Raw genomic sequence first — 57671 nt, forward strand, 5'->3', positions numbered from 1 at the left:
AACAGATCCAGGCCTTCGATCGGGCGTCCCTGCCGGTCCTGACGGGCAAAGCACGGCGCCAGCGCCGATTCGATCTCGGCCCACGGCATGCGGGTTGCCAATACCGCGAGCGGGTGACGCAGATCGATCATCGCATCCAGCCGGGCGCGGAAAAAGTCCGGGGTGGTCATTGAAAACCTGCGCTCCAAATCTTCCAGAAAGTGAATGCGATTGCACTGGAAACTGGAGGATTCGGCAAGGCCTCAAGGGTGCTCAGCCCGCGCCGGGTAAGGGGCGGGCGGGTTGTTCAGGGCCGACTATCTAGCCTGCCTGCGGCGCGCGCGCAGCAAGCTCGAAGACGGTATGAAGAATGCCGTCAGCGGCGACAGCGCCAAGGATGCCAGCCTGCAGCTGGAGCGCATGATCCGGACGTACTTCGAGTTCGTCGAAACGAACGGCGCCGCCTGGGACGTGCTGTTCGGCGGCGGCGCCGCCGTCGCCGGTCCCGCCGCCACCGAAGCCCGCCGCCTGCGCTTCGTGACCGTGGGCCACATCGCGCAATTGCTCAAGGCGCATGTCACACCCGAGCTGGAGGACGCCGACCTGATGGCCTTCTCGCACATCATGTCCGGCGGCGGTGAACAGCTGGCGAAATGGTGGCGGGAGCGCCCCGACCTGCCCCGCGAGCACATGGTCCGGTGCATGCATGCACTGTTCTGGTTCGGGCTGCAGCGCATCGTGGTCGCCGCGCAGTCGGCAGCGAAGGACGGCGGCACACCCGCCTGAATCCGCCTTGGCGCGATGGCCGCGCCCCGCCGCCGTCACGCACGAGCCCGCCGGCAAACCCTCACGCAAATTCCGGTGCCGAAGCCGCCCTCCGGGCGATCACGCGCGCCACCACGCTACTGCACTGCGAATCCGGAAAGCGCCTCCCCGTGCGTAGCCGCTCATGGCGCAAGCCAGCCCCGTCGCCGCGCCGACCGATTGCTACGCTCGACGGCGCTCGAGATGCCGGCGCCCTGCCGGCAACCGGGACTTCAGAAGCCGAGATCGAGCTGCGCGCGCACCGGCGCCGGGGCCGGCGGCGTGCCCGCGTCGCCGTCGAGCGGCCAGCGGCCGAGCACGTCGTAACGGACCGGCTGCAGATCGAGGCGGCTGCGGATCAGCGCGAACTCGCCGACGTCCCAGGCGATCGGCTCGATCGGCGTCGGCGGCAATGCCAGCTTGGCGTTGCGCACGATCGTCAGGTGCGGCACGAAGCGCATGCGCTCCAGCGGCACGTTGGCCTGCACCATCGCGTCGCGCAGCCGCGCGTACAGACTGTTCAGCTCCGGCGGCAGCGTGCGCGCGCCGAGCCACCACGGAATCTCGCGATTGCGGAACGAGCTGGCATGGTCGAGCGTGAGCGTGAACGACGGCGCATGGACCAGCGCCGCGGCCTTCAGCGCCGCATCCTGCCGCGCCGGCAGCACGCGGTCGCCGAGGAACAGCAGCGTGATGTGATAGCGCTCCGGCTTGCTCAGATAGCCGCCGGACGGCATGCGGATGTTGAGCTGCCGGGCCGCTGCCTGGCACGACGCGCGCACCGCTTCGCCGGGCCATAGCGCGAAGAACAGGCGGTTCGGTTCCATGCGGGCGAGTCGGTCGGGTCGGCGGGACCTGCGCAGTGTACCTGCGCCGCCGCACCGTTCGAACCCGCCGCCGCCGCGCGACGCTTCCGGCCGCGGCTCAGGCCGCTTCGTGAATGCGGTACAGCAGGCCTTCGAGCGCGGCCTGCGCGGTCTGCTCGCGCACGCTGTCGCGACCGCCTTCGAAGAAGAAACGATGCGTGTCCGGGGCGTGGCCGCGCTGGCTCCAGGCGATCCACACCGTGCCGACCGGCTTGTCGTCGCTGCCGCCGCCGGGCCCGGCGATGCCGGTGACGGCGACGCCCCAGTCGACCGGCCCGGCGCGCAGCACGCCGCGCGCCATCGCCCGCGCACACTCGTCGCTGACCGCGCCATGCTCGGCGAGCACGGCGTCAGGCACGCCGAGCAGTTCCATCTTGGCGAGATTGGAATACGTGACGAGGCCGCGCTCGAACCAGCCCGACGAGCCGGGCAGATCAGTCAGCAGCTTGGCGATCAGGCCGCCGGTGCAGGATTCGGCGGTCGCCAGCCATTCGCCGCGCGCCAGCAGCGCCGCGGCGATACGTTCCACGAGTCGGTCGCTCATGGCCGGACTTTAGGCAATCCGCGCGGCGCTGTCGCGCCGCCACACCTTCAGCGCTTGCGGAAAATTTCCTCGGCCATGCGGTCGGCGACGCGGTAGGTCGGCAGGCCCTCGCGATCGGCACGCTCGAAGATCTCGGTCAGCGTCGTGCCGATGCGCTGCAGATGCGCTTCGACCGTCGCCCAGTCGTAGCCCGGACCTTCGTAGTAGATGTCGATGATGCCGCCGGCGTTGATACAGTAGTCCGGCGCGTAGAGGATGCCGCGCGCGCGCAGCGCCTCGCCGTGCACGTCGGCGACGGCGAGCTGGTTGTTGGCGGCGCCGGCGACGACGCGTGCGCGGAGCTCGGCAATCGTCGTGTCGTTGAGGACCGCGCCGAGCGCGCAGGGCGCAAACACGTCGACGTCGAGCTTGTGGATCTCGTCCATCGGCACCGCGTGCGCGCCGAGCTCGGCGACGCAGCGCTCGACGGCCGGCGCGTAGAGATCGGTCACCCACAGCTCGGCGCCGGCTTCGTGCAGGTGCCGCGCGAGCCGCGAGCCGACGTTGCCGAGGCCCTGGATGGCGACCTTCAGGCCCTTGAGCGCGTCGCGCTGCAGCGCGTGGCGCACCGCGGCCTTGAGGCCGATGAAGGTGCCGTAGGCAGTGGCCGGCGACGGATCGCCGGTGCGGCCGGCGGCGACCGAGGCGGCATCGGCGAGCCCGCCGACGTGCGCGGTCTGCTCGGCCATCAGGCGGATGTCGGCGACGCTGGTGCCGGAATCCTCGGCGACCACGTAGGCGCCGCCGAGGCGGTTCACGGCGCGGCCCATCGCCCGCATCAGTTCCGGCGTCTTGTCGCGACGCGGATCGCCGATGATCACGCTTTTGCCGCCGCCCTGCGGCAGGCCGGCGAGCGCAGCCTTGTAGGTCATGCCGCGCGACAGGCGCAGCACGTCGGTCAGCGCCTCGGCCTCGCTGCGGTACGGCCACATGCGGCAGCCGCCGAGGCCCTGGCCGAGATTCGTGTTGTGGACGGCGATGATCGCGCGCAGGCCAGTCTCGGCGTCGTGGCACCAGCTGACGGTTTCGTGGTGATCGAACTCGGGATGCGAGAACAGGGCCATGGCGGCGTCCACTCCGGACAAAAACGGACGTGGATTGTAGCCAGCACCCCCGCGCCGACCAGCCGGGGCATTCCTCAGGCGGCCGCCGCGCCGCCGTGCACGACGCGGCCCGGCAGCGCGCCGGCCGGCGCGCGCTAAAATGGCGGACTTTTCCATCCACGGGCGCCCGCGCCCAGCAGAGGAGCTTTGCGCATGTCATCGTCTTCCGATCCGATCGTCATTACCGGCATCGCCCGCACGCCGATGGGCGGCATGCTCGGCATGCTGTCGGGCTTCTCGGGCAACCAGCTCGGCGCGCTGGCGATCAAGGCGGCGGTCGAGCGCTCGGGCCTCGCCCCGGCCGACGTGCAAGAAGTGCTGATGGGCTGCGTGCTGCCGGCCGGCCAGGGCCAGGCGCCGGCGCGCCAGGCCTCGCGCGGCGCCGGCCTGCCGGACGCCTGCGGCGCCACCACGGTCAACAAGGTCTGCGGCTCGGGCATGAAGACCATCATGCTGGCGCACGACCTGATCAAGGCCGGCAGCAACGACGTCGTCGTCGCCGGCGGCATGGAAAGCATGAGCAACGCGCCGTACCTGCTCGCCAAGGCGCGCGGCGGCTACCGCTTCGGTCACGGCGAACTGCTCGACCACATGGCGCTCGACGGTCTCGAGGACGCCTACGAGAAGCGCACGCCGATGGGCGTCTTCGCCGAGCGCACCGCCGAACAGTACGGCTTCACGCGCGAGATGCAGGACGCGTTCGCGATCGAGTCGCTGGCGCGCGCCAAGAAGGCCAACGAGGACGGCAGCTTCGACTTCGAGGTCGTGCCGGTCGAAGTCGCCGGCAAGAAGGGCGTCGAGCGCATCAGCCGCGACGAAGGTCCGTTCAAGGCGATGCCCGAGAAGATCCCGACGCTCAAGCCGGCGTTCAAGAAGGACGGCACCGTCACCGCCGCCAACGCCAGCTCGATCTCCGACGGCGCCGCCGCGGTGGTGCTGATGCGCCAGTCGGAAGCCGCCCGCCGCGGCATCCAGCCGCTCGCCCGCATCGTCGCGCACGCCACGCACTCGCGCCTGCCGGCCGAGTTCACGATCGCGCCAGTGCAGGCCATCGAGAAGGTGCTGGCCAAGGCCGGCTGGAGCGTCGGCGACGTCGACCTCTGGGAGATCAACGAAGCCTTCGCGATCGTGACGATGGCGGCGATGAAGGAGCACCAGCTGCCGCACGACAAGGTCAACGTGCACGGCGGCGCCTGCGCGCTCGGCCACCCGATCGGCGCGTCGGGCACGCGCATCGTCACCACGCTGATCGGCGCGCTGAAGAAGAGCGGCGGCAAGAAGGGCGTCGCCTCGCTGTGCATCGGCGGCGGCGAAGCCGTCGCGCTGGCGATCGAGATGCTGTAAGAAAGCCGTCGTGGCGCCGCACCGGCGCCGGAGATCGGGGGATCTCTGATGAACACGACAAAGGGGAAAACCGGAATCCGCAGGCTCGCCGCCTGCGGATTTCTTTTTGCGGCGGCCTGCTCCTCGCAGGGCGACCCGGCCGGCGGCGGCGAAGCGCCGGTCGATCCGGCGGCGCTGTGCGTCGCCAGCGACTGCGGCGAGAAGATCCCGCTGCTGACGATCGCGGATGCCGAGAACCTGCGCTTCAGCGACGGCGGCCGCCTGTTCGTCTCCGGCGGCAGCAACGTCTACGAGGTGACGCGCGACGGCGACGGCTACGCGGCGACGCCGCTTTATGCCGGCAGCTGCAATTTCACCGGCCTGGCCATCGTCCGCGACACGCTGTACGCGAACTGCTTCGACGGCCGTCTCTACGCGGCGCCGCTCGACGCGCATCCGGCCCTGCAGCCGATCCACGATCTCGGCCTGCACGCGCCGAACGGCCTCGCCGAGGGACCGGACGGCGAGCTGTACGTCGCCAACGGTCCGCTGGCGACGGACGCGCTGCCCGACCCGAAGATCGTGCGCCTGCGCCTGGACCCCGCCGATCCGCTGAAAGTGAGCGAGCAGAGCGACTGGCTCGCGAGCGGCCTGATCGCGCCGAACGGCCTGCAGCGGCGCGACCGCACACTGTACGTCAGCGATCTGGGCGTCGGCAGCCTCGGCGTGATTCGCGCAATCGCGATCGCGGCCGACGGCAGCGCCGGCGCGGTGACGCCGTTCGCGCGCTTCGGCGCCGTCCCGGACGACTTCAGCGTCGTCGGCGACGCACTGCTCGCGGCGTTCTACAGCAGCGGTCAGATCGCGCTGATCGGCGCCGACGGCACCGTGCAGTCGAAAACCGCGCCCTTCGGTTTCAGCTTCCCCTCGCAGGTCCGCGCCGGCCGCGCGCCGCTGTTCACGCCCGACGAACTGCTGGTCACCGAAAAAGGCATCCTCGGCGACACCACGAGCCCGATCGGCAACCGCCTGTCGGTGTTCCGGCGCAAGCCGTAGGCCGGCGCCCCGGGCCACGCGCCTTCACTACAAAGCGGACACAAGAAGAGGGGCGCGCCATCCGGCGCGCCCCTCTTTCCCTTGCCGCCCCTTGCCGCGATCGAACGCGGGCGCGGCTTACCGGCCCTGCATTTCCTTGAGCAGGCCGGGCGCGCCGTAGATCTTGTCGAGCGCTTCGGCGATCGCCGCCGGATGCACGGCGACGCAGCGGTTGAGCTTGTCGTCGAACCAGAAAGCGCCGCCGTGCGAATGGGCGTTGCCGTCGAAGGCCAGACCGACGATCTCCGCCTTGCGGTTGATGATCGGGCTGCCGGAGTTGCCGCCGATGATGTCGTTGGTGGTCACGAAGTTGTACGGCGTGGCCAGATCCAGCCGGTCCCTGGCGGCGTTCCACGTCTTCGGCAGCTCGAACGGATCGCGGCCGGTCTGGCGCGCGAACGCCCCCGCGAGATCGGTGAACGGCGGCACCGGCGTGCCGTCCTCGTCCCAGCCCTTCACTTCGCCGTACGAGAAGCGCAGCGTGAAGGTCGCATCCGGGTAGACCGAGGTGCCGAGCTTGGCGAAGCGGACCTTGGCGATCGCCTCGGCGGCGCGCGACTCCGGCCCTTCGACCTCGGCCTCGAGCGTCTTGCGCTCGGCGCGTGCCGGCGCGTCGACGGCGCGGGCCAGGCGAATGAAGGGATCGTTCGAAGCCGCGATCGCCGCCGCCCCGCCGTCCCACAGCGCGCGGCGCACGGCCGGATCGGCAAGCTTGCTGCCGTCGATCAGATCGCGCGCCAGTTCGTCCGGCGACTGCTTGCCGAGCACCAGCTTGACCAGTGCGTCATCCGGGCCGACCGCCTCGCGCAGCTTGGTCAGCGACCAGGTCAGCTTGGCCTTCTCGTACTCCGGATAGATCGGCGCCTTCGACATCACGCGCTGTTCGAGCGTCGGCAGCGCCGCGTCCTGGAACTCCGGCAGGCGCGCCTCGTTCGGCTTGCGCATTTCCTCGGCGTGGCGCACCAGCGCGCGGGCGATGCGGAAATGCTCGGAGAAGAAGGCCAGCGGCGCCCGCTTGCCCTCGAGCATCTGGTAGCGCGCGTAGTGATTGCGCAGCACCGTCTCGGCGCGCGCGATCTCGTCCCACGGCGCGGTCGACGCCGCCGCCGCGCGCAGCACCGCCTCTTCATCGCGCTTGCGCTCGAACACCGCCGGATCGTGCAGCGCCTCGAGCTCGCCCCGGTAGACCTTGAGGCTGTTCTCGGTGTACGTCAGATCGGTCTGTGCCTGGCGCGCCGCTTCGTCGCCGATGCGGCTGTACTGCGACAGCATCGCGCGGCGTTCCGCGTAGTACAGCGCGCCGTCGAACAGGCGGTAGTCGCGCAGCGCTTCGAGCTGGGCGACGGTCAGCTGGCGCTCGGTCGAGCCCGGATGGCCGGTGACCATCGTCAGCTCGCCGACCGCTGCGCCCGCCGTGTTCAGCGGGAAGTAGTCCTTGATCTTCGCCGGCTTGCCGTTCTCGTAGGCGCGCAGCAGGCCCATGTCGAGGTTGTAGCGCGGGAAGTTGAAATTGTCCGGATCGCCGCCGAAGAACGCCGCCTGATACTCCGGCGAGAACACCAGGCGCACATCCTGGAAGCGGTGGTAGCGGTAGAGACCGTACTGGCCGCCGTTGTAGAGCTCGACGATGTCACAGCGCGTATGCGCGGCGTCGCGGCCGGTGCACTCGGACTCGATCGCCGCCTGCGCCGCCTGCTTGGCCTCGACGTAAGCCTGGCCGGTCTTGCCGGCGGTCGCCTTGGCGATGCGCGCACTGACGTCGGTGATCTGCTCGAGGCGGTTCAGCTCGACCGACGGACAGGCCAGCTCCTCCTCGCGCTTGCGGGCGACGAAACCTTCGTTGACCCGATCCTTCTCGCCGGACAGATTCTGCACGCAGTCGAGCACGCAGTGCGCGTTGGTGAGCACCAGCCCGTCCTTCGACACGAACGAGCCCGAGCAACCGCCGGCGAGACGCACCGACGCCTTCATCACGTGATCGACCCATTTCGCGTCCGGCTCGAAGCCGTAGCGCGCCTTGAGCTGGGCGCGCGGCAGATTGTCGAGCGTCCACATGCCTTCGGCGGCGCTCGCGGAAACGGTGCACAGGCTCAGTGCGGCGGCGAGCCAGGCCTGTGGATGGCGGAAGATCATGTCTGCTCCTTGTCGGGCGGCGAATCCGGCAAGGGTAAACTCCGCCGCATGCGCGCTCCAGAGCGAATTCCCCTACGGCGCTACGCCTGGCTGGTCGCCGGCCTGCCGTTCCTCGCCGTGCATCTGGCCTACCTGCTGTCGATCCGCGAGGGCTACGCGCCGGCCTGCGTGCCGTACTTCGACGGCTGCACGTCGATCAGCCGCGCCGCGCGGCACGGCAGCGCGAATCTGCTGTTCAAGCCGCTGATGCTGGTGCACGTGCTGATGCTCGCGCTGTTCTGGCGGCGCATCGCCGAACGGCTGCGCGCGCTGCGCCCGGACGCGCCGCGGCGCGTCGCGATGGTGCTCGCGCTCGGTCTGCTGGCGGCCGCCTTCCTGGCGCTGTACGCCAGCGTCCTCGGCGTCGAGGGCCGCATCTACCAGTGGCTGCGCCGCTACGGCATCACGATCTACTTCGCCGGCACGGTGCTGGCGCAAATGCTGGCCGCCGTGCTGATCGAGAAAGCGCCCGCCGTGACGCGGCGCCAGCGCGCGCTGCTCGCGACCCTGTGCGCGGCCCTGCTCGGCCTCGGCCTGGCCAGCATTCCGCTGCGCGCCTTCGACGACGACGGCAGCCTGATCAACATCGTCGAATGGTGGTACGCGCTGCTGATGGGGGCCGGCTACGTGGCGATCGCCGCCGCTATGCCGCCGCCGCGACGCTGAGCGGCGGCTCCGGCGCGGCCTTGCGGCCGTACGGCAGGAACACGCCGTAGCCGCGTTCGACACCGAGCGTCGGCGCGAAATCGCCGTTGCGGTAGGCGACGCGGCCGCCGATCAGCACGGCCTCGACCGCGCCGTCGCTGCGATTGACCATGCGCTGCAGACCGTCGAGCGCTTCCATCGGCGCCTCGTGGTAGGCCTCGAGCCGCGCATCCAGCGCCTGCGGATCGACGACGACCAGATCGGCGCGATCGCCGACGCGCAGCGTGCCGGCGTCGACGCCGAACCACTGGCCCAGTTCGCCGGTCAGCCGCCAGACCGCATGCTCGATGCTCATGAACGGCCGCCCTTCGCGCTCGGCATCGCGCACCAGCTTGAGCATGCGCAGCGGGAAGTTGTAGAAGGCCATGTTGCGGATGTGCGCACCCGAATCGGCGAAGGTCACCAGCGTCGCCGGCTCGCGCAGGATGCGCTTGATGCCTTCGGGGCGATGGTTGGCGATCACCGTCTTCCAGCGCAGCTTGCGCCCGTGCTCGACGACGAGATCGAGGAACACGTCGACCGGATGCAGGCCGCGCGCATCGGCGATCGCGCCGAAGGTCTGGCCGACCAGGCTCGCATCCGGGCAGCCGACGATGGTCGCGTCGTGGAAGTTGCGATGCCAGACGCGCGGCTGCAGACGGTTCTCGTAATTGCGGCGGAACCAGCGCCGGTAGGCCTGGTCCTTGAACAGCGCGTTGCGCTCGACCTCGGTCTTCAGGTGCAGCGCGGCCTCGCCGGCGCCGAATTCCTCGAAGATCACCAGGTCAATGCCGTCGGCGTAGACCTCGAACGGCACCGGCAGCGCCTGCCAGCGGAAGTCCGCGTTGGCGAGCCGGTTCCACCACGTCGCCAGCGGCCCGACCGTGCGGTGCAGCAGCGGATTGGCCTTGACGTCCATCAGCGTGATCAGCGTCGTCTTCAGCTTGCGGCGCAGCCAGAAGCCGGCGCTCTCCAGCAGGAAGCCGACGACGTTGACCTTGGTGACGATGTTCGGCGCGCCCTGGTGGATCGCGCCGCGGCGGCGCAGCACGCGGTTGAGGCGCCGGAACTCGCGCCAGCGCGCGTAGGTCGACGGCAGCGACTTCGACCACTGACGCTCGCCGTCGAGCTTGTCCCAGGTCGTCGTCATCGTCGACAGGCCGAGCAGGCCGGCGTCGACAGCCTCGTCGAGCAGCGTTTCCATCTTGCGCAGCTCGGGCTCCGTCGGCTGCGCCTGGGCGTCGACCGCGCGATCCAGGCCCAGCACATGCACGCGCAGGTCGGAGTGGCCGAGGAACGAGCACACGTTCGGCCCGAGCGGATGGCGCTGCAGGAAATCCACGTAGCCGCCGATCGTGTTCCAGCGTTTTTTCTGACGCAGCAACGGCAGCACCTGCGTGCGCGGCACCGACTCGACGCGCGTGAACAGGTCCGAGCAGTCCTCCGGCTCGGACAGGATCATGCTGATCGAGCACGAACCGATCGTCACCGTCGTCACGCCGTGGCGCACGCTTTCCTTCAGCGAGGGTGCGGCGATCAGCTCCGCGTCGTAATGCGTATGCGTGTCGAGAAAGCCGGGCATCACCCAGCGGCCGCGCGCGTCGATCACCGTCGCGCAGCCGGCTTCGGCCAGCGGCACCTCCGAAACCGCGACGACGCGGCCGTCGCGCACGCCGATGTGCCGCGGCACGGCCGGCGCGCCGAGGCCGTCGAAGTAAAGTCCGTCGCGAATGATGATGTCGTAAGTCTGAGGCATGGCCTCTCTCCTCCTCTCGTTCTTCAGCGGTTTCGCCAGCGACGCGGGCCTGAGGAAGCTCTGAAAAAACGCATCCATCGTCATCGCGAGGCGCCGCAGGCGACGAAGCCATCCGGCGGCGCGCGATGCACGCGGCGCCTCCGGATCGCCACGGCCGCTGCGCGGCCTCGCGATGACGGTGTTATTCAGACCTTGCCTGAAGCCCACGACACCGCCGTGTGCGGATGGCGCCGACGCCGATCCTGATTCGGACCGGTCACCGTGGCCGTCGCGTTGTCCGCGCTTCTCCACCCGCCTTGCGGCGGATAGTGGCACATCCCCGGCCGAAAGTGAAAGACTCCTCACTAATGCTCGCGGCACAGGCGATCCGCTACCATCCGGCGCATGTCCACCCGCTCTCGCCCTCCGCCGCATCCGGAAACGCGCCCGCGCCGCGGCGCGCCGACCGAAACGCGCGCACGCCTCGTCGCCGCCGCCGCCGAGTGCTTCAACGTGCATGGCTATTACGGCGTCGATGCCGGCGAGATCGCCCGGCACGCCGGCTACGCGACCGGCACGTTCTACAAGCACTTCAAGGACAAGCGCGAAATCCTGCTGGCAGCCTGGGACTTCTGGATCACCGGCGAGTGGGACGTGATCAGCGCCGAGGCGCAGGCGCCCGGCTCGCCGACCGAAGTCGCCCGGCGCGTGCTGAAGTCCGCGCTCAAGCTGCACGTGCGCTGGTACGGCCTGCGCGCCTCGCTGCTGGGCCTGGTGCCGGCCGACGAGGGCGTGAAGGACTTCTACCGCAATCTGCAGCGCCGCCAGCTCGCCATCATCGCCGCGTTGCGCCAGCGGCTCGGCCGCGGCCGCACCGCGCGCGAGAGCGACGCGATGCTGCTGCTGACCGTCGAACGCGTGTTCGACGCCATCGCCCAGGGCGAGCTGCGCGACCTCAAGCTGCGCGAGCGCGAGATGCTGGCCCAGCTCACCGCCCTGCTCGCCGACTTCATCGGCAGCCCCGACCCCGGAGCCGCGCCATGAACCCGCGCCTGTTCCGCCTGCTGCTGAACCTCTACCCGCCCTATCTCTTCACCGGCATCCGCGTCGACCGCGTCAGCGCCGACTATTCGGAAATCGACGTCAGCATGACGCTGCGCTGGTACAACCGGAACGCGGTCGGCACGCAGTTCGGCGGCAGCCTTTACGCGATGGCCGATCCGTTCCTGATGCTGATGCTGATGCGCCAGATCGGCCCGGACCACATCGTCTGGGACAAGTCCGCGCGGATCGACTTCATCGCGCCGGGGCGCGGCACCGTCTACGCGCGCTTTCGCATGCCGCCCGCCGAGATCGAACGCCTGCGCCGCGAGGCCGCGCGCGGCCAGGCCGTGCTGCCGGAGTATCGCGTCGACATCACCGACGGTGACGGCAAGCTCGTCGCACGCGTGCTGAAGACGCTGTACGTGCGCCGCAAGAAGGAGCGCGCCGCGGCATGAACATCCTGCAGGCGCTGCCGCTGTTCGTCGCCACCGCGCTCGCCGAGATCGTCGGCTGCTACCTGCCGTATCTGGTCCTGCGCGAACAGCGCACGCCGTGGCTGCTGCTGCCCGCCGCCGCCAGCCTCGCGCTGTTCGCCTGGCTGCTGACGCTGCACCCGACCGCCGCCGGCCGCGTCTACGCCGCCTACGGCGGCATCTATATCGCCGTGGCGCTGATCTGGCTGTGGCGCGTCGACGGCATACGCCCGACGGCGACCGACCTGCTCGGCGCCGCGCTGTGCCTCGCCGGCGCCGCCGTCATCGTGCTCGGCGCGCGGCGCTGATTGATCCGCTTCCACCCGAACGGCCGGGCCGCATTGCCGCGTTACCTCGGTCCCGGTCTAATCGAACAAGCCTGCAGCACTGAGAGGATTACGCGTGGATCATCAAGTCAGAGTGGGCGACATGAAAGATAAGCCGATCCTTTCGTTCGATCGACTCACAGAACCGGATGAAGACGGACTTGTCCTTGTCCGGATTCACGCAATGAACGATGTGATCGCCGCGACCGGCGAGGGCTATACATCAGCCCGGCAACTGATCTCATTTGCCGAGACGCTCGCTGTGTTCCCCGAGCAACTTCCCGCTTCAGCGTCCTTTTTAGCCGTCAGTGGCAGCTTCGATATTTCTGTCGATCTGGAAACCCTGGATCGCTCGGGCCACATTGGCGTCAGAGTCTCCGTAAGAGAGGGAGCCGGCCCCAGGGAAAATACCGCCGTTCTTTGGCTCCACACCGAGCCCAACGCACTCATGAATCTCGCCCGGGAATTGAAGTCCATGGCCGATCTGTCGTCGGAGTCGGCCGCGCTGTCAGCATGAGGCTCGAGCACGCATCTCGGTCGACGCTCTTGCCGCCGCTGCGCATCGACAAGCTCGCGGTCGAGCCTGGGAGCCAGACTTGAAGAAAGCGGAATACAAGCCCTGTCTTGGCATCGTGCAGCAAGCTCTGCGCGAGCGGGATCCCTTGTTCACTCGCCGCCGAAAGATCGGGCCGCAGCTGAACCAGAGATGAAAATGTAGGGCACTACGGATTCCCATAGGGCTGGCTCATCAAGCCTTAATCAGCGCACCCGGCCGACGAACTCCATAGGCGCATTCCGCTTCAGCGCGACTGCCGGAAGACTTGTCGGGTAATCTCACCGCATTCAGACAGGACATCGCATGACCATCGAAACGGAAAACGACGTCGTAGCACTCAAGCGCATCGGCAGGATCGTTTCATACGTGCTGCAGGAAATGCTCGATGCGGCCGAGCCCGGCATGACGACGCGCGAGCTGGACGCGATCGGCGAGCAGTTGCTGGCAAGGCATGGCGCGCGCTCGGCGCCGCAGCTGACGTATGACTTCCCGGGCGCGACCTGCATCAGCATCAACGAGCAGGCGGCACACGGCATCCCGGGCGACCGCGTGATCCGGGCCGGTGATGTATTGAACGTCGACGTTTCCGCCGAGCTGGACGGCTATTTCGCCGATACCGGCGGAACGAAAGTCGTGCCGCCGACCAATCCGCAGAAGACGCGCCTGTGCCATGCCACCCGCACCGCTCTCGAGTACGCGATGAAGCAGGCCCGCGCCGGCCAGCCCGTCAACGGCATCGGCGCCGCCATCCAGCGCACGGCGAAGACCTACGGCTTCAAGATCATCGAGAACCTCGGCAGCCACGGCGTGGGTCGTGCGCTCCATGAAGAGCCCGAGAGCATTGCCGGGTACTTCGATCCGGCGGACCGGCGCATCCTGAAGGAAGGCATGGTCATCACCATCGAGCCCTTCCTCTCGACGAAGAGCCGCATCGTGACCGAGACCGACGATGGCTGGACCCTGGTTGGCGCGCACGGCAACCTGTCGGCGCAGTACGAGCACACGATGATCATCACCAAGGGCGATCCGATCGTGGTCACTCAGCACTGAGCTCCTTCGGGCGGGAGCCCGGCCTCGATCGAACGGCCGGCCCCGCCACGCGGGCACGCTCGGGCCTTGCCGCAGCGGCAAGGCTCGCGGCAGCGGAACACGCCCGACCAGCGTCCATGACTGGCGCGCAGACCCGTCGCCCGCCGGCGTCCGCCCTCCCCTACAATCGCCGCCCTCGATCACGACGGATGCCCCGATGGCGCGCCTGAACCTGCAGTTTCCCGAGGATGCCTACGTCTACCGCACGACGCTGACCGTGCGCATCACCGACATCAACGGCGCGAACCATCTGAGCAACGACGCGATGATCTCGATGATCTCGGAAGCGCGCGCCCGCTTCCTGTTCGAGTTCGGCATCACGGAGCCGATGGATGCGCAGCTGGGCATCATCGTCACCGATCTGGCGACGATGTATCGCGCCGAGGCCTATGCGCGCGACCAGCTGCTGTTCGAGGTCGGGGTAATGGACTTCAATCGCTACGGCGGCGACATCGTGTTCCGCATCACGCGGCCGGCGGACGGCACGCTGATCGCGATGGCGAAGTCCGGCTTCGTGTTCTTCAACTACACGGCGAAGAAGGTCGAGGCGATGCCGGAGACCTTTCGCGCGCTGTTTCCGAAGGTGAATACGGCCGGCTGAGCACCGGCCGGCGCACAGCGGCTTAGCGCCTGACGGTGCGCGGCCGCTTGGCGGCGCGCTTCGTGCCGGCCTTGCCCGCCGCCGGCTTGCGAGCCGGCGCTTTGGCTTTAGCTTTGGCTGCGACTTTGACCTCGGCCGGCCGGGCCTTGCGCGCGGCTACGCGTTCGGCGGCGACCGCCGGCTTGCGCGCAGCCGGCTTGCGCGGCGCTGCGCGCGGCGCGTCCGCCACCACGGCAGCCGGCGCCGCTTCGGCGTCCAGCGCGGCGCGCATGAAGGCTTCGATCTGCGGCCAGAGACGCGCGGGCCGGGTGCGCAGCTCCAGGATGGATCTGGCCATCAGCAGCCGCGCATTCGGCAGTTGCGTGGCGAGCGAGCGAGCGTCGCGGTGCTCGTGCAGCTTGTCGCCGCTGTGGCCGATGATGAGCACCGGCATCGTCAGCCGGCGGCGTTCGGCCAGCGTCGGCACGATGGGGCCAACCAGCACGCCGTGCAGGATCGCGGCGACGACGCGCGGGTCGTTGGAAATGGCGTTCATCGCGCTGGCGAGCCAGTCGACCGGCGGCCGCGGCAGGCGGCCGATCAGACGCGCGATGCGCGCCTGCACCGGCTGGTTGTAGCGCGAGGCGACGAGCAGCGGCGAGAGAATCAGCGCCGCCCACGGCGCCGACCATTCCATCACCGGCATTTCGAGGAACAGCGCCGCGCAACGCTGCGGCGCCTTGACGGCGACCGTCAGCGCCGTGATGCAGCCGAGCGAGACGCCGCCGACGACGGCGCGCGACCAGCCGAGATGGTCGAGCAGCGCCAGAACCTGATCGGCGTAGAAATCGACGCGGTGCTCCTTGGGATCGCGGCTGCGGTCGCTCTTGCCGTGGCCGAGCAGGTCGATCAGCGCGACCTGATAGCCGAGCGCGGCGAAGCGGCGCGCCAGCGCGCGGTTGAGCAGCGAGTCGAGCAGGATGCCGTGCACGAGGATGCAAGGCATGCCGCCGTCCGCACCGTAGAGCTCGTAGGCGAGCGTGTACTGCTGGTAGCGGAACTGGCCGCTGCGGACTTCGATCGGCGTCGACATGGCGGCGCTCCCCCGGATCTTGAAATGGCCGCCAGCATAGCGTCGGCGCTCCGGCCCGTTATGGCCGCAGACTCCGCGGTCCTGTCGCACCGGCGAATGCGCGCCCCGACCGGCGCCGCGGCCGGCGCCGCGGCCAATGGCAGCCGGCCGGCGCCTGCGCTAGCGTCGCCCACCACTCAAGGGGAACCGTTCGATGATGATGCTCTGGCGCAGCCTCTGGATCTGGCTGAGCTTCCGCTGGCGCGGCCGGCTGGCCGTGCTCGATACGAGTCGCCTCGCGCTGCGCGTGTGGCCGGGCGATCTCGACATGAACCTGCACATGAACAACGGCCGCTACTTCTCGGTGGCCGATCTCGGCCGCCTCGATCTGGGCCTGCGCAGCGGCGTGTGGTGGAAGGCGCTGCGCCGCGGCTGGCGGCCGGTGGCCGGCGATTCCGACGCGCGCTTTTCAAGCTCGCTGCAGCCGTTCCAGACCTACGAGCTGCAGTCGCGCCTGCTCGGCTGGGATCAGAAGTGGACCTACGGCGAGCACCGCTTCGTGCGCGACGGCCGCGTCTGCGCGCTGGTGCTGGTGCGCTATCTGTTCGTCAGCAGCAAGGGCCCGGTGCCGCCGGCCAAGATCATGGAAGCCTGCGGCGGCGGCGAACAGACGCCGACGCTGCCGGAATGGGTGCTGCGCTGGAGCGAGAACCAGGACCGCATCAGCGCCATGCTCAAGGCCGAGCACGCCGCCGCGGCCGCCGGCAACGACGCAGTGTAAAGTCGCCCCGCCCACTTTTTCCCTTTTCCCTTTGCCAGCCGCAAGGCCTCTTTCGCAGGAGACATTCCCTTGGCCAGCACCCCTTATCCGCATCTGCTGCAGACGCTCGACCTCGGCTTCACGACGCTGAAGAACCGCGTGCTGATGGGCTCGATGCACACCGGCCTCGAAGACCGCCGCAAGAACTTTCCGCGCCTCGCCGCGTACTTCGCCGAGCGCGCGCGCGGCGACGTCGGCCTGATCGTCACCGGCGGCTTCGCGCCGAACATCGAGGGCTGGCTGACGCCGTTCGCCTCGAAGCTGTCGACGCACGCCGGCGCGCGCGCGCATCGCGAGATCACCGACGCCGTGCACGCCGAGGGCGGCAAGATCGCGATGCAGATCCTGCACGCCGGCCGCTACGGCTACTCGCCGTTGTCGGTTTCCGCCTCGCGCGTCAAATCGCCGATCACGCCGTTCACGCCGCGCGAGCTGTCGGCGCGCGGCGTCGAGCGCCAGATCCGCGCCTTCGTGCGCGCCGGCGTGCTAGCTCGCGAGGGCGGCTACGACGGCGTCGAGGTGATGGGCTCCGAGGGCTACTTCATCAACCAGTTCCTCGTCACGCATGTCAACAAGCGCCAGGACCAGTGGGGCGGCTCGTTCGAGAACCGCATGCGCCTGCCGGTCGAGATCGTCTCGCGCATGCGCGAAGCGGTCGGCCGCGACTTCATCATCGTCTACCGCCTGTCGATGCTGGATCTGATTCCGGACGGCCAGACCTGGGACGAGATCGTGCAGCTCGCCAAGGCGATCGAGAAAGCCGGCGCGACGATCATCAACACCGGCATCGGCTGGCACGAGGCACGCGTGCCGACGATCGCCACGTCGGTGCCGCGCGGTGCCTTCGCGTGGGTGACGCAGAAGCTCAAGCCCGAGGTCGGCATTCCGGTCTGCACCACCAACCGCATCAACGATCCGGCGGTCGCCGAGCAAATCCTCGCCAGCGGCCAGGCCGACATGGTGTCGATGGCCCGCCCGCTGCTCGCCGATCCGCAGTTCGTCAAGAAGGCCGCGCAGAACCGCGCCGACGAGATCAACACCTGCATCGCCTGCAATCAGGCCTGCCTCGATCACGCCTTCCAGCTGAAGACGGCGAGCTGCCTCGTCAATCCGCGCGCCTGCCACGAGACCGAGCTGGTCTACGCGCCGGCGGCGCAGAAGAAGCGCATCGCCGTGATCGGCGCCGGTCCGGCCGGCCTCGCCGCAGCGACCGTCGCCGCCGAGCGCGGCCATGCCGTCGAGCTGTTCGACGCGGCGAGCGAGATCGGCGGCCAGTTCAACATGGCCAAGCGCATTCCCGGCAAGGAAGAGTTCCACGAGACGCTGCGCTATTTCCGCCGCAAGCTGGAGACGACCGGCGTGACGGTGAAGCTCGGCAGCCGCGTCTCGGCGCCGGCGCTGCTCGCCGGCGGTTACGACGAGATCGTGCTCGCCACCGGCGTGGCGCCGCGCAATCCGAAGATTCCGGGTCAGGCGGAACAGGAAGCGAGCGGCAAGGTGCTGAGCTACATCGACGTGCTGCGCGACGGCAAGGCGGTCGGGCCGCGCGTCGCCGTGATCGGCGCCGGCGGCATCGGCTTCGACGTCGCCGAGTATCTGGTGCTCGACGGTCATTCGCCGACGCTCGACCTCGCCGAGTGGCTGCACGAATGGGGCGTCGCCGATCCGGCCGCGGCGCGCGGCGGTCTCGCCAGACCCGAGATCGCGCCGCCGGCGCGTCAGGTCACGCTGCTGCAGCGCAAGGCCGAAGCGCTCGGCAAGCGTCTCGGCAAGACCACCGGCTGGATCCATCGCGCATCGCTGAAGATGAAAAAGGTCGAGATGATCGGCGGCGTCAACTACGAGGCGATCGACGCCCGTGGCCTGCTGATCAGCTACGGCGAGAAGCGCGAGAAGCCGACGCTGCTGGAGGTCGACACCATCGTGCTGTGCGCCGGCCAGGAGCCGCTGCGCGAGCTGTACGAGCCGCTGCAGGCCGGCGGCGCGCGCGTGCATCTGGTCGGCGGCGCCGACGTCGCCGCCGAGCTCGACGCCAAGCGAGCGATCGACCAGGGCTCGCGCCTGGCCGCGACGCTCTGAGCCGCGGCGCGGCGCTCAGGCGGCGGCGAACAAGGCCGCCGCCGCGATCGCCTCGATCGCGAGGAACAGCAGCGCCCAGCCATTCGGCCGCTCGCGCAGCAGCGCAATGCCGCGGCCGGCCGCCATGCCGGCAAGCGCGGCGCCGACCGTGATGGCGACGCCGGCGCGCAGCTCGGGCCGCCACAGCGGCAGCAACAGCACGACGGCGACGGCCAGGCCGAAACCGCCGTAGACGGCCTGCACTTCGTTGCGCGCGGTCGGCGTCGTCGCCGGCAGCTCCAGCCGTGCGAGCAGGGTCCGCGGCGACGCGAACGCCGCCGCGCCCATCAGCGCGAACAACAGGGACACCGCGCTCAGCACGCCCATCGGCATCGCTCCGTCTGGTTTTCGCCCGGCTTGCAGCCCGGCGAAAAATGCGCCGCCGCGACGGCGCCGGCAATGACCTGCGAGGTCATCGGCGCGGCACGCCGCGATCACCGCTCTGCCGATGCACACCTCGACCGTCCGCCGCGAGCGGCGCGGCGAGCGGCGGCGAGGCCGCGGTCGCCGAGCTGACAGAGCCGTCATGCGGCAGGGGCAGAATCCCTCTCGCCAGCCCGTGCCGCAGCGGCTATGGTCGCGGCTTCCCTGATCGAATCCGGACCCACGGCATGAACATCGGCAAGCGGCTGTGCGCAACCTTCACCGGCGGCTTCGCCGCGCTCCTGCTCGCCGGCGCCGCGAGCGCCGCCGGCGTCGACACGCACGCGCTGAAGGCCGCGATCGACGATCCGGCGCGGCCGGCGGAGCAGAAGGCACGCGATCGCTACCGCCATCCGCAGCAGACGCTGACGTTCTTCGGCATCGCGCCGCAGATGACGGTCGTCGAGATCTGGCCCGGCACCACCGGCTACACCGACATCCTCGCCGCCTACCTGCACGAGCACGGCCGCTACATCGCCGCGACGCCGGCGGCGAGCCTGCCGACGGCGTCCGACTACAGCAAGCGCAGCGTCGCCGCCTACCGGGCCAAGCTCGAAGCCGACCCGGCGCGTTTCGGCCAGGTGCTCGTCACCGAATTCGGTCCGCCGCAGCGCACCGCGATCGCGCCGCCCGGCAGCGCCGACGCGGTGCTGACCTTCCGCAACGTGCACAACTGGGTCTCCGGCGGCTTCGAGCAGCAGGCCTTCGACGCGTTCTTCGCGGCGCTCAAGCCCGGCGGCGTGCTCGGCGTCGTCGAGCATCGCGCCCGGCCCGGCAGCACGCTGCAGCAGATGAAGGACAGCGGCTACGTCAACGAGGATTACGTGATCGCGCTCGCCCGCAACGCCGGCTTCGAGCTCGCCGCGCGCGCCGAGATCAACGCCAATCCGCAGGACAGCAAGGATCACCCGGCCGGCGTCTGGACGCTGCCGCCGACGCTGCGCCTGAAGGACCAGGACCGCGAGCGCTATCTCGCGATCGGCGAGTCGGACCGCATGACGTTGAAGTTCGTCAAGCCGCTCGCCGCCGCCGTGCCGTAGTCGCGCCGCTGCGCAAACCGCTGGCCCCGCCCGATCTCCGCCGCTCACCCTGCCGCCATCCGCCATGAAAGCGATCCCGCTCCTCACGCTCCTCGCCGGCCTCGGCCTGTGCACTTCCGCCGCGCTGGCGGCCGCCGATGCCGGCTCGAACGTTGCACGCCGCGAAGTCGGCAAGCTGGTGTTCGAGAACGTGCCGGAGACGCCGCCGGCGCTGCGCGAAACGCTGCGCCGCTACCAGAACACGCGATCGGCGGTGTTCCAGGACTGGCTCGACGACGGCTCGATGCTGATCACCACGCGCTTCGGCCAGACCGCGCAGCTGCATCGCGTGACGGTGCCGGGCGGCGCGCGCACGCAGCTGACGTTCTTCGACGAGCCGGTCGCCGGTGCGCTGGCGATTCCCGGTTCCGGCAACCGCTTCATCTTCGAGCGCGACAGCGGCGGCGACGAGTACTACCAGGCCTATCTGAGCGGCCTCGCCGGCGCCGAAACGGCGATCACCGAAGCGAAAACGCGCAACGAGAGCTTCCTCGTCACGGCGGACGGCAAGCTGCTGCTGTGGAGCCGCGTCACGCCCGGCTCGGGCGACTACAGCCTCGAAGCGATGAACCCCGCCGATCCGGCGAGCCGCCGCATCGTCCACGCCGGCAGCGGTGCGATCGCCGCGCTCGACGTCTCCCCGGACGGCCAGCGCGTGCTGTTCACACGCTATCTCTCGATCACCTCCAGCAAGCTCTACGAACTCGAGCTCGCGTCGCAGGCCGTGCGCGAAATCCGGCCGTCGAAGCGCGAGATCGCCTACGACGGCGGCCGCTACGTCGACGGCGGCCGCAGCATCCTGACGCTGTCCGACGAGGACAGTGACTACAAGCGTCTGGTGCGGATCGATCTGGCCAGCCAGCGGCGCAGCGCGGTGTCGCCCGCGGACCTGCGCTGGAACGTCGAAGCCTTCGAGCTGTCGCGCGACGGCCAGACGCTCGCCTACTCGATCAACGAAGGCGGCCGCTCGCGCGTCGTCGTCGAGGATCTGCGCACGCGGCTCGCGCTGCCGCAGCCGGCGCTGCCGGTCGGCGTGCTGACCGCGCTCAAGTTCGCGCCGGACGGCCGGCGCCTGGCGATCGGCATCAACAGCGCGACCTCGCCCGCCGACATCTGGGTCTGGGACCTCGCCGCGGCGCAGCTGACGCGCTGGACCACGAGCGAGATGGGCGGCCTCGATGCGGCGGCGATGGTCGCGCCGTCGCTGATCGCGTTCCGCTCCTTCGACGGCCGCGAGATCCCGGCCTGGATCACGCGGCCGCGCCGCGCCGGCCGCGCGCCGGTCATCATCGACATCCACGGCGGACCGGAGAGCCAGGATCGCCCGGGCTTCAACACGCGCCGGCAGTTCTGGGCCAACGAACTCGGCGCCGCGGTGATCGCGCCCAACGTGCGCGGCTCCGACGGCTACGGCAAGGCCTATCTCAAGCTCGACAACGGCGAGAAGCGCCAGGACAGCGTCAAGGACATCGGCGCGCTGCTCGACTGGATCGCGACGCAGCCGGACCTCGACGCCGGCCGCGTCGTCGTCTACGGCGGCTCCTACGGCGGCTTCATGGTGCTGGCCTCGCTGGCCGCGTACAGCGACCGCCTCGCCGGCGCGATCGACATCGTCGGCATCTCCAGCTTCACGACCTTCCTGCAGAACACCGAGGGCTATCGCCGCGACCTGCGCCGCGTCGAGTACGGCGACGAGCGCGATCCGAAGATGCAGAAGATCTTCGCGCAGATCTCGCCGCTGAATCTCAGCGCGCAGATGAAGAAGCCGCTGTTCGTGATCCAGGGCTACAACGATCCGCGCGTGCCCTACACCGAGGCCGAACAGATCGTCGCCAAGGTCCGCGCGCAGGGCATCGTGCCGGCCGACCGCGTCTGGTACCTGCTGGCTCGCGACGAAGGCCACGGCTTCCGCAAGAAGCAGAACATCGACGCGCAGCGCGAGGCCGAAACGCTGTTCCTGCAGCAGCTGTTCGGCGCGCGCTGAAGCGCGCCGCAACGCGCCGCCGGCGACCCTGGCCGGATTTACTACTCGACCGGGGCAGCGCCGGCGCCTAAGGTCGCGGGCGTCCGACGGCGTTTCGGGGAGCCGCCGCGGACACGGCGCAGACGACGCCAGCGACGATCCGGCCTAGCGGACGCATCGCATCCGACAACGAAGCTCTCCGGGGGAGATGCTTCGTGAAACGCCCGGTTCTCTACGCCTGCTGCGCGTCCGCGGCCCTGCTCGCCGCCTGCGGCCACTCCAGTTCCACCAGCGAGGCGCCGGTCGCCAAGGACCGCTACGCGCTCGCCAACGGCTGCTTCGTGCTCCGCGACGACGGCAGCGGTCGCTACGTGCAGCGCAGCGGCGACACCTACGCGCTGACGCCGGACCTCTCGCGCGCCGAACCGTTCTTCTTCAAGCCGACCGCGCTCGGCCGCTACCTGCTCTACAGCCGCGATGCGCATTTCGTCGCGGCGCTGCCGCGCGCGCGCGGCGTCACCGCCGCGGCGAGCGCCGACGAATCGGCCGACTGGACGATCGACGGCGAGGCGCCGCTTTACACGCTGCGCTCCGACGAAGTCGACGCCAGCCTCGTCGCCGGCGAGGCCGGCCTGCAGCTCGCCGACGCCGGCAGCGACTTCCGCTTCGAGGCGGCGCAGGATTGCGCGAGCTTCCCCGAGATCGGCACCAATGCCAGCGGCACGACCTACCGCGGCCGCGGCGCCGCACAGCCGGTGGTCGGCTTTGCCGACTCGCACCTGCACATCACCGCGACGGACTTCCTCGGTGGCACGCACTACGGCCGACCGTTCCACCGCTACGGCGTCACCGAGGCGCTGAAGAACTGCACCGTGCAGCACGGCCCGGCCGGCACGCTTGATCTGGTCGGCAATCTGTACGTCTACACCAACCCGCTGGCGACGCACGAAACGCAGGGCTGGCCAAGCTTCCACGACTGGCCGAGCTGGCAGTCGCTGACGCACGAGCAGACCTACTACAAGTGGCTGGAGCGCGCCTGGCTCGCCGGCCAGCGCCTGACCATCAACTTCCTCGTGCAGAACGAGACGCTGTGCAACATCGAGGCGAACACCGTCGGCCTGTCGCCCGGCGAGAACTGCAACGAGATGGACGCCGCGCGCCTGCAAGTGCAGCAGATCCACGATCTGCAGGACTACATCGACGCGCAGGAGGGCGGCCCCGGCAAGGGCTGGTTCCGCCTCGTCGATTCGCCGGCCGCGGCGCGGCGCGTCATCAACGAGGGCAAGATGGCGGTCGTGCTCGGCATCGAGAACTCGCACCTGTTCGACTGCGCGCTGAAGATCGGCCTCCCGCAGTGCGACAAGGAGACGATCGACCGCGAACTCGACGAGTTCCACGCGCTCGGCGTGCGCGCGGTGTTCCCGATGCACGAGTTCAACAATGCGCTCGGCGGCAACGGCCTGTTCAACGGCTCGATCCTCAACGTCGGCAACTTCATCGACACCGGCAGCTTCTGGCAGACCTACGACTGCCCGGACCAGCCCTATCTCTATCAGGGCGGCACGAAGATGACCGGCGTGCCGCTGGTGCTGCTCAACGGCAACGATCCGCTGTCGCTGTTCGTGCAGAACGTGCTGAACGGCTCGCCGGTCGGCCTGCCGGTGTACGACACCAGCACCAATCAGTGCAACACGCGCACGCTGACCGATCTCGGCCGCTACCTGATCCAGCGTCTGATCGACAAGAAGGTGATGATCGAAGTCGACCACATGGAGCTGAAGATGAAGAGCGAGGTGCTCGACATCGCCGAAGCGCAGACGCCGAGCTATCCGGTGATGTCGAGCCACGGCGGCCACGGCGGCGTCAGCATCGAGCAGGCGCAGCGCATCTTCCGCACCGGCGGCCTGATCTTCGACTACAAGGGCAACGGCCAGGGTTACGTCGAGGCCCTGCAGAAGACCGAACCGCTGCGCGATCCGCGCTACTTCTTCGGCTTCGGCTTCGGCGCCGACACCAACGGCATGGGCAGCCAGGCGCGCCCGCGCAACGAGCAGAAGAAGGCGCCGGTGCAGTATCCGTTCACGCTGTTCCAGGGAGCGGACTGGGGGCCGCAGTTCAACGGCTTCAAGCCGGTGATCTTCGATCACCAGCAGAGCGGCGAGCGCGTCTACGACACCGACGTCGACGGCTTCGCGCACTACGGCATGATGGCCGACTTCGTCGAGGAAGTGCGCATCGAAGGCGGCAAGCCGGCGCTCGATGCGCTCTACAACAGCGCCGAAGCCTATCTGCAGATGTGGGAACGGGCCGAGAACCGCTGAACGCCGCCAGCGCTCAGGAGCCTCGCGCCGCGGCGCCCGCCGGGAGGCCGTACGCGAATGCGGCCCGCCCGGGGGCCGCGCGCCCGGCGGCGAGCGTCGCCGCCGGGCGCACCGCCGATGCCCGGAAGGGTCATGCCTGCCGCGGCGCGCGGCTCGATGGCGCACGGCCGTGCCCGCTGCCATCACCGCCCGCGCCTCGGGCAAGGCCCCGGACGCGCTGTCGCGGCAAGGCCATAGGGGGATCTGGTTCACAGTCCTTGCTAGCGACACCCCCCGATCGGGGGCGACAGACGGCGGCCGGGGCCTGACACTCCCGAGGCGTCACCGGCCTTTCGCATCGGCCGGCCCGATCTCTCGACACTGGGGGTGTTGATATGACTGCAGCTCGGATAACGCCGCAACTCGCGGTGCTCGCGTCACCTTCGTTGCCGTGGACGCGCCGGCAGCGCTCATGGATGGGGATCGCCGCACTCGCCTGCGCGGCGCTGCTCAGCGCCTGCGAAGGCGATGACGGCACCAATGGCGCCATGGGCCTGCAAGGGCCGCAGGGCGAACAGGGCCCACAAGGCGAACAGGGGCCGGTGGGCGAAACCGGCCCGGCGGGGCCCGCAGGCCCCGCCGGCGCGACCGGTCCTCAGGGCGTTCCGGGGCCGCAGGGTCCGGCGGGCGCGACGGGCCCGGCGGGGCCCACAGGCGCGGTCGGTCCGATCGGCGCCACCGGCGCGACCGGTGCCACGGGCCCGCAAGGCGCCAAGGGCGACAAAGGGGACCCCGGCCTGCTGTATCGCGCGGCCTGGAGCGGCGCGACCGTCTACAACAGCAACGACGCCGTCAGCTACAACGGTTCCAGCTACGTCGCGCTCTCCGGCAACAGCAACAAGCAGCCGGACACCAACGCGGCGATCTGGGCGGTGCTCGCGCAGCGCGGCGACACCGGCGCGACCGGCGCCACCGGGGCGCAGGGGCCGACCGGCCCGCAGGGCGCGACGGGCGCGACCGGCCCGCAAGGCATTCCGGGGCCGCAGGGGCCGCAAGGCGCGACCGGGCCGGCAGGTCCGACAGGGCCCGTCGGCGCGACCGGCGCGACCGGTGCGACGGGTCCGCAAGGTCCGCAGGGCCCCGTCGGACCCGCGGGTCCGGCGTTCAGCCTGCCGTACAGCGCTTCAGCATCCGTGTCGGGTCCGTTGCTGAGCCTGACGAACACCATCGCGGACAACAGCGGTGGCGGCATCGCCATCACCGTCGACGGCCCGAGCTCGGTCGCAGATCCGCTGCCCGCCGGCAGCTTCAAGATCAACAACAGCAACTCGGTGGCGGCCGCGGTCAAGGGCGAGGTCAACACGATCTTCGCCAACTTCGGTGCCGCCGCCGTGTACGGCGTGTCTTCCGGCACCGGCGGCTACGGCGGCCTCTTCTACGCTTCCAACGCGGCCGGCAACGGCCCGGCGCTAATCGCCATCAGCGACGGCAACGGCAACGGCATCACGGCCAACGCCGGCGGCACCGGCGATGGCGTCGAGACCACCGCCGATGGCACCGGTGCCGCGATCTATGCCTGGACGCCGAGCTTCGGCACCGGTCGCGCCGCCCGCTTCGTCAACTACAACACGGCCAACGCCAATCCCGTGCTCACGGCCGAGAACCACGGCAGCGGCGCGATCGCGGTGTTCAGAGCGGGCAACCCGGGGGCCGTGAACGTCGCCCGCATCGACGCGAACGGCAAGGGCTTCTTCAATGGCGGCACGCAGGTCGGCGGCGCCGACCTCGCGGAGTTCGTGCCGACGCGCGGCCGCACGCCGCAGCTCGCCGAGGTCGTGGAGATCGATCCGGATCATCCGGGCCACTTCCGCCTGTCGACCCAGGCCAACAGCACGCGCGTCGCCGGCATCATCTCGACGGCCCCTGGCGTCACCCTCAACGCCAAGGACGGCGCCGTTCGCGACGTCAGCGGCCCGGCGCTGGCGCTGGCCGGCCGCGTGCCGGTGAAGGTGACGCGCGAGGGCGGCGCGATCCACGCCGGCGATCTGCTCGTCGCCTCGTCGACGCCGGGTCACGCGATGCGCGCCGCCGACTCGCCGAAGCCGGGCACGGTGATCGGCAAGGCGATGGAGAACTTCGACCGCGACCAGGGCCTGGTCGAAGCGCTGGTGATGCTGCGCTGAACGAGACGGCCGCCGGCGGCGGCGCGGATCACGCCGCAGCAACGAACAAGGCGCCATTCGGCGCCTTGTTCGTTTCCGCTCGCCGCGTGTCGCGTTTACTCGAACATGAAGCTTTCGACCGGCAGCTTGGTCAGCGACTTGCTCGGCTTGATCATCGAGCTGGCGTGGCCCTTGGCGCGCGGCAGCAGGTGATCGAAGTAGAAGCGCGCGGTGGTGATCTTGGCCTTGTAGAACTCCGGCTTCTCGTCGCCGCCTTCCGCGAGCTTCTTGCTGGCGACCGCCGCCTGCAGCGCCCAGAAGTAGGCCATCGTCACGTAACCCGAGTACATCAGGAAGTGATGGCTGGCGGCGCTGACGACGTCGCGATCCTTGCGCGCGGTGAGCATGATGCGCATCGTCAGCAGGTTCCACTCGGCGGCGTACTTGGCCAGCACCGTCGCGTAGCGGCGCAGCTTGGCGTCGCGCATGTGCTCGACGGCGAACTTGGCGATCATCGAGGTGAACTCGCGAACCGCGCCGCCGCGGGTCATGATCAGCACCTTGCGGCCGAGCAGGTCGAGCGCCTGGATGCCGGTCGTGCCTTCATAGAGCGTCGAGATGCGCGCGTCGCGCGCGATCTGCTCCATGCCGTGCTCCTTGATGTAGCCGTGGCCGCCGAACACCTGGATGCCGTGGTTCGCCGCTTCGAGGCCCATCTCGGTGAGGAAGCCCTTCATGATCGGCGTGAAGAAGCCGAGCTTGTCGTCCCAGTGCTTGTACTTCTTCTGGTCGCCTTCGATGATGCCGTTGGTCATGTGGTCGGCATACTGGGCGGCGAAGTAGATCATCGCCCGGCCGCCTTCGGCGAAGGCCTTCTGCGTCAGCAGCATGCGGCGCACGTCGGCGTGGTGGATGATCGCGTCGGCGACCTTTTCCGGCTCCTTCTTGCCGGACAGCGCGCGCATCGAGCGGCGTTCCTTGGCATAGGCCAGCGCGCCCTGGAACGACAGCTCGGCGTGGCAGACGCCCTGGATCGCGGTGCCGATGCGCGCGGTGTTCATGAACGTGAACATCGCTTCGAGACCCTTGTTCGGCTCGGCGATCATCCAGCCGGTCGCCTCCTCGAAGTTGAGCACGGCGGTCGCCGAGGCCTTGATGCCCATCTTGTGCTCGATCGCGCTGCAGACGACCTGGTTGAACTCGCCGACCGAGCCGTCCGCCGCCGGGCGGAACTTGGGCACGATGAACAGCGAGATGCCGCGCGTGCCGGCCGGCGCGTCCGGCAGGCGCGCGAGCACGACATGAATGATGTTCTCGGCCAGATCGTGCTCGCCGGCGGAGATGAAGATCTTGGTGCCGCTGATCTTGTAGGTGCCGTCGGCCTGCGGCTCGGCCTTGGTCTTGACCTGGCCGAGATCGGTACCGCACTGCGGCTCGGTCAGGCACATGGTGCCGGTCCAGCGGCCTTCGGTCAGCGGCGGCATGTAGATCGCCTTCAGCTCATCCGAGGCGTGCTGCATGATCGTGTTCATGGCGCCGAGCGACAGGCCCGGATACATGTTGAACGACCAGTTGGCGGTGCCCATCATCTCGGTCTTGAACAGGCCCATCGACATCGGCATGCCCTGGCCGCCGTACTCGGTCGGGTGCGACAGGCCCTGCCAGCCGCCGGCGACGTACTGCTCGTAGGCTTCCTTGAAGCCCTTCGGCGTGGTGACCTTGCCGTCCTGTAGGCGGCAGCCTTCCTCGTCGCCCGACAGGTTCAGCGGCGCCAGCACTTCCTCGCAGAACTTCGCGCCCTCTTCGAGGATCGCGGCGACCGTCTCGGGATCGGCGTCCTTGCCGTTCGACAGCGACGCGTAGTGCGCCGGGTAATCGAAGACTTCGTTGATCAGGAAGCGCATGTCGCGCAGCGGAGCTTTATAGGCGGGCATAGGGGATTACCGATAAGGAACGGCGCGGATTGTGGCGGTGCAACATCGACCCGCCATTGGCCTGAATGACTGCGCCCGCAGGCAGTTGCGCACAGCCGCCGGTGCCGCGACCGGCGGTCGGCCGGGGCCCGCCGTCCGCCTGGATTCCGCTGCCCGCGCGCGGCATGCTGGCGGCCCGCCCCGCCTCGGAAGACCACGCCATGAGCCTCAGCATCGTCCGCCTCGGCACGCCGCGCCGCGCCGGCGAAGGCCTGCGCATCGGCACCGTGCGGCGCCCGCCGCGCGGCGTCGCCAAGGCCGATTTCGCCCGGCTCGACTGGTACGACGTGTGGCTGCCGATCCTGGCGCCAAGCGAGGCCCTGGTGAAGCAGGCGCACGCCGCGACGGACGCCAGCGACTGGGCACGCTTCATGCGCCAGTACCGGCGCGAGATGGCAGCCCCCGACGCGGCGCACACGCTCGACCTGCTGGCGGCGCTGTCGCAGCACTCCGATCTGGCGGTCGGCTGCTATTGCGAAGACGAACATCACTGCCATCGCAGCGTGCTGCGCGAACTGCTCGCCGCGCGCGGCGCGCGCATGGCCGAACGGGCGGGTCCATGAGCCCCGCTCCGCAGCCATCCTTTGCGACCCTCGAACTGCGCGCCGCCGACGGCGCGCGCGCGCTGGTCTCGCCGCACGGCGCCCAGCTCTGCGCCTGGCAGCCGGCGCGCGGCGGCGAACGCCTGTACCTGAGCGCTCGCACCCAGGCCGGTCCCGGCCGGGCGATCCGCGGCGGCGTGCCGCTGATCTTTCCGCAGTTCGCCGCCGAGGGCCCGCTGCCGAAGCATGGTTTCGCACGCGATCGCGAATGGCGCCTCGCCGCGCACGGCCGGCGCGACGACGGCCGCGCGTACTGCGCATTCACGCTGCGCGACGACGCCGCGACGCGCGCGCTCTGGCCGCACGCCTTCCAGGCCGAGCTGACGGTCGAGCTGCAGGGCGACGAGATCGAGGTGGCGCTGGCGGTCGTCAACCTCGACGGCGCGGCGTTCACGTTCACCGCGGCGCTGCACACCTATCTGCGCGTCGCCGACATCGCCGCGGCGCGCGTGCTCGGTCTGCAGGGCCTGCACTACCGCGACGCGGCGCGCGGCGAACACGGCCACGGCGAGCCGGGCCGCGTCGAAGCCGCCGCGGCGCTGGCGATCGACGGCGAGGTCGACCGCATTTATTTCCACGCGCCGGCGCAGATCGAACTGCGCGACGGCGACGCGCGCCTGCTCGTGCAGAACCGCAATTTCCCCGACCTCGTGGTCTGGAATCCCGGCGCGACCAAGGCCGCCGCGCTCGCCGATCTCGATCCGGACGGCTGGCGCCGGATGCTGTGCCTGGAGGCAGCGGCGATCGGCCAGCCGGTGCACCTGGCACCGGGCGCACGCTGGCAGGCCGCGCAGCGGCTGGTGGCCGCATGAGCGCGACGCACAGCGGCACCGCGCGCGTCGAATTCTGGTTCGAGTTCGCCAGCACGTACTCCTATCCGGCGGCAATGCGCGTCGAGGCGGCGGCGCGGGCTGCCGGCGTCACGCTCGACTGGAAGCCGTTCCTGCTCGGCCCGATCTTCCAGCGCCAGGGCTACGAGAGCTCGCCGTTCCTCGCCCACGCCGACAAGGGCCGCTACATGTGGCGCGACGTCGAGCGCCTGTGCGCCAAGCACGGCCTCGCCTGGCGGATGCCGAGTGCGTTTCCGCGCACCAGCGTGCTCGCCGCGCGCGTCGCCTGCAGCCATGCCGACGCGCCGTGGCTGCCGGATTTCGTGCGCACGATCTACGCCGCCAACTTCGCCGAGGATCGCGACATCGGCGCACCGGAGGTCGTGCGCGACGCACTGGTCGGCGCCGGTGTCGCCGATCCGGACGCGGCGCTCGCGTTCGCGCAGCGCGACGACGAGAAGCCGAAGCTGCGCGGCAATACCGAGGCGGCGCAGACGCGCGGCATCTTCGGCGCGCCGAGCTTCGTCGTCGGCGAGGAGCTGTTCTGGGGCAACGACCGGCTCGAGGACGCGCTCGACTGGGCACGGCGCGCCCGCTAGGGCCTGTTCGCGCTAATGGCGCCGCAGCGGCTGCAGCAGCAGCGCGCGCAGGTGCTGCGCGTCGGCGTCGCGGAAGCGCGGCAGACCGATCGGCATCTGCTCGTGACCGCCGCGCGGCTGCGCACAATGGCTGCCGAACAGATGGTCCCAGCCCGAGAAGATCGTCCCGAAGTTGCGGTTGCCCTCGTCGAACTCGACCGAGTGGTGCACGCGGTGCAGATCGGGCGTCACGAACAGCACGCGCAGCGCCCGGTCGACTCGCAGCGGCAGGCGCAGGTTGGCGTGCACCAGCAGCGCCGCGACACCGGTCACCGCCTCGAACGCGAACACCCCGAGCGGCGGCGCGCCGAGCAGCACGATCGCCGCCCACTTCCACAGCATCGCGACCAGCAGCTCGGCCGGATGAAAGCGCAGCGCCGTGGTGGCGTCGAATTCGATGTCGCTGTGGTGGACACGGTGCAGGCGCCAGAGCCAGGCCGGGCCGTGCATCGCGCGGTGCTGCCAGTACATCGCCAGATCGAGGGCGACGACGCTGAGACCGATCTGCAACATCGCCGGCAGCGGCAGCAGTGCGAACAGGCCGAGGCCCTGCGTGCGCGCCCAGGCCGCGACGCCGATCGAGGCGACCGGCAGCGCCGCCAGCAGCAGCCCCGCGCAGGCCAGCAGCGCGATGTTCCGCAACCAGCGCCACCCGCGCTGCGGTCGGCGCCGCGGCCACAGCGCTTCGGCCGTCAGCAGCGCGCCGAGCGCGAGTGCCGTCGCGCCCAGGCGGACGGCCTGCGGATCGGCGAACAGGGCATGCGGCAGCACCATCGCGCCGTTCTAGGCGCGCCGCCGTGAACGGCCGGTGAATCGGCGCCGCCCCGGACCGCCGATGAAGAGACTTTCATCCGGACCGGCAGCGGCGCATCGCCGCGCCGCTCAGAAAACCGGCGCCCACCCGCCGGAATTGGCGGGAAGAGCATCCTGCGCCGCGGTTCCGTGCAGGCGTCGCAGCGGGGAACCTAGTCGGCGCATTCCCAGAACGGCGCCTCGCCGCCGGCGCCGAGCGCCGCGGCCAGCGCGTTGGCGCGCCGCAGCGCGTCCGGATCGGTCTGCAGCAGCGCGGCGAGCGTGTCGCGGAACGCCACCGCCATCGGCCCGAGCGCCTCGCGCGCGATTTGCGTGTCGTCGTCGGCCGCGGTGTGGAAGTACGGATTGGTGCCGTTCATGCCGACCGTCGGAATGCCCTTGGCGTACGGCGCGCGGTTCTCGCCGGGAATGAACAGCGACGGCGGGAATGCGTAGTAGGGCTTGAGCACCGGATCGGCGAACGCGGGGTCAGCCGCGTCGTGCAGCAGATTGTTCTCGGAGATCGCCAGCGTGCGCGCGACCGACAGCTTGCCGGTCGCCTGCGGCTCGCCGTCGAGGCCATCGCGATAGCCCGGATAGACGAGCCCCGAACCGAGATGGAGGTAAGCCATGATCTGCTCGGCCGGCAGGCACGACAGGTAGCGGTCGACGCCGACCGCGTAGATCTCGTGGCCGCCGGTGCCGGCGAAGTCGATCGTGTACGGCAGCGGACCGTTGTTGCGGGCCAGCTCGGCGAAGTAGCGCGCCAGGTAGACGAGGATGCCGACGCCCGGCGCGCGCTCGCCGCCGACGCTGAGCCAGCCGTTGATCGGGGTGCCGACGACGATGACATGCGAGGGATCGGCGCCCGGCAGGCGCGCGACGACGTTCTGGCTGCTGCCGTCGGCGGTGTCGGCGACGACCGTGACGCGCGCCGTGCGGCCGGCCCAGCCGGCGATGCGCTCGCCGTCCTGCTTGCCGACGATCAGCGTCGGCAGCGCGCGCGAGCCGTTGCGGATGTCGTAGTTCTGCGCGGCGATCAGATTGGCCGGCGCGTCGGTGGCGACGATCGCGGCGATCGCGCCCTTGTCCTGGATCTGCTGCAGGCGATCGTCGGACTGCCCGGCCTCGGCGTTCAGCGTCAGCGAGATCTTCAGGTACGCGACCTTGCCCTGCAGGCTGCCGGCGAGCAGCTGCGACAGCACGCTGCCGTCGCCGAGATCGACGATCGCGCCGGCGACGCCGCCGGCCGGCGTGGTGCCGCGGTAGTACCAGGGGAAGGCCGGAACCGCGACCGAACCGGCGTCGGTGTCGACGCGCAGATCGTAGGCGCGCGGCCGGAAGCCGGGAATCGCGAAGGTCTGCAGGCGCACGCCGCTGAGCCCGTCGGTCGCCGCGAGCTGCGCGCGCAGCCATTCGGCGACGGCCTTGCCGAGCGTCGAGCCCGAGCGCGGCCCGCGCAGGCACTTCCACGGTTCGGCCGCGGCGTCGGACGTCAGGCACTCGTCGAACTTCGGCGAGTGCTCGACGACATCCAGGTAGGCGCGCGCAGCCGCCCAGGCCTCGGCATCCGGCGTGCCGACCGGCCCGTCGACCACCGTGCCGGCCGGCGACGACGAACTGCCGCCGCAGCCGGCGAGGATGGCCAGCACCACGCCGCCGACCAGATTGCGCATCGCGCGTCGCTGCTTCGCCCTCATCTCATCCCCCTGTTGCGCCGCGCTGCCGCGACCCGTCCGCACGCTAGCACGCGGCGCGTGACAGCACGATGGTAACGACGGCCCTGCCCGGCCTCAGCCGCCGGCCGCGCCCGGCAGGCGATGGTCGCGGAACTGCTCGCGCAGCTGCAGCTTGGAGATCTTGCCGGTCGCGGTCAGCGGCAGCTGCTCGACGAAGACCACGTCGTCCGGCGTCCACCACTTGGCGATCTTGCCCTCGTACCAGGCCAGCAGCTCCTCGCGACTCGGCCGCTGGCCGGTCTTCGGCACGATCACCAGGAGTGGCCGCTCGTCCCATTTCGGATGGGCGACGCCGATCACCGCCGCCTGGGCGACGGCCGGATGCGCGCAGGCCAGGTTTTCGAGCTCGATCGAGCCGATCCACTCGCCGCCGGACTTGATGACGTCCTTGGCGCGGTCGGTGATCCACAGATAGCCGTCGGCGTCGATGCTGCCGACGTCGCCGGTCGGGAACCAGCCGTCGCGCAGCGTCGGCGCACCGACGTTGAAGTACTGGCCGACCACCCAGTGGCCGCGCACCAGCAGCTCGCCGACCGCCTCGCCGTCGTTCGGCAGCGTGCGACCTTGCGCGTCGACGATCTTCATCTCGACGCCGAACGGCGGCCGGCCCTGCTTGGCGGCGAGCGCGCGCCGGGCTTCGTCATCGAGGCCGCCGTGCTTGCGCTTCTCGCGGTTGTAGACGCCGAGCGGCGACAGCTCGGTCATGCCCCAGGCGTGATCGATCTGGACGCCGTAGTCGCGCGCGAAGGTCTCCATCAGCGCCGGCGGCGCCGCCGAGCCGCCCATCACGCCGCGCTTGAGCGTCGTCGGCTTGCCGCCGGTCTTCTGCAGATGCTGCAGGATGCCCTGCCAGACGGTCGGCACGCCGCCGGTGAAGGTCACGCCCTCGGCCTCGAACAGCTCGCACAGGCTCGGCCCGTCGAGCGCGGCGCCGGGCAGCACCAGCTTGGCGCCGACCATCGGCGCCGAGTACGGAATCGTCCAGGCGTTGACGTGAAACATCGGCACCACCGGCAGGATGCAATCGCGCGCCGAGAAGCCGAACACGTCCGGCAGGCAGCTCGCGTAGCAGTGCAGCAGCACCGAGCGGTGCGAGTAGAGCACGCCCTTCGGGTTGCCGGTGGTGCCGGAGGTGTAGCACAGCGCGCTCGCCGCGCGCTCGTCGAACTGCGGCCAGGCGTAGTCGTCGTCCTCGGCCGCGAGCAGATCCTCGTAGCAGCCGAGCCGCGGAATCGCCGCCGACGGGCGGTGCGCGCGGTCGCTCATCGCCACCCAGTGCCGCACCGCCGGGCACTGCGGCGCCAGCTTTTCGATCAGCGGCGCGAACGTCAGATCGAAGAACACGACGCCGTCCTCGGCGTCGTTGATGATCCAGGCGATCTGCTCGGGAAACAGCCGCGGGTTGACGGTGTGCAACACCGCGCCGCTGCCGGAGATCGCGTAGTACAGCTCGAAGTGGCGATAGCCGTTCCAGGCCAGCGTCGCGACCCGCTCGCCGGGCCGCACGCCGAGCCGCGCCAGCGCCTTGGCCAAGCGCCGCGCACGGCGCGCCGCGTCGGCATAGGTGTAGCGGTGCAGGCTGCCGTCCTCGATCGTGCGCGACACGATCTCGGTGTCGGCGTGGTAGCGCTCGGCGTGCGCCAGCAGCGCCGACACCAGCAGCGGCTGGTCCATCATCTGCCCGGGCAGCTGCCCCGGCAGACCGGCGGTCAGGGACATGGTTTCTCCTCGTCGTTTCGTTCTGGGTACCGCAGCCGCGATTATTCCCGATCGTCGCGGCGATGGGAATCGTCCGTCCGGCGCGGCCGAGCGCGTACACTGCGCAACAAAAATCCGGGGAAGGAGTCCGCCATGAGCAGCCCGTCGAGCAGTCGTGCGCCGCGCAGCGCCTATCCGCATTTCCTGCGCATCACCACGCGCTGGAAGGACAACGACGTCTACGGTCACGTCAACAACGTCGAGTACTACAGCTACTTCGACACCGTCATCAACCACTACCTGATCACCGCCGGCGGGCTCGACATCCAGCGCGGCGCGCTGATGGGCCTGTGCGCCGAATCGAGCTGCCGCTACTACGACTCGCTGGTCTTTCCGGACGCCATCGACGCCGGCCTGCGCGTCACCCATCTCGGCAGCTCCAGCGTGCGCTACGAGATCGGCCTGTTCGCGAGGGCAGCAAGGCGCCGGCCGCCGAAGGCTGGTTCGTGCACGTGTTCGTCGACCGCGTGACGCGCCGTCCGTCGGCGCCCGGCGGTCAGTTGCGCGAGGCGCTGGCGCGCCTCGTCACCGCCTACGGGGCACACGCGTGAAAGTGCGCGCGGCGGTGCTGCGCGAGATGGGCCGCGCCGCGCCGTACGCCGACTCGCGGCCGCTGGCGATCGAGACCGTGGAGCTCGACCCGCCGGGTCCCGGCGAGCTGCTGGTGAAGATCCGCGCCGCCGGCCTCTGCCATTCCGACCTGTCCGTGATCGACGGCTCGCGGCCGCGCGTGCTGCCGATGGTGCTCGGCCACGAGGCGGCCGGCGAGGTGCTGGCGATCGGCGCCGACGTGCGCGATTTCGCGCCGGGCGACGCCGTGGTCTTTTCGTTCGTGCCGGTCTGCGGCCATTGCGCCTACTGCGCCGAGGGTCGCGCCGCGCTGTGCGAGCCCGGCGCGCGCGCCAATACCGCCGGCACGCTGCTGTCCGGCGCGCAGCGCTGGCATGCCGACGGTGCGCCGCTGCACCACCACCTCGGCGTCTCGGCTTTCGCCGAGGCGACGGTCGTCTCGGCGCGCTCGGCGGTGAAGATCGGCACGCCGGGCGAACCGCGACCGGACTGGGCGATCGCCGCGCTGTTCGGCTGCGCGGTGATGACCGGCGTCGGCGCCGTCGTCAACACCGCGCGTGTCGCGCCGGGCGACAGCGTCGCGATCTTCGGGCTCGGCGGCGTCGGCCTGGCGGCGCTGCTCGGCGCGGTCGCCGCCGGCGCCGAGCCGCTGATCGCGGTCGACGTGCTGCCGGCCAAGCTCGAACTGGCGCGCAGCCTCGGCGCCACGCACACGATCCTGGCGACCGAGCCGGACGCCATGGCGCGCCTGCGCGAGCTGACGCGCGGCGGCGTGCGCTACGCGATCGAAACCGCCGGCAGCGAAGTGGCGCTGGCCGCCGCCTACGCGGCGACGCGGCGCGGCGGCACGACGATCACCGCCGGCCTGCCGGACCCGTCGCGCGAGTTCCGCGTGCCGGCGGTCAGCCTGGTCGCCGAGGAACGCACGGTGAAGGGCTCGTACATGGGCTCGGCGGTGCCGGCCCGCGACCTGCCGCGCTACCTCGCCCTGCACCGCGCCGGGCGTCTGCCGGTCGAGCGCCTGCTGACCCATCGGCTCGCCCTGGACGACATCAACGCCGCCTTCGACCGCCTGGCGCGCGGCGCGGCGGTGCGCCAGGTCATCGAATTTCCGTGACGCGCTAGCAAACTGCGGTCCGGACCCGGAAGCGCACGCCGCGTCAAGACTGTTGTCGCGGCAAGCCATCGCTACACTTGTCCGGATGCGTCCCGACCTTACCGAAGACCGCCTCGCCGACTGGTTCCAGTCCGGCGTCGAGCCGGCCGACGTCCCTGCCCTGCACGCGCTGGGCGGTGCCCGTCCGACCCTGCAGGCGCTGATCGCGCTGTTCACCGGCACCGAAGCCGCCGTGATGATCCGTCTGCTCGTCCTGCACGAGCTGGCGGCGCGCACCGAGCCGTTCGTCAGCGCCGGCGAGCTGCGCCAGCAGTTCCCGTACCTCGACGAAGGCAAGCTCGAACACCTGATCGGCCGCCTGCGCGTGCACGGCCTGCTGGCCTGGGATTCGGAAACCTCGCGCTACGCCGTCAGTCCGCTCGGCCGCATGGCGGTCGCCGCGCTCGCCGCGCTGCTGAAGTTCGGCGAGGCGGGCGAGGATCTCGGCTACCTGGCGGCGCAGGTCGCCGGCAGCGGCGCGCTCGGCACGCTCGCCAAACCGGAGCTGCAGCACCTACTGGCGCGCCTGCTGGAGCTGAAGGACGAATTCGAGCGCGCGATCCTGTCCGGGTCGGAATCGCGCATCCGCGCCGCCGAGAGCAAGCTCGCCGCCGCCTGGACCTGGGTCGACAAGGGCAGCGACGTGCTGCGCGAGATCACCGACGGCGACACGCTCGACGGGCCGACGCACCGCCTCGCGCAGCGCATCGGCCAGGTGCAGAGCGAGCTGCTGCGCATGAGCGGCGCCTTCCAGCGCGCGCTCAACCAGCTGGAAAAACAGAAGGTGCCTCTCGGCGCCAGCGGCCTGTCGTCCTCGGACGTCAACGCCTGGCTGCGCGGCCTCGGCCAGGAACGCCTCGCCGGCCTGCTGCACGGCACGGTGAGCCCGGTGCCGGACTTCGCGTTCGCGCTCGGCGACATCGCGCTCGACGTCGCCGAGTTCGAGCTGGTCGACAAGCTGCGTCCCGAGAAGCTCGACGCCACGCTGCCGCCGGCCAGCGACGCGCCGCAGGGCGACGTGCACCTGGAGCCGCCGGACTACGCCGAGCTGGAGCGCTGGCTCGGCGATCTGCGCGTCGCACCGGACGGCTGGCCGCTGCACGAGGCCGTGCCGCTGCGCGACTACGAGCTGTCGAGCTATCGCCTGTCGCTGCTGGCGCTGCTCGGCGACCGCGAGTCGGCGTCGCTGGCCGGGCCGGTGGCCGATCTCGCACGCATCGACCGGCGCCTGAAGCTGGGCGACGACATCATCAAAGTGGGACGTGACGGCGTCGCCGAAATGAGCGCCGGACACCTGGAGGCTTCGCCGCGTGGAACGTGAGCTGCAAACCCTGGTCGCGCGCCTGTCCGCGCACCGCGTGCTGTCGCGCAAGGACCCGATGGTCCGCAGGGCGCTGACCGACGATCTGTTCTACAACGCGCTCAGCGAGCGGCTGGCGGCCTGCGGCCTCGAATTCGTCGAGCATCCGTACGCCGACCACGTCACCCTGCGCATCCGCCGCGAGTTCGAGCAGCCGGTGTTCGGCAGCGACGACGCCTGGCTGTCGAACAACCTCGAACTCAAGCGCGACCAGATCGCGCTGCTGGTCGTGCTGTGGGCGCTGCTGATCCTGCCCAAGCGGCAGCGCCAGATCGAGCGGCAGACCGAACTCGAACGGCTGCGCCAGTCGGAAATGTTCGCCGAGGCCAAGCCGATCCCGACTGCCGCCGAGCTCGGCATCAACGTCGCCGAGGCGACGCTGCTCGCCGATTTCGGCGAGCGCCTCGGCGGCCGCACGCGCATCAAGAATTTCGGCCTGCCGGTGCTGTCGCGCCTCGGCTTCATCGAGCGCCGCGACGGTCGCATCTACGAAGGTCCGCTGCTCGACCTCGTGCTCGACTACAAGCGCATGGCCGAACGCATCCTCAACGGCACGCTGTCCGAGCTGTTCGGCGGCGCCGCCAACGACGCCGACGACGAACTGCCGCCGCCCGCCAACGACGACGACGCGCCGTCCGACGTCGAACTCGACGCCGACGCCGGCAGCGCCGACGAATTCGCCGCCAACGACGCCGGCGGCGCGCCCCACGACGTGGCCGACGCGCCGCGCCACGACGACTAGACCAGAACCCGATGTTCAGCTTCCACAAGATCGAAATCGTCCACTGGGACTGGTGGGAACGCTTCACGTTGCCGCTCGACGCCAACATCGTCACCGTCGTCGGCCCGAACGGCTCGGGCAAGACGACGCTGCTCGACGCGCTGCGCACGCTGCTGGCGATCAACTGTTCGCAGGGCCGCGACTACAAGCGCTACGTGCGCCGCGCCGATCGTCCGTCGGCGTGGCTGCGCGCGACGGTCTCGAACCCGCGCCGCAGCAACGGCCAGCTGGCGTTCTGGCCGATCACCGACGAGACCGTCACCCTGTTCTGCCGCATCCGCAAGAAGGGCGGCGACTGGGAACGCAGCTACGGGATCGGCGCCGGCGACGTGCCGGTCGAAGCTGCCGAGAGCAGCGAGGCGGTGACCTGGATCGGCGTGCGCCAGTATGAATCGCAGCTCGAGAACGCCGGCCTGACGCGCGCGATCAAGCGCGTGCTGGCGCTCGACCAGGGCCACACCGACAAGCTCTGCGAATACTCGCCGCGCCAGCTGCTCGACCTCGTGTTCGACGTGTTCGGCGATCAGGAAGTGCTCGACAACTACCAGAAGGCGCGCGAGGACCAGCTGGCCTGCGCGCGCGAGCTCGACGAACTCAAGACCCAGCTGGCGCGCCTGCACACCCAGCTGCAGGCCGCCGAAGCCGACGTCAACTCGTACCGCGAGTACGAGCGCCTGCTCGGCGAGCTCGCCGATCTCACCGGCCAGTGGCTGCCGCGCCTGCAGCTCGCCGAGCTGCTCGACAGCCTGCGCGGCGGCCGCGCCCAGCTGCTCGGCAAGCGCCGCGAAGTCGCCGAACTCGGCGCCCAGCTCGCACGCCTCGCCGACGAGCATGGCGCGCTGGTCCGCGAGCGCGAAGACACCGAAGCCGCCGAAGCCGACAGCAAGGCGCAAATGGAAAGCCTGCAGAAGCAGGAGCGCCAGATCGAACGCCCGCTCGGCAAGGCGCAGGCCGTGCTCGAACAGCGCAAGCGCCTGCTCGACCAGCTCGCCGAGCAGGGCGAAGGGCTCGACACCGAAGCCGCGCTGCGCGAACAGGAAAAGCTCGGCCGGCGCCGCTACGAGCTGCAAGGCCAGATCGACGGCGTCGACCGCGAGATCGGCGAGCTGCAGTCGCGCATCGCCGCGCTCGACAGCGGCCGCCGCCCGGAGCCACGCGAAGTCAGCGCGTTCTCGCAGGCGCTGCGCGATGCCGGCATCGCCCACTGCATGCTCGGCGACATCGTCGAGATCACCGACGACACCTGGCAGCTCGCGGTCGAATCGGTGCTCGCTGGCGTGCGCCATCTGGTGCTGCTGGAGAAGCCCGGCGACCGCGCCGCGGCCTGGCGTCTCGGCGAGCAGCACCGCTATCGCCATTACGTCGTGCCCGACCGCGCGCCGGCGCCGCTGCCGCAGCGCGGCTCGCTCCTCGAATGCGTGCGCTTTCACGCCGATCCGCCGGTGTGGCTGGCCAAGCTGCTCGACGGCATCCAGCGCGTCGACAGCACCGAGGATGGCGCGCGCCTGCCGGAGAGCCAGTCGTGGATCACGCCGCGCGCCTATCAGCGCGAGCGCCGCGGCGGCCGCGACATCAGCGTCGCCGACGTGCACTTCGGCCGCAACGCGGTCGCCGATGCACGCCGCCGCCTCGAAGAGCTGAAGGACCAGCGCGAGGGTCTGCGCGAAGCGCTGGCGATCGCCACGCGCAAGCTCGCCGACGTGCAGTCGGCGCTAGCCGGCGTCGACGCCACGCGCGAGATCGCGGCGCGCGCACCGGAATTCGAGGCCGCCGAAGCCGAAGCCGCGCGCCTCGCGCAGGAACTCGAGGACATCAGCGCGGCGCGCGCCGCAGCAGCGGCGCGCTACTACGAGATGTCGCAGGCGCTGCACCGCCTCACCTCGCGGCACGACCGCACCGAGGAAGCCTTGCAGAAGACGCGCGGCCGCCAGCAGCAGCTGCAGGCCGAGTTCGAGCAGTCGCGCCGCGCCTACGCCGCGCACGTGCTCGAATGGCGGCGCCTGCGGCGCGGCAAGCCGGCCGACTGGCGCAGCGCGGCGGCGATGGCAGAGGCGCGCGCCCGCTACGACTCCAGCGGCGCGGTCGAGCGCGAGATGGAGCGCCTGCACCGGCGCCGCGACGACGGCCGCTGGAACACCGACGCCAATTGCGTCGCGATCCGTGACAAGCTCGATGCCGAGCATCGCCAGCTCGAATCGCGCATCACCGACCAGGACGTGCATCTCGAACGCGCGCGCAGCAGCACCGATCGCGCGCGCAGCCAGTACATCGGCGTGCTGCGCGCAACGGTGCGCCGCTACGCACAGAACCTGCGCCACCTCGGCGCGCTGGCCGGCATCGACGTCGAAGTCGAGCCGCCGCAGCTGACCAACGACGACCTCACGCTGTCGCAGGCGCGCCTCGAAGTGCAGTTCAACTTCGACCAGAAGGGCATGATCGGCCTCAACGACGGCGAGGCGTCCGGCGGCCAGCAGGTGATGAAGTCGATGATCCTGCTCGTCGGCCTGCTGATGGACGAGGACCAGAGCGGCGGCTTCGTGTTCATCGACGAACCGTTCGCGCACCTCGACATCTTCAACATCGACAAGGTCGGCGCCTTCCTGCAGGCGACGCGCGCGCAGTACATCGTGACGACGCCGAACACGCACAACGTCAACGTCTTCAAGCCGTCCGGCCTGACGCTGGTCACGCAGAAGAAGCGCGGCACGACCAAGTACGCACCGCCGATCGCCTTCCTGCGCCGCGACACCGCGCCGGCGCCCTGAGCCGGCCGCGGCGGCGCCTCGGCGCGGCCACGCCGCGCGCCGTTCAGGCCGGCGAGCGCACGACCAGCAGGCGCGGCTCGGTCAGGTGCTCGATCGCGTAGGCCACGCCTTCGCGACCGAGCCCGGACTGCTTCACGCCGCCGTAGGGCATATGGTCGACGCGGAAGCTCGGCACGTCGCCGATCACGACGCCGCCGACTTCGAGGCGGTTCCAGGCCTTCTCGATGCGGCCCAGGTCGCGTGTGAACACGCCGGCCTGCAGGCCGTAGTCGCTGGCGTTGACGGCATCGAGCGCGGCATCGAAATCGTCGAACGCGGCGAGCATCGCGACCGGGCCGAACGCCTCCTTGGTCGACAGCTCGCAATCGGCCGGCACGTTTTCGAGCAGCGCCGGCGACAGCATCGCCCCGCGCCGCTCGCCGCCGCACAGCAGCCGCGCGCCGCGCTGCTGCGCCGCGCCGATCCAGCGCTCGAGCCGCTGCGCCTCGGACTCGGCGATCATCGGCCCGATGAACGTGTCCTCCTGCTTCGGATCGCCGCACTTGAGCGCGCGTACCGCGGCCGTCAGCTTCTCGCGCAGCGCCGCGTACAGCGAAGCGTGCGCGTAGATGCGCTGTACGCTGATGCACGACTGTCCGGACTGGTAGTAGGCGCCGAACACGAGGCGCGACACGACGAAATCGAGATCGCTGCCCTCGTCGACGATGCAGCCGGCGTTGCCGCCGAGTTCGAGGATCACCGGCTTGCGTCCGGCGCGCGCCTTCATGTCCCAGCCGACCGCCGGCGAGCCGGTGAACGACAGCAGCTTGAGGCGCTCGTCGCGGACCAGCGCGTCGGCGTCCGCCGCCCGGCACGGCAGGATCGAGAACGCCCCGGCCGGCAGCGCGGTTTCGGCGAGCACCTCGCCGATCAGCAGCGCGCCGACCGGCGTCGCGCTCGCCGGCTTGAGCACGAACGGGCACCCGGCAGCGATCGCCGGCGCGATCTTGTGCGCGGCGAGGTTCAGCGGAAAGTTGAACGGGCTGATGAACGAAACCGGCCCGACCGGCACCCGCTTGAGCAGCGACCAGTAGCCTTTCGCGCGCGGCCCGATGTCGAGCGGCCGATAGTCGCCATGCTGGCGCACCGCTTCGCCGGCGGCGTAGCGGAAGGTGTCGATCAGGCGCGTGACTTCGCCGCGCGCATCGCGGATCGGCTTGCCGGCTTCGACGCACAGCGCCTGCGCGAATTCCTCGGCGCGCGCCTCGAAGCGCCGCGCGCAGTGTTCGAGCACCGCCTGGCGTTCGTAGGCCGGCCATTCGGCCATCGGCCGCGCCGCGGCGGCCGCGGCGGCGATCGCCTCGTCGAGCAGCGCCGCGTCGGCGAGCGCGACGCGGGTCGCCAGCGCGCCGGAGTACTTGTCGCTGACGTCCAGCGTGCGCCCGCTTTCACGCGGGCGATTGGCGAGATAGAGCGGATAGTGGGACTTGAGCACGCGCGTTCTCCGGCCGACGTCGGGGACCGCGACCTTAGCGCAGCGGCCCGCGCAGCGCGCGGCCGCGTTGCGGCACCTCAAGACTGGACCTGACCGCGCACGGCGGGTCCGTGGACCAGCCGAGCCCGCCGCAGGCCCGACGCTGCCGCGCAATGCCGCGCGCCGTACGGGTTCGGCAGGTGCAGCACCCATGCAGTTCGGCGGGAGAATCGGCGAGCGCGCTCGAACGGCGAGCGCCGCCGCGATCGTCGAGCCGGCCTTCGCGGCGCGCGACGGGCGGCATCGTCTTGCCGTCCGGCCCGTACTCGCCGCCGCGCTCGACCGACTCTTCGCCGCGCAAGCAAGGTTTAGCTGGGTTGAACCTCGTCTGGCCGTCTGCGCCGAGCAGACGCGGTGAAAATCATCTGGTGCCGGTGCCAGGAGTGCCGCGTGGCCGCTGCGGCCATCCTTCGTTCACTCCCGAAGTGCTGCGTCCTGCCTCCGGAGCCGCGTCGACGGCCGCGAACGCCGGCGTCTCCGGGCTCGGTAGCGCATTGATTATTCGCAGGAATATCCGGAGAAACCCGGACGGAGAATAAAAAAAAGCCACCTGATCCAGGTGGCTTTAAAGAGACCCCTTGTGGGATCTGGAGGAGACCGTTGGCAGCGGGAGGCTTCGTTTCGAAGTGCCGTCCGGCTGGCGTGGGAGTATTAAAGCGCGCTTGCTGCGTCGCAACAATTGATTTTTTCTTGCCTCGATGCTTAGAAAAACTAAACAAAGCGCTCGCGAGTACCCGTCATCCGTTCGGACTGCGCCGCCCTCCGCCCCGCCCGCTAAGGTCCTCGCAAGCCACGTCCGGAACGGAACCCGGCGCCAGAACATGAGGAGACTGCATGACCGCCACTGACACCGCCGACCTCCTGCGCCGCATCCAGCGCCTTGAGGCGATCCGCGAGATCGAACAGCTGAAGTATCGCTACTGGCGCGCCTGCGACCGCAAGGATCCGGATGCCTTCCGTGAATGCTTCGTGCGCGAGGGCGCCGACATCGACTACGGCGTCATCGGCAAGTTCAGCGACCGCGAGCCGCTGGTGCAGGTCTTCGCCCAGATCGCGACCGCCCGGACCGCGCAGGGGACGTGGCTGGTGCACGACATCCACCACGGCAAGCATCCGACGGTCGAGCTGCTCGACGAGCGCAGTGCCACCGGCGAGTGGACGCTGTGGTTCATGCAGGTGAACAACCAGGACAAGACCGTCACCCAGCTGTCGATGGAGTACCGCGACACCTACGTGATCGAGGACGGGCGCTGGAAGATCGCCAAATCGCACGTCACGCCGATGTCGACGCTCAGCTTCCCGCTGCCGGAGGGCGCCTTCACCGTCTCGATTCCGGTGCGCTGAACGCGGTGCCCGACGCCGCGCCCGCGCGCGGCCTTACGGCCGGCGCAGGTCGAGCGTGCACGGAAAGTCCGGATTGGGACTTTCGACGCCGAGCGCATAGCGGCCCGGCGTATGGCCGATCGCCTCGAAACGCGCGATGCGGCGCGCCTCGGCCTCGAACGCGTTGACCGGGAAGGTGTCGTAGTTGCGACCGGCCGGGTGCGCGACATGGTAGGTGCAGCCGGCCAGCGCGCGACCGCTCCAGCGGTCGTACAGATCGAACACCAGCGGCGTGTGCACGCCGATCGTCGGATGCAGACAGGCATACGGCCGCCAGGCGCGGTAGCGCAGCCCGGCGACGGTCTCGCCGCGCACGCCGGTCTCGCGCATCGGCAGCGGACGACCGTTGCAGGCGACAACGTAGCGGCCCGGAACAAGATTCTTCGCGCGGATCTGCAGGCGCTCGACCGAGGAATCGACGAAGCGCGTCGTGCCGCCGCCGCCCGGCTCCTCGCCGAGCACCGGCCAGGGCTCGAGCGCGTGGCGCAGCTCGACCTCGACGTCCTCGTAGCGAAACACACCGTGGCGCGGAAAGCGGAACTCGAAGTGCGGCGCGAACCAGTCGTGCTCGAACGCGAAGCCGGCGCCACGGAGATCGGCAACGACCTCGCCGAGATCGCGCCAGTTGTCGTACGGCAGCATCCAGCGGTCGTGCAGCGCCGTGCCCCAGCGGATCAGCGGCTTGGTGTACGGCTCGCGCCAGAACCAGGCGATCAGCGCGCGCACCAATAGCTGCTGCACGAGACTCATGCGCGCGTGCGGCGGCATCTCGAAGCCGCGCAGCTCGACCAGACCGAGGCGGCCGGTCGGGCTGTCCGGCGAGTACAGCTTGTCGATGCAGAGCTCGGCGCGGTGCGTGTTGCCGGTCAGATCGACCAGCAGGTTGCGCAGCGTGCGGTCGACGATCCAGTGCGGCACCTGCCAGCCCTTGGCCGGCAGCTGCGCCAGCGCGATCTCCAGTTCGTAGAGCTGCGTATCGCGCGCCTCGTCGACGCGCGGGTGCTGCGAAGTCGGGCCGATGAACAGGCCGGAGAACAGGTACGACAGCGACGGATGGTTCTGCCAGTAGCGGATCATGCTGCCGAGCACGTCCGGCCGGCGCAGGAACGGCGAGTCTTCGGTGCGCGCGCCGCCGACGACGACGTGATTGCCGCCGCCGGTGCCGACGGCACGGCCGTCGATCAGGAACTTCTCGGTCGACAACCGCGCCTGGAACGCGGCTTCGTATAGCGTCACGGTGTTGTCGCGCAATTCCGGCCACGAGCGGGCCGGCTGCACGTTGACCTCGATGACGCCGGGATCGGGCGTGATCTTGAGGATCTCCAGACGCGGATCGTGCGGCGGCGCGTAACCTTCGATGCGCACCGGCAGCCGCGTCTCGGCGGCGACGTCCTCGATCGCCGCGACCAGATCAAGAAAATCCTCGGTGCGCGCAACCGGCGGCAGGAAGACGTTGATCCAGCCTTCGCGCGGCTCGACCGCGAGCGCGGTGCGCACGTTGCTGCCGTTGAGAAACAGGCCGCTCGCCCGCTGCGGCGGCTGTTCCGGCCGCCAGCGCTGGCCGCCGGCCAGCGCGCGCGGCTCCTCGCGACCCTGCAGCTGCAGGAAGGGCTGGCGGCGCGGATCGGTCTCCGGCAGCGTCTCCGGCACCGAGTACGGATCGGCCGGATACGTCACCGGCACACCGCCGCTCGACGTGGCCGGCAGCGATTCGAGCGGCAGGCGCAGGCCGATCGGCGAATCGCCCGGAAGCAGGAACAGCTTGCCGGTGCGCAACAGCCAGCGCTCGCTCATCCAGCGCGCGGCCGCCTGCCAGCGCTGGATCGGCAGCGCATAGCCGCGCGGCGCGCCGAGGCCACGCTCGAACACCTGCGTCAGGCGCGCCCGCTCCTCAGGGTCCTTCAGGCGGTTGTCGGTCGGATCGAGATTGATCGGCAGCTTGCGCTCCCGGACCAGGTAATGCAGCGCGTCCTCATAGGCCTCGACCACATTGCGCGGATCGACTTCGAGACGCTCGGCGAGGCTCAGCGTGAACTGATTGGCCTGCAGCAGCGTCGGCGCACGCGCTGCGTCGGGTTTGACGACCGGCGCGCGCCACAGCGGCTGTCCGTCGCGTCGCCAGTACAGCGTGTAGACCCAGCGCGGCAGCGATTCGCCCGGATACCACTTGCCCTGGCCATAGGTCAGCAGGCCCTGCGGCGCGTAGTGATCGCGCAGGCGCAGCGCCAGATCGAGCGCGCGGTTCGACTTGGTCGGACCGACCGCCGAGGTGTTCCACTCCTCGCCCTGCGGGTCGTCGGCGGCGACGAAGGTCGGCTCGCCGCCCATCGTCAGGCGCACGTCGTCGACACGCAGCTGATGGTCGACGCGATCGCCGAGCGCATCGATCGCCTGCCACTGCGCGTCGCTGTACGGCTTGGTGACGCGCGGCGTCTCGAAGATGCGGGTCACGCCCATCTCGTGGCCGAACTCGACCTCGCACTCGTCGACGAGGCCGGTGATCGGGGCGGCCGACGACGGCTCCGGCGTCGCCGACAGCGGAATGTGCCCTTCGCCGGCGAACAGGCCGGAGGTCGGATCGAGGCCCAGCCAGCCGGCGCCCGGAATGTAGACCTCGGCCCAGGCGTGCAGATCGGTGAAGTCTTCCGCGGCGCCGGCCGGGCCTTCGAGCGGCTTGACGTCGGGCTTGAGCTGGATGAGGTAGCCGGACACGAAACGCGCCGCCAGGCCGAGCTGACGCAGGATCTGCACCAGCAGCCACGACGAGTCGCGGCACGAGCCGGACTGCTTCTCCAGCGTTTCCTCCGGCGTCTGCACGCCGGGTTCCATGCGGATCAGATAGCCGATGTGCAGCTGCAGATTGCGGTTGAGCTCGACGATGAAATCGACGATCGACTTCGCCTCGCGCGGCACCGCAGCCATGTACTGCGCCAGCAGCGGTCCGGCCGGGTCCGGCGTCAGATAGGGCTTGAGCTCCGCCTTGAGCCCGGGCTCGTACTCGAACGGGTACGTCTCGGCGTATTTCTCGACGAAGAAATCGAACGGATTGATGACGGCGAGATTGGCGACCAGATCGACCGTCACCTCGAACTCGGTCACTTGCTCCGGAAAGACGACGCGCGCCTGCCAATTACCGAACGGATCCTGCTGCCAGTTCAGGAAGTGCGGATCGGGCTGCACCTTCAGCGAGTAGCTCAGCACCTCGGTGCGCGTGTGCGGCGCCGGGCGCAGACGGATCAGCTGCGGCGACAGCGACACCCGCCGGTCGTAGCGGTAGATCGTCTTGTGGTGCAGCGCGGCGTGGATCGACATGGCTCTCTTCGGTTTTCGCGAATCTGCTGGCAAAAGCGATGCCATGGTCCGGCACCGCACGCCTCCTATACTGTCGTCTCACCGATGATCATGACCGCCGTGCCTGCCAGCCGCTCCGAGTTCGTCCGCATCCGCGGCCTGCGCTACCACGTCCGCCGCTGGGGCGACCCACGCCAGCCGCTGCTGATCCTCGGCCATGGCTTTCTCGATGCATCGGCCACGTTCGCGCCGCTGGTGCCGCCGCTGCTCGACGTCTGCCAGGTCCTGATGCCCGACTGGCGCGGCCTCGGCTACACGCAGTGGCCGGTCGACGGCTACTGGTTCGCCGATTACGTCGCCGACCTCGACGCACTGGTCGAGCACTATGCCGGCGAATCGGCGCCGCTCTGGCTGGCCGGACACAGCATGGGCGCACAGGTCGCCAGCCTTTACGCCGGCCTGCGCCCGGAGCGCGTCTCGCGGCTGATCCTGCTCGACGGACTGTTCACGCCGGACATGCCGCCGACGCTGGCCGCCGACCGCTATCGCCGCTGGCTGCGGCAACTGCGTCTGCCGATGCGCGCCAAGACCTACGCCTCCTTCGAGGCGCTCGCCGAGCGCATCCGCCTCCAGCATCCGCAGCTCAGCGTGGCGCAGGCCCTGTTCGTCGCCCGCGGCTGGGCCGCCGACGACGGTCGCGGCCGCGTGCGCCTGCTCGCCGACCCGCGGCATCGCCTCAACATGCCGACGCTGTACCGCGCCGCCGAATCGATGGCGATCTGGCGCCAGATCCGCGCCCCGACGCTGTTCATCGACGGCAGCGCCTCGAACCTGCACGCCCTGATCAGCGCCGAAGAACGCGCCGCGCGCCGCGCCTGCTTCGCGCAACGCGAAGAATCGATCGTCGAAGGCGCCGGCCACATGCTGCACTTCGACGCACCGCAGCGCACCGGCGAGCGGATGGCGGACTTCCTGCGCCGCTGAGCGCCGCCGCGGGCGTCGCCGGCGCGCCGAGCCGGCTGCTGGCCACGCCGCCGGCGTCAACCGGCCCTAATGGGCGACGTGCAGCCCGCACTCCTGCGCCGGGTCGGGCTTGGTCGGGTCAACGTAGTCCCAGTTGTTCGGCAGGCCGTGCTGCTGCAGGTAATGATGCAGATCGCGCGAGGTCCAGTGCAGCAGCGGCGCCACCTTGAGAATGCCGTCGGCATTGCGCTCGACCTGCGCCATGGTCGCGCGCTGCGCGGTATCCGAGGCGCGCACGCCGTTGAACCAGACCTTCGGCCGCAACTCGGCGAGCGCCCGCTCGAATGGTTCCAGCTTGACCTCGCGCACGAAGTCGTCGAAGCGCGGGTCGTCGGCGCCCGGCGGCGGACCGTCGAGCGCCTCGCGCCGCGCCCGCGTCCGGCGCGGCGTGTAGACACGCAGGTTCAGGTCCAGCTGCGCGCGCAGCGCCTCGGCGTGCCGATAGGTTTCGGCGGTGTTGTAGCCGCTGTCCATCCAGACGACCGGGATCGTCGGCGCGACCCGCGTCACCAGATGCAGCATGACGGCGGCGAACGGCCGGAAGTTGCTGGTGACGATCGCCGGCTCGCCGCTGCGCAGACTCTCCTCGATCAGCGCCAGCGCCTCGGAGGGACCTTGCGGATTCAAGGCGAACAGGTCGGACGACATCGTCAGTCTCCAGAAAAGCGATCTCCACAATATGGGGATGCGCCGGGCTTTTCCCGATACCCGCCAGTTTCGTTCCAAGCATAGCGCCGGGCGGCATAAGGCGGCGGCGATTTGCTAGGCTGCGCGCCCCCTGCCGATCGTCCGCCATGAGCCCTCCCGTTCCCGAGCATTTCCACGAACTGACTGCCTGGCAATCGTCGGCCGGCACCGGGCCGGTCCTGCGTGGCCGGCGCCACGACGGCCCGCCGACGACCCTGCACTTCGTGCACGGCAACGGCTTCTGCGGCGGCGTCTACTGGCCGATGCTGCGCCCGCTCGCCGCCCGCTACGGGCTGTTCTGCCATGACTTCGAAGGCCACGGCGACAGCGACGCGCCGCAGCGCTTCGCCGGCCCGGCAGCGCTGGCCGCGCGCATCCCGCAGGTGATCGCCGAACAGCAGCTCTCCGCCGGAGCGCTGATCGGCATCGGCCACAGCTACGGCGCGGCGCTGACGGTGCGGGCCGCGATCGCACAACCGAACCTGTTCCGCGCGCTGGTGCTGCTCGACCCGATCCTGATGCCCGGCCCGATCTATGCGCTCACGCGCCTGCTCGCGCTGACGCGGCGCAATCCGCTGTCGCACGGCGCGCGCCGCCGGCGTGACCGCTGGCCATCGCGCCAGGCCGCCTGGGACCGCCTGCATGACCGCGGCATCTATCACGACTGGCTCGACGCCGCGTTCGACTGCTTCATCGACTACGCGACGCACGACGACGGCGGCGAACGCGTGCTGTCGTGCCCGAAATGGCTGGAGGCCGAGATCTTCGACCATCCGGTATTTCCGTGGGCGGGCCTGCGCGAGCTGCGCTGCCCGGTGCTGTTCCTGCACGGCGAGCAGACCTATCCCTTCGTCGCCAATGCCGCCCGCCTCGCCCGCCGCCGCCTGCCGTCGATCGAGGTGCGCACGCAGCCCGGCGGACACTGCTTCATGCAGGAGGATCCGCGCAGCACCGCCGACACGGTCCTGCGCTTCCTTCGCCTGCACGGGCTGTAGCGACGCCGCAGACGGCATCGCGAGCTGCCGCGGTGCCACGCGCAGGCACGCGTACGGCCATTTTTTTTGCTCCGCGTCCATGCTACGTTCGCGGCCATTACCGTGGTGCAGTCCCTCGCCCGCGGCACGCAGAATCCTGGGACAAATTGGGGAGAAAACTTGATGGACGCATGGAAAGCGACCGTTCGCTGCTCGGGCCTGTTCCTGGCCTGCGCCAGCGCGCCGGCGTTCGCACTCGGCTTCGATCTGTTCGACGGTGACGTCACCGGCACCTTGAACACCACCGCCAGTTTCGGCGCCGCGATGCGCATGGAGCAGCAATCGAAGGATCTCGTCGGCAAGGCCAGCCTCGACCCCAACGGTTGCGGCCGCCAGTTCCAGACCTGCCAGGGCCTGTTCGCCGAACAGACCTACCCGTCGGAACAGCTGGCACGCATGCGCGGCCAGTACTCGATGCGCGCCGACGACGGCAACCTGAACTACGACAAGCACGACCTCACGCAGGCCGTCGCCAAGGTCACCCAGGATCTCACGCTGAACTGGCAGGACTACGGCTTCTTCGCGAAGTGGCTGTACTTCTACGACTTCGTCAACAACGATTTCACCGAAACGCATCCGAACATCATCACGCCGGAGAACGTCGACCGCGTCGGCCGCACCGGCGATCCGGTTGCCAACCGCTACTTCACGCACGTCTACGGCCCCGGCGCCCGCGAGCGCATCAAGCGCAACGACGGCGAGACGCTGCGCCAGATCGGCACCGACTTCCAGCTGCTCGACATCAACGTCTACGGCCGCGTGCCGATCCCGGGCTGGGAAGACCACGAGCTGAGCTTCAAGATCGGCCGCCAGACGGTGAACTGGGGCGAGTCGACGCTGCTGGCGATCAACAGCATCAACCAGGCCAATCCGGTCAACGCCAACAACCTCTACCGCGTCGGCACGCAGGTCGAGGAAGTGTTCACGCCGGTCGGCATGGCCTTCGCGAGCATCGAGCCGTTCAGCAACGCGACGATCGAAGCCTTCTACCAGTTCGAATGGCAGCCGCTCGACGCGCCGCCGCCGGGCAGTTATTTCGCGACCAACGACCTCGGCACCAAGAACGCCGGCCGCTCGGTGAATTTCAGCTTCGGCGCCACGGCCGACGATCCGTACCGCGCGTTCGACGGCGACACCGCGAACAGCCGCAAGGGCTATCTCGACAATCCGCTGACGCTGATCACGCCGACCACCGGCACGCTGCTGCGCGAGCGCGACATGGACGCCAGCAATCAGGGCCAGTGGGGCGCGGCGTTCAAGTACTACGCGGAGAATCTCGGCAGCGGCACCGAGTTCGGCGCGTACTTCATGAACTACCACTCGAAGCTGCCGTACATCAGCTTCTTCTCGGCGCCGACCACCTGCAGCCATCTGCCGCGCGTCCAGAACACCGTCACCTTCTTCCAGTCCTGCGGCAACATCCCGGCGGTCTCCGACGCCAATGCCCGCCAGCAGCTGACGGTCGATTCGCTGACGCTGATCGCCAACCGGCCCGGCGTGCTCGGCGATCTCGGCGTGTTCAGCAATCCGATCGCCGGCCTCGAAACGCTCAAGGGCCTGCTGCTCGGCGGCGACCCCAATGCGCCGCTGTCCGACAGCGCCGCGCTCGACGAGCCGCGCATCGTCTTCGAGTACCCGGAGAACATCCACCTGTTCGGCCTGAGCTTCAACACCTCGCTCGGCGACTACTCGATCCAGGGCGAAGTCGCCTACCGTCCGAATCTGCCGCTGCAGGTGTCGATCACCGACCTCGGCTTCGCAGCGCTCGCGCCGACGCTCAACAGCTGCGGCAACACGGGCAACTGCCGCGGCACGACCGCCGGCTACGGCTGGGCGGAGGACGGCACGCGCACCTTCTACGGCAGCAGCGACATCGATCCGTCCCACCCGGACACGATCAATCTGCTGGTCGGCCACCTGCCGGGCTCGGCGCGCTCGTACCCGAGCTTCATCATCCCGTATCGCGGCGGCATGGTCGGCGAGAATCCGGGGACCGATTACAGCAAGCCGCTGAACCGCAAGAACCCGGGCTACATCCGCGGTTATGAGGAGTTCGAGGTCTACCAGTTCAACCTCGGCTTCACGCGCGTGCTGGGCGCCACCGACAACTTCATCGGCGCCGATCAGATCCAGATGGTCGGCGAGTTCGGCGCGACCTGGATTCCGGGCCTGCCGAGCCTCGACCGTCTGCAGATCGACGCGCCGGGTGTCTACCTGCATGCCTCGGCCGGCGCCGATGGCAGCGGCGCCGACGGCTCGCGCCAGGCCTGCTCGACCAACCAGTACTGCGCGATGGGCGGCGACGGCCTGCGCTTCAATCCGCATCAGGCCGATCTCGACGCCTTCGTCGACAAGTTCTCGTGGGGTTATCGCCTGATCAACATCATCAAGTACGAGAGCGTGCTGCCGGGCATCAGTCTGCAGCCGTTCCTGGTCTGGTCGCAGGACGTCAAGGGCACCTCGCCCGGCCCGGCGGAGAACTTCGTCGAAGGCCGCAAATCGATGATCGCCAACGTCGAAACCCGCTACAAGGACTTCCTGTCGCTGACGCTCGGCTACACCTGGTTCTTCGGCGGCGGCGACAACAACCTGCTGCGCGACCGCGATTTCGCGCAGGCCTTCTTCCGCGTCCAGTTCTAGACCAGCGATTCGAGAGCAACCCGCCGCGCGCGATACGCGCGGCGGGTTTTTCTTTTGTGAGGCGTATCGCACTGCAACATGTTTATCAGCGCATTCCCAGCATTCAATGTCAGCATTTTCCTACCTGAGCCGCTCTTCTTTTCATCTAAAATTTACATAGCGGCCATAAATGGGCCGAAAGCCAGGGAAATTTGCTCCTCATTGGTGCGAATTTCTTTAGCGCCCCGCGGTGAAGCGCATCGAATTCTTTGCAGCTGAACATTCGGGACGCCCTCGGCTCAGGGAGTTGCAACAAACGAAGTCACACGCCGGCATCGGGTTCGCCCGGGGACAGTGATGTCCGCCGGCAAACGGGGGAATCCCCCAAGGAACAGTGGAGTTCTCATGAAGACTGCATATGGCTTGTTGGGTGCGGCGGCGGTTCTGGCGGCCGCGTCGGCTTACGCACAGGACGCCGCCACGGATCCGCTCGCGGAAACCGGCGTCGAAAGCACCGATACCAGCACGACGACGGTCGAAACGACCGAGCTGGTTGCGCCGAGCTACATCGGCATCCAGGGCCTTTACACCGACCCGGACAGCGAGCGCAGCTTCGGGCTGGCCGACATCAACCGCGGCGTCGGCGTCGACCTGCTCTACGGCTGGCAGAGCCAGAAGCGCTGGGGTTACGAACTGCATGGCTGGGCGCAGACCTTCGAGACCGGCGATGACCTCCGCACCGATTTCTATCACTACGGCCTCGGCGCGGATCTGTTCTACGCCTTCGGTGACCGCTCGCACTTCACGCCGTTCATCCTGATCGGCGGCGGCGCGACCTACAACGACATCTATCCGAATGGCGCCGAGGACGACGGCTACGACTGGTTCGCCAACGGCGGCGTCGGCTTCGTGACCGGCCCGTTCACGAAGGTCGGCCAGCTGCGCCTGCGCGGTGAAGTCCGCTACGTGTACGACGGTTTCGCCGACGGCTACGGCGACATCCGCTACGCGCTCGGCATCGAAATCCCGCTGTTCAAGGAGAAGGCGATCGAGATGGCCGCGGCGACCGAGACGACCAAGATCGTCGAAGTGCCGACCGGTCTGACTGACAGCGACGGCGACGGCGTGGTCGACGAGAAGGACAAGTGCCCGGATACGCCGGCTGGCTCGCGCGTCGACGGCGACGGCTGCCCGTTCGAGAAGGTCATCAATCTCAAGGGCGTCACCTTCGAGTTCAACAAGACGCGCCTGCGTCCGGACGCGCAGACCATCCTCGACTGGGCGGTCGGCGTGCTGAAGAAGTATCCGGACATGAACGTCGAGATCGCCGGTAACACCGACAGCGTCGGCTCGGACGAGTACAACCAGAAGCTCTCGGAAGGCCGCGCGCAGTCCGTCATGCAGTACTTCGTCGAGCACGGCGTGCCGGAGTCGCAGCTGACGGCCAAGGGTTATGGCGAATCGCAGCCGATCGCCGACAACAAGACCGACGAAGGCCGTGAACTCAACCGCCGCGTCGAGCTGCGCATCCTGAACTAAGGACGATGGAGTCCCCCGCAATGAACACGTTTGATCTTATGAAGAAGACCCTGCTCGCCGCGATGGTCGCGACGAGCTTCGGCCTGGGCGCCTGCTCGGCCGACGGCAATGGCACCGAGAGCGGCGGCATCGTCGACGACGGCGGCGACAACGGCGGTTTCGGCCCCAACGATGGCTCGACGCCGACCAATGTCGGCGAAGACACCGACGGTGACGGCCAGACCGATACCCCCATCAGCGGCAACTTCATCTGCCAGCAGGGCGCCAAGGCCTACGGCGATGTCTCGACGGAGGTTGGCGCGAACGGCCTGGTCGGCGGCTTGCTCAGCACGCTGCTGAACCTGCTCGGCGGCAACACGGCGACGACGCTGCTGAACAGCGTCACCGAGCCGGATTACGCGGTCGACGGCCATCTGGCGACCTACTCGACGTTCAGCCTGACGGTCGGCCTGCTCGGCGGCCTGCTCAGCTCCGTCGATGAATCGGTGGTGTTCCCGTCGCAGGTGCCGGCCGGCACCTTCGCGGTGTTCGGCGTCTCGTTCCCGACCGCGACCGTCGATCTGAGCCTGTTCAACCAGATCTCGGTGACGACCTACCTCGGCGATACCGAGCAGGAAACGACGACCTACTCGCAGTCCGATCTCGACCTGCTCGGCCTGACCGCCGACCAGCCGGCGTTCATCGGCCTGAAGTCGCACAAGGCTTTCGATCGCGTCACGATCGGCCTGACGCCGGGGCTGCTCAGCGTCAACGTCGGCGACGCCATGCACGTGCACGAGCTGTGCACGGGCGGCAAGTTCGTGACGGCGCCGAGCACCTGAGAGGCAACGCTTTTCCCCTGGGGCGCGGCGGTGACGCCGCGCCCTTTTTTTGTCCGCCGCCCGCTCGCGTCACCAAAGCTTCATCCCGCCGTCATCTGCGGATCACCGCGCCGCGCGACAGTCGCACGCGCCATGAAAGACGCTCCGCGCAAAGCCAAGTCCCGCAAGCCGGCCGACGACGGCAAGCATCGCTACCGCACGATCTGGGTCTCCGACGTGCATCTCGGCACGCCGGGCTGCAAGGCCGAGCATCTCGCCAATTTCCTCAAGCACAACAGCTGCGAGAAGCTGTATCTGGTCGGCGACATCATCGATGGATGGAAGCTGCGCTCCGGCTGGTTCTGGCCGCAGGAACACACCAACGTGGTGCGCAAGATCCTGACCAAGGCCAAGCGCGGCACCCAGGTCTTCTACGTGACCGGCAACCACGACGAGTTCCTGCGCAAATTCGTCGGCTACGAGCTCGAGATCGGCAACATCCGCCTCGTCAACGAGCACGTGCACGAGACGGCCGACGGCCGCCGGCTGCTGGTCGTGCACGGCGATTTCTTCGACGTCATCACCCGCTACCACAAGTGGATCGCGCTGGCCGGCGACGCGCTGTACGAAGGCACGATGCGCTTCAACTACTGGTTCAACCGCGGCCGCTCGCTGCTCGGCATGCGCTACTGGTCGCTGTCGGCGTTCGCCAAGCAGCACGTCAAGACGGCAGTCAACATCGTCTCGACCTTCGAGGAGTCGCTGGCCCACGAATGCCGCCGCCGCGAGCTCGACGGCGTCGTCTGCGGTCACATCCACCACGCCGACGCCCGCGACATCAATGGGGTCACCTATTACAACTGCGGCGACTGGGTCGAGAGCTGCACGGCGCTCGCCGAAGACTTCAACGGTCGCATCCACGTGATCCGCTGGGTCGAGCTCGACCACCTGAACCAGAGCACGACGGTCACGCCGCTGCGGCGCCGCGCGACCGCCTGATCGGCGCACCGCGCGCCGCCAGCCGTGCGGCGCATCACGGCCGGCGGCGGTCGCGATCCGGCTTGGCCACGTGCGTGGCAAGAAACTTGCTGCCCCACAAGCGACGCGGCCTGCGCCGGGCCGCGGCGGAAGCGGGGGCACGATGCGCTATCGCACGCTGTGGGTTTCCGACGTCCATCTCGGGCGGCCCGGCTGCCAGGCCGAGCTCCTCGCCGACTTCCTGCGCCGCCACGACTGCGAGCGCCTCTATCTGGTCGGCGACATCATCGACGGCTGGAAACTGCATCAGAGCTGGTACTGGCCGCAGGCGCACGCCAACGTCGTGCGCGAGATCCTCAGCAAGGCGGAGGCCGGCACCGCCGTCTACTACATCACCGGCAACCACGACGAATTCCTGCGCCGCTACGTCGATCACGCGATGCACTTCGGCAACATCTCGATCGCCAACGAAGCGATCCACCACACGGCCGACGGCCGCCGCCTGCTGGTCCTGCACGGCGACGCCTTCGACATGATCACCCGCTACTTCCGGCGCATCGCCATCGCCGGCGACACGGCCTATCAGACGCTGCTGCGCGCCAATGTGCTGATCAATCGCGTGCGCGCCAGGCTCGACAAGCCGCACTGGTCGCTGTCGGCCTACGCCAAGCACCAGGTCAAGCGCGCGGTCAACTTCGTATCGGCCTTCGAGGACGCGGTGGCCCGCGACTGCCGGCGCCGGCAGCTCGACGGCGTGATCTGCGGCCATATCCATCACGCCGAGATCCGCAGCATCCACGGCATCCAGTACTACAACTGCGGCGACTGGGTCGAGAGCTGCACGGCGCTGGCCGAGGATCTCAACGGCCGCATCGAGATCGTCCGCTGGGCCGAGCTGCACGAGGGCGAAGCGGGCTCGGACAAGGTCACGCCGCTGCCGACGCCCCGGCGCGGCGCGGACGCCGCGCGACGGCGCTGACGCCAGCGGCGCGGCGCGCCGATCCGGCGCCGCTTCAGTGCCCGGCGATCGTCATGCCGTCGATCAGCACCGAGCCGGTGCGGATGCCGGCATGCGGATCGACATCGCGACCGACGGCGACGACGCCGCGGAACATCTCGGCGAGATTGCCGGCGATGGTCAGCTCATCGACCGGATAGGCGATCTCGCCGTTCTCGATCCAGAAGCCGGCGGCGCCGCGCGAGTAGTCGCCATTGACCAGATTGGCGCCGTGACCGAGCAGTTCGGTGACGAGCAGACCCTCGCCCATTTCCAGCATCAGCCCGGGCAGATCGAAGGCGCCCGGTTCGACGACGAGGTTGAACACGCCGCCGGCATTGCCTGTGGTCTGCAGGCCGAGCTTGCGCGCCGAGTAGCTCGACAGCAGCCAGCCCTCGAGCCGGCCCTGCTCAACCAGCGTGCGCTCGTGCGTGGCGACGCCCTCGTGGTCGTAGGCAGCGCTCGCCGCGCCGCGCCGCAGGTGCGGCTGCTGG

47 protein-coding genes and 2 pseudogenes (1 of these 49 running past the window's edge) are annotated in these 57671 nt (G+C 69.5%); 32 read left to right on the plus strand and 17 right to left on the minus strand.

Annotated elements, in window-relative coordinates; genetic code table 11:
* Positions 1-170 (minus strand): annotated as a pseudogene (locus H149_RS24040) (IS5/IS1182 family transposase); the annotation flags it as partial.
* Between the two features lie 172 nt (positions 171-342).
* Here H149_RS24040 and H149_RS0109140 point away from each other — a divergent pair.
* On the plus strand, positions 343-765 hold the full coding sequence (locus H149_RS0109140) for a hypothetical protein (protein WP_020649447.1): 423 nt from the start codon (positions 343-345) through the stop codon (positions 763-765).
* 251 nt (positions 766-1016) lie between these two features.
* Here the strand turns inward: H149_RS0109140 and thpR are convergent, their stop codons facing one another.
* The 3 genes from thpR to H149_RS0109155 form a co-directional block, all read right to left on the minus strand.
* On the minus strand, positions 1017-1610 hold the full coding sequence (gene thpR, locus H149_RS20390; RefSeq protein WP_020649448.1) for an RNA 2',3'-cyclic phosphodiesterase: 594 nt from the start codon (positions 1608-1610) through the stop codon (positions 1017-1019).
* 97 nt (positions 1611-1707) lie between these two features.
* Positions 1708-2193, minus strand: coding sequence for a CinA family protein (locus H149_RS0109150; protein ID WP_020649449.1), 486 nt, complete (start codon positions 2191-2193; stop codon positions 1708-1710).
* 47 nt (positions 2194-2240) lie between these two features.
* Positions 2241-3296 (minus strand): Glu/Leu/Phe/Val dehydrogenase dimerization domain-containing protein, encoded by a 1056-nt coding sequence (locus H149_RS0109155; RefSeq protein ID WP_020649450.1) that lies wholly within the window; start codon positions 3294-3296, stop codon positions 2241-2243.
* Positions 3297-3488: 192 nt separating this feature from the next.
* Between H149_RS0109155 and H149_RS0109160 the strand changes: the two genes are divergently transcribed.
* Both H149_RS0109160 and H149_RS0109165 read left to right on the plus strand, forming a co-directional pair.
* Positions 3489-4679 (plus strand): acetyl-CoA C-acyltransferase, encoded by a 1191-nt coding sequence (locus H149_RS0109160; protein WP_020649451.1) that lies wholly within the window; start codon positions 3489-3491, stop codon positions 4677-4679.
* Positions 4680-4727: 48 nt separating this feature from the next.
* Positions 4728-5714, plus strand: coding sequence for an SMP-30/gluconolactonase/LRE family protein (locus tag H149_RS0109165; protein ID WP_020649452.1), 987 nt, complete (start codon positions 4728-4730; stop codon positions 5712-5714).
* A 117-nt stretch (positions 5715-5831) separates the two neighbouring features.
* Here the strand turns inward: H149_RS0109165 and H149_RS0109170 are convergent, their stop codons facing one another.
* Complete coding sequence (locus H149_RS0109170) at positions 5832-7886, minus strand: S46 family peptidase (RefSeq protein WP_020649453.1); 2055 nt, start codon at positions 7884-7886, stop codon at positions 5832-5834.
* Between the two features lie 48 nt (positions 7887-7934).
* Between H149_RS0109170 and H149_RS20395 the strand changes: the two genes are divergently transcribed.
* Entirely contained in the window at positions 7935-8591 is a 657-nt protein-coding gene (locus H149_RS20395; RefSeq protein ID WP_020649454.1) for a hypothetical protein, read from the plus strand.
* Here H149_RS20395 and H149_RS0109180 read toward each other — a convergent pair.
* Positions 8569-10365, minus strand: a complete 1797-nt coding sequence (locus H149_RS0109180; RefSeq protein ID WP_020649455.1) for an N-acyl-D-amino-acid deacylase family protein — start codon at positions 10363-10365, stop codon at positions 8569-8571. The two genes, H149_RS20395 and H149_RS0109180, sit on opposite strands and share 23 nt — an antisense overlap.
* A 384-nt stretch (positions 10366-10749) precedes the next feature.
* Here H149_RS0109180 and H149_RS22105 point away from each other — a divergent pair, with 384 nt between their 5' ends.
* The 6 genes from H149_RS22105 (at position 10750) to H149_RS0109215 (ending at position 14433) form a co-directional block, all read left to right on the plus strand.
* Positions 10750-11388, plus strand: coding sequence for a TetR/AcrR family transcriptional regulator (locus H149_RS22105; protein WP_020649456.1), 639 nt, complete (start codon positions 10750-10752; stop codon positions 11386-11388).
* On the plus strand, positions 11385-11843 hold the full coding sequence (locus H149_RS0109190) for a DUF4442 domain-containing protein (RefSeq protein WP_020649457.1): 459 nt from the start codon (positions 11385-11387) through the stop codon (positions 11841-11843). Before H149_RS22105 ends, H149_RS0109190 begins: the two co-directional genes overlap by 4 nt.
* Entirely contained in the window at positions 11840-12169 is a 330-nt protein-coding gene (locus H149_RS0109195) for a YnfA family protein (protein WP_020649458.1), read from the plus strand. The genes H149_RS0109190 and H149_RS0109195 overlap by 4 nt, the downstream gene beginning before the upstream one ends.
* Before the next feature lie 94 nt (positions 12170-12263).
* Positions 12264-12704, plus strand: a complete 441-nt coding sequence (locus H149_RS0109205; protein WP_154654716.1) for a hypothetical protein — start codon at positions 12264-12266, stop codon at positions 12702-12704.
* Between the two features lie 342 nt (positions 12705-13046).
* Complete coding sequence (gene map / locus H149_RS0109210) at positions 13047-13793, plus strand: type I methionyl aminopeptidase (RefSeq protein ID WP_020649461.1); 747 nt, start codon at positions 13047-13049, stop codon at positions 13791-13793.
* Between the two features lie 196 nt (positions 13794-13989).
* Positions 13990-14433: a thioesterase family protein gene (locus H149_RS0109215; protein ID WP_020649462.1), complete on the plus strand. Its 444-nt coding sequence runs from the start codon at positions 13990-13992 to the stop codon at positions 14431-14433.
* A 22-nt stretch (positions 14434-14455) separates the two neighbouring features.
* Here the strand turns inward: H149_RS0109215 and H149_RS20405 are convergent, their stop codons facing one another.
* The gene (locus H149_RS20405) at positions 14456-15505 is read right to left on the minus strand and encodes an alpha/beta fold hydrolase (RefSeq protein WP_020649463.1); all 1050 of its coding nucleotides are present in this window, start codon (positions 15503-15505) and stop codon (positions 14456-14458) included.
* A gap of 193 nt (positions 15506-15698) precedes the next feature.
* Between H149_RS20405 and H149_RS0109225 the strand changes: the two genes are divergently transcribed.
* Positions 15699-16265, plus strand: coding sequence for a thioesterase family protein (locus tag H149_RS0109225; RefSeq protein ID WP_020649464.1), 567 nt, complete (start codon positions 15699-15701; stop codon positions 16263-16265).
* 69 nt (positions 16266-16334) lie between these two features.
* Positions 16335-18383 carry an NADPH-dependent 2,4-dienoyl-CoA reductase gene (locus H149_RS0109230; RefSeq protein ID WP_020649465.1) on the plus strand — a complete coding sequence of 683 codons (2049 nt, stop codon included), beginning with the start codon at positions 16335-16337 and terminating at the stop codon, positions 18381-18383.
* 15 nt (positions 18384-18398) lie between these two features.
* Here H149_RS0109230 and H149_RS23600 read toward each other — a convergent pair whose 3' ends face one another.
* On the minus strand, positions 18399-18749 hold the full coding sequence (locus tag H149_RS23600) for a DUF4345 family protein (protein WP_039748614.1): 351 nt from the start codon (positions 18747-18749) through the stop codon (positions 18399-18401).
* A gap of 284 nt (positions 18750-19033) precedes the next feature.
* Here H149_RS23600 and H149_RS0109240 point away from each other — a divergent pair, with 284 nt between their 5' ends.
* From H149_RS0109240 to H149_RS24220, 4 genes are all read left to right on the plus strand, one after another.
* Entirely contained in the window at positions 19034-19885 is an 852-nt protein-coding gene (locus H149_RS0109240) for a class I SAM-dependent methyltransferase (RefSeq protein WP_020649467.1), read from the plus strand.
* Positions 19886-19949: 64 nt separating this feature from the next.
* The gene (locus tag H149_RS0109245) at positions 19950-21908 is read left to right on the plus strand and encodes a S9 family peptidase (protein ID WP_020649468.1); all 1959 of its coding nucleotides are present in this window, start codon (positions 19950-19952) and stop codon (positions 21906-21908) included.
* A 194-nt stretch (positions 21909-22102) separates the two neighbouring features.
* Complete coding sequence (locus tag H149_RS0109250) at positions 22103-24208, plus strand: amidohydrolase family protein (RefSeq protein ID WP_020649469.1); 2106 nt, start codon at positions 22103-22105, stop codon at positions 24206-24208.
* A 455-nt stretch (positions 24209-24663) separates the two neighbouring features.
* Entirely contained in the window at positions 24664-26370 is a 1707-nt protein-coding gene (locus H149_RS24220) for a collagen-like domain-containing protein (RefSeq protein ID WP_020649470.1), read from the plus strand.
* 95 nt (positions 26371-26465) lie between these two features.
* Here the strand turns inward: H149_RS24220 and H149_RS0109265 are convergent, their stop codons facing one another.
* Positions 26466-28283, minus strand: a complete 1818-nt coding sequence (locus tag H149_RS0109265) for an acyl-CoA dehydrogenase C-terminal domain-containing protein (protein WP_020649471.1) — start codon at positions 28281-28283, stop codon at positions 26466-26468.
* Between the two features lie 200 nt (positions 28284-28483).
* Here H149_RS0109265 and H149_RS0109270 point away from each other — a divergent pair, with 200 nt between their 5' ends.
* The 3 genes from H149_RS0109270 to H149_RS0109280 are packed head-to-tail and all read left to right on the plus strand — an operon-like array spanning position 28484 to position 30353.
* Positions 28484-28885: a DUF488 domain-containing protein gene (locus H149_RS0109270; protein ID WP_026353033.1), complete on the plus strand. Its 402-nt coding sequence runs from the start codon at positions 28484-28486 to the stop codon at positions 28883-28885.
* Positions 28882-29736, plus strand: coding sequence for a D-hexose-6-phosphate mutarotase (locus tag H149_RS0109275; RefSeq protein WP_020649473.1), 855 nt, complete (start codon positions 28882-28884; stop codon positions 29734-29736). The genes H149_RS0109270 and H149_RS0109275 overlap by 4 nt, the downstream gene beginning before the upstream one ends.
* Positions 29733-30353 (plus strand): 2-hydroxychromene-2-carboxylate isomerase, encoded by a 621-nt coding sequence (locus H149_RS0109280; RefSeq protein ID WP_020649474.1) that lies wholly within the window; start codon positions 29733-29735, stop codon positions 30351-30353. The genes H149_RS0109275 and H149_RS0109280 overlap by 4 nt, the downstream gene beginning before the upstream one ends.
* A 12-nt stretch (positions 30354-30365) precedes the next feature.
* On the opposite strand, the gene H149_RS0109285 is transcribed toward H149_RS0109280, so the two are convergent.
* The 3 genes from H149_RS0109285 to H149_RS0109295 all read right to left on the minus strand — a co-directional run bounded on the left by H149_RS0109285 (position 30366) and on the right by H149_RS0109295 (position 34642).
* Positions 30366-31166, minus strand: coding sequence for a sterol desaturase family protein (locus tag H149_RS0109285; protein ID WP_020649475.1), 801 nt, complete (start codon positions 31164-31166; stop codon positions 30366-30368).
* Positions 31167-31357: 191 nt separating this feature from the next.
* Positions 31358-32884, minus strand: a complete 1527-nt coding sequence (locus H149_RS0109290; RefSeq protein WP_154654718.1) for a M28 family metallopeptidase — start codon at positions 32882-32884, stop codon at positions 31358-31360.
* A 93-nt stretch (positions 32885-32977) separates the two neighbouring features.
* A complete protein-coding gene (locus tag H149_RS0109295; protein ID WP_020649477.1) occupies positions 32978-34642 on the minus strand; it encodes a 3-(methylthio)propionyl-CoA ligase in 1665 nt (554 codons plus the stop codon).
* A 132-nt stretch (positions 34643-34774) separates the two neighbouring features.
* On the opposite strand from H149_RS0109295, the pseudogene H149_RS20420 reads away from it, so the two are divergent.
* From H149_RS20420 to H149_RS0109320, 5 genes and pseudogenes are all read left to right on the plus strand, one after another.
* Positions 34775-35232 (plus strand): annotated as a pseudogene (locus H149_RS20420) (acyl-CoA thioesterase).
* Complete coding sequence (locus H149_RS0109305) at positions 35229-36368, plus strand: zinc-dependent alcohol dehydrogenase family protein (protein WP_020649479.1); 1140 nt, start codon at positions 35229-35231, stop codon at positions 36366-36368. The pseudogene H149_RS20420 and the gene H149_RS0109305 overlap by 4 nt, the downstream one beginning before the upstream one ends.
* Before the next feature lie 85 nt (positions 36369-36453).
* Positions 36454-37728 (plus strand): hypothetical protein, encoded by a 1275-nt coding sequence (locus H149_RS0109310; RefSeq protein WP_020649480.1) that lies wholly within the window; start codon positions 36454-36456, stop codon positions 37726-37728.
* Positions 37718-38509, plus strand: coding sequence for a hypothetical protein (locus H149_RS0109315; protein WP_020649481.1), 792 nt, complete (start codon positions 37718-37720; stop codon positions 38507-38509). The genes H149_RS0109310 and H149_RS0109315 overlap by 11 nt, the downstream gene beginning before the upstream one ends.
* Before the next feature lie 11 nt (positions 38510-38520).
* Positions 38521-41313, plus strand: coding sequence for an AAA family ATPase (locus H149_RS0109320; protein ID WP_020649482.1), 2793 nt, complete (start codon positions 38521-38523; stop codon positions 41311-41313).
* 43 nt (positions 41314-41356) lie between these two features.
* Here the strand turns inward: H149_RS0109320 and H149_RS0109325 are convergent, their stop codons facing one another.
* Positions 41357-42787, minus strand: a complete 1431-nt coding sequence (locus H149_RS0109325; protein WP_020649483.1) for an aldehyde dehydrogenase family protein — start codon at positions 42785-42787, stop codon at positions 41357-41359.
* 34 nt (positions 42788-42821) lie between these two features.
* Positions 42822-43127 (minus strand): hypothetical protein, encoded by a 306-nt coding sequence (locus H149_RS23160; RefSeq protein WP_154654719.1) that lies wholly within the window; start codon positions 43125-43127, stop codon positions 42822-42824.
* 533 nt (positions 43128-43660) lie between these two features.
* On the opposite strand from H149_RS23160, the gene H149_RS0109335 reads away from it, so the two are divergent.
* Positions 43661-44170 (plus strand): nuclear transport factor 2 family protein, encoded by a 510-nt coding sequence (locus tag H149_RS0109335; protein ID WP_020649485.1) that lies wholly within the window; start codon positions 43661-43663, stop codon positions 44168-44170.
* Between the two features lie 33 nt (positions 44171-44203).
* Here H149_RS0109335 and H149_RS0109340 read toward each other — a convergent pair whose 3' ends face one another.
* Positions 44204-47521 (minus strand): transglutaminase family protein, encoded by a 3318-nt coding sequence (locus H149_RS0109340; RefSeq protein ID WP_020649486.1) that lies wholly within the window; start codon positions 47519-47521, stop codon positions 44204-44206.
* 90 nt (positions 47522-47611) lie between these two features.
* On the opposite strand from H149_RS0109340, the gene H149_RS0109345 reads away from it, so the two are divergent.
* Positions 47612-48484 carry an alpha/beta fold hydrolase gene (locus H149_RS0109345; protein ID WP_245540491.1) on the plus strand — a complete coding sequence of 291 codons (873 nt, stop codon included), beginning with the start codon at positions 47612-47614 and terminating at the stop codon, positions 48482-48484.
* Between the two features lie 66 nt (positions 48485-48550).
* On the opposite strand, the gene H149_RS0109350 is transcribed toward H149_RS0109345, so the two are convergent.
* Entirely contained in the window at positions 48551-49171 is a 621-nt protein-coding gene (locus H149_RS0109350; RefSeq protein ID WP_020649488.1) for a phosphoadenosine phosphosulfate reductase domain-containing protein, read from the minus strand.
* Between the two features lie 146 nt (positions 49172-49317).
* On the opposite strand from H149_RS0109350, the gene H149_RS0109355 reads away from it, so the two are divergent.
* From H149_RS0109355 to H149_RS0109380, 6 genes are all read left to right on the plus strand, one after another.
* Entirely contained in the window at positions 49318-50205 is an 888-nt protein-coding gene (locus tag H149_RS0109355) for an alpha/beta fold hydrolase (protein WP_020649489.1), read from the plus strand.
* A gap of 162 nt (positions 50206-50367) precedes the next feature.
* The gene (locus tag H149_RS0109360) at positions 50368-52884 is read left to right on the plus strand and encodes a DUF1302 domain-containing protein (RefSeq protein WP_020649490.1); all 2517 of its coding nucleotides are present in this window, start codon (positions 50368-50370) and stop codon (positions 52882-52884) included.
* Positions 52885-53268: 384 nt separating this feature from the next.
* On the plus strand, positions 53269-54402 hold the full coding sequence (locus tag H149_RS20425) for an OmpA family protein (protein WP_051101832.1): 1134 nt from the start codon (positions 53269-53271) through the stop codon (positions 54400-54402).
* Between the two features lie 38 nt (positions 54403-54440).
* Positions 54441-55223 (plus strand): hypothetical protein, encoded by a 783-nt coding sequence (locus tag H149_RS0109370; RefSeq protein ID WP_020649492.1) that lies wholly within the window; start codon positions 54441-54443, stop codon positions 55221-55223.
* Positions 55224-55355: 132 nt separating this feature from the next.
* Positions 55356-56201 (plus strand): UDP-2,3-diacylglucosamine diphosphatase, encoded by an 846-nt coding sequence (locus H149_RS0109375; protein ID WP_020649493.1) that lies wholly within the window; start codon positions 55356-55358, stop codon positions 56199-56201.
* A 142-nt stretch (positions 56202-56343) separates the two neighbouring features.
* The gene (locus H149_RS0109380) at positions 56344-57159 is read left to right on the plus strand and encodes a UDP-2,3-diacylglucosamine diphosphatase (RefSeq protein ID WP_020649494.1); all 816 of its coding nucleotides are present in this window, start codon (positions 56344-56346) and stop codon (positions 57157-57159) included.
* Positions 57160-57193: 34 nt separating this feature from the next.
* Here H149_RS0109380 and pmbA read toward each other — a convergent pair whose 3' ends face one another.
* On the minus strand, positions 57194-57671 hold the final stretch of the coding sequence (gene pmbA / locus H149_RS0109385; RefSeq protein WP_020649495.1) for a metalloprotease PmbA. It continues 887 nt past the right edge of the window; only the last 478 of its 1365 coding nucleotides appear in the window; its start codon lies beyond the right edge, outside the window; the stop codon is at positions 57194-57196.

It is taken from the genome of Solimonas variicoloris DSM 15731 (assembly GCF_000382285.1).
GTDB classification, from domain to species: domain Bacteria; phylum Pseudomonadota; class Gammaproteobacteria; order Nevskiales; family Nevskiaceae; genus Solimonas; species Solimonas variicoloris.

Excerpts from the sequence above, each read along its gene's own strand:
- H149_RS0109140 (WP_020649447.1), top strand. The coding sequence starts at position 343 with ATGAAGAATGCCGTCAGCGGCGACAGCGCCAAGGATGCCAGCCTGCAG.
- thpR (WP_020649448.1), bottom strand. The coding sequence starts at position 1,610 with ATGGAACCGAACCGCCTGTTCTTCGCGCTATGGCCCGGCGAAGCGGTG.
- H149_RS0109150 (WP_020649449.1), bottom strand. The coding sequence starts at position 2,193 with ATGAGCGACCGACTCGTGGAACGTATCGCCGCGGCGCTGCTGGCGCGC.
- H149_RS0109155 (WP_020649450.1), bottom strand. The coding sequence starts at position 3,296 with ATGGCCCTGTTCTCGCATCCCGAGTTCGATCACCACGAAACCGTCAGC.
- H149_RS0109160 (WP_020649451.1), top strand. The coding sequence starts at position 3,489 with ATGTCATCGTCTTCCGATCCGATCGTCATTACCGGCATCGCCCGCACG.
- H149_RS0109165 (WP_020649452.1), top strand. The coding sequence starts at position 4,728 with ATGAACACGACAAAGGGGAAAACCGGAATCCGCAGGCTCGCCGCCTGC.
- H149_RS0109170 (WP_020649453.1), bottom strand. The coding sequence starts at position 7,886 with ATGATCTTCCGCCATCCACAGGCCTGGCTCGCCGCCGCACTGAGCCTG.
- H149_RS20395 (WP_020649454.1), top strand. The coding sequence starts at position 7,935 with ATGCGCGCTCCAGAGCGAATTCCCCTACGGCGCTACGCCTGGCTGGTC.
- H149_RS0109180 (WP_020649455.1), bottom strand. The coding sequence starts at position 10,365 with ATGCCTCAGACTTACGACATCATCATTCGCGACGGACTTTACTTCGAC.
- H149_RS22105 (WP_020649456.1), top strand. The coding sequence starts at position 10,750 with ATGTCCACCCGCTCTCGCCCTCCGCCGCATCCGGAAACGCGCCCGCGC.
- H149_RS0109190 (WP_020649457.1), top strand. The coding sequence starts at position 11,385 with ATGAACCCGCGCCTGTTCCGCCTGCTGCTGAACCTCTACCCGCCCTAT.
- H149_RS0109195 (WP_020649458.1), top strand. The coding sequence starts at position 11,840 with ATGAACATCCTGCAGGCGCTGCCGCTGTTCGTCGCCACCGCGCTCGCC.
- map (WP_020649461.1), top strand. The coding sequence starts at position 13,047 with ATGACCATCGAAACGGAAAACGACGTCGTAGCACTCAAGCGCATCGGC.
- H149_RS0109215 (WP_020649462.1), top strand. The coding sequence starts at position 13,990 with ATGGCGCGCCTGAACCTGCAGTTTCCCGAGGATGCCTACGTCTACCGC.
- H149_RS20405 (WP_020649463.1), bottom strand. The coding sequence starts at position 15,505 with ATGTCGACGCCGATCGAAGTCCGCAGCGGCCAGTTCCGCTACCAGCAG.
- H149_RS0109225 (WP_020649464.1), top strand. The coding sequence starts at position 15,699 with ATGATGATGCTCTGGCGCAGCCTCTGGATCTGGCTGAGCTTCCGCTGG.
- H149_RS23600 (WP_039748614.1), bottom strand. The coding sequence starts at position 18,749 with ATGGGCGTGCTGAGCGCGGTGTCCCTGTTGTTCGCGCTGATGGGCGCG.
- H149_RS0109240 (WP_020649467.1), top strand. The coding sequence starts at position 19,034 with ATGAACATCGGCAAGCGGCTGTGCGCAACCTTCACCGGCGGCTTCGCC.
- H149_RS0109245 (WP_020649468.1), top strand. The coding sequence starts at position 19,950 with ATGAAAGCGATCCCGCTCCTCACGCTCCTCGCCGGCCTCGGCCTGTGC.
- H149_RS24220 (WP_020649470.1), top strand. The coding sequence starts at position 24,664 with ATGGGGATCGCCGCACTCGCCTGCGCGGCGCTGCTCAGCGCCTGCGAA.
- H149_RS0109265 (WP_020649471.1), bottom strand. The coding sequence starts at position 28,283 with ATGCCCGCCTATAAAGCTCCGCTGCGCGACATGCGCTTCCTGATCAAC.
- H149_RS0109270 (WP_026353033.1), top strand. The coding sequence starts at position 28,484 with ATGAGCCTCAGCATCGTCCGCCTCGGCACGCCGCGCCGCGCCGGCGAA.
- H149_RS0109275 (WP_020649473.1), top strand. The coding sequence starts at position 28,882 with ATGAGCCCCGCTCCGCAGCCATCCTTTGCGACCCTCGAACTGCGCGCC.
- H149_RS0109280 (WP_020649474.1), top strand. The coding sequence starts at position 29,733 with ATGAGCGCGACGCACAGCGGCACCGCGCGCGTCGAATTCTGGTTCGAG.
- H149_RS0109285 (WP_020649475.1), bottom strand. The coding sequence starts at position 31,166 with ATGGTGCTGCCGCATGCCCTGTTCGCCGATCCGCAGGCCGTCCGCCTG.
- H149_RS0109290 (WP_154654718.1), bottom strand. The coding sequence starts at position 32,884 with ATGAGGGCGAAGCAGCGACGCGCGATGCGCAATCTGGTCGGCGGCGTG.
- H149_RS0109295 (WP_020649477.1), bottom strand. The coding sequence starts at position 34,642 with ATGTCCCTGACCGCCGGTCTGCCGGGGCAGCTGCCCGGGCAGATGATG.
- H149_RS0109310 (WP_020649480.1), top strand. The coding sequence starts at position 36,454 with ATGCGTCCCGACCTTACCGAAGACCGCCTCGCCGACTGGTTCCAGTCC.
- H149_RS0109320 (WP_020649482.1), top strand. The coding sequence starts at position 38,521 with ATGTTCAGCTTCCACAAGATCGAAATCGTCCACTGGGACTGGTGGGAA.
- H149_RS0109335 (WP_020649485.1), top strand. The coding sequence starts at position 43,661 with ATGACCGCCACTGACACCGCCGACCTCCTGCGCCGCATCCAGCGCCTT.
- H149_RS0109340 (WP_020649486.1), bottom strand. The coding sequence starts at position 47,521 with ATGTCGATCCACGCCGCGCTGCACCACAAGACGATCTACCGCTACGAC.
- H149_RS0109345 (WP_245540491.1), top strand. The coding sequence starts at position 47,612 with ATGACCGCCGTGCCTGCCAGCCGCTCCGAGTTCGTCCGCATCCGCGGC.
- H149_RS0109350 (WP_020649488.1), bottom strand. The coding sequence starts at position 49,171 with ATGTCGTCCGACCTGTTCGCCTTGAATCCGCAAGGTCCCTCCGAGGCG.
- H149_RS0109355 (WP_020649489.1), top strand. The coding sequence starts at position 49,318 with ATGAGCCCTCCCGTTCCCGAGCATTTCCACGAACTGACTGCCTGGCAA.
- H149_RS0109360 (WP_020649490.1), top strand. The coding sequence starts at position 50,368 with ATGGACGCATGGAAAGCGACCGTTCGCTGCTCGGGCCTGTTCCTGGCC.
- H149_RS20425 (WP_051101832.1), top strand. The coding sequence starts at position 53,269 with ATGAAGACTGCATATGGCTTGTTGGGTGCGGCGGCGGTTCTGGCGGCC.
- H149_RS0109370 (WP_020649492.1), top strand. The coding sequence starts at position 54,441 with ATGAAGAAGACCCTGCTCGCCGCGATGGTCGCGACGAGCTTCGGCCTG.
- H149_RS0109375 (WP_020649493.1), top strand. The coding sequence starts at position 55,356 with ATGAAAGACGCTCCGCGCAAAGCCAAGTCCCGCAAGCCGGCCGACGAC.
- H149_RS0109380 (WP_020649494.1), top strand. The coding sequence starts at position 56,344 with ATGCGCTATCGCACGCTGTGGGTTTCCGACGTCCATCTCGGGCGGCCC.